Genomic DNA, 57,671 nt, shown 5'->3' with positions numbered 1-57,671 from the left:
CATATCGGGAATCACATCGGCATCGCCTTCGTTATCGCCGCAAAGAAAATAGACTTTGGCATCAAAATCCTTAGTGGTAGAGAGTAGTGCATTCAATTCTTTTCTGCCAAACCAAAACGAAGGGGAAAAGCAACCCACTTTGCCGAATACTTTTGGGTACTTTATGGCGGCATAAAAAGAAACCAAGCCACCCAAAGAACTTCCCATAATGCAAGTGTTGTGTGCATTGGGCTTGGTGCGGTAGCTGGCATCGACTTTGGGTTTTAAGATATTCACAATAAAATCAAGGTAAGCATCGGCTTTGCCACCACCGTATTTTTCATTTTTGTAAGGAGTCAATTCGTCTATACGCTTGTCTCCCCCGTTTTCAATCCCGATGACAATGACTTGAGCATGAATGCTGTCCAGGGTTTCGTCAACATTCCATTCGCCGGCAAATGAGGTTTGAGCATCAAATAAATTCTGTGCATCATGCATGTAAATCACAGGATACCGCTTGGTAGAGACTGCATAATCTTTAGGCAAATAGACCCATATTTTTTTGCTGGTTTGTAGTTGGGGAGCAACAATGGAGAAAGTACTGACCTGCTGACTTGCCGTACTTTGAGCGGTTACTGTAAGGGATAGTATAGAAAGCAGTAAGATGGATAGTGTTTTCAAAATAAGATTTTATTCTGTTGTTTTTTCTTTATCCTTGTCTTTCTTACTCTTTTTATCTTCTTTTTTGTTGTTTTTCTCCAGTTTGAGTTGCTGGTATTTTTCTTTTTGTGCGGCATTGAGATAGCTCATAATGTTTTTTTCCGCTTTTTCCTGAATGGCCTTGTATTGTTTGGTTTTGTCTTCATCCGGAATTTCGCTTTTCATTAAAATATCGAGACTCTTATAGCTACTCATAATTTCATTTTTTATGGCGATAAACTGAAGGTCGTCTAAATTTAAATCTTCCTTTAACCGGGCCATCGCCTTGTCAATTTGTTCATTTTTTTCTTTTTCAATTTTTTCTGGAGAAGGTTTTGTCTCTCCACCGCCGGGCATACCGCTGCGATAACCCCCTCTGTACCCTCCTCCATAACCGCCATAGTTGCCATAAGGATTTCCGTATTGGGCAAAAGCCGCTGTAGTACTTAGAAATAAAAGCAATAGTATCTTTCTAAATGTTTTCATTAGACTGAAATTTTGATGAGGTAAAAGTAAATAAAAAGCAATTTTTGGGGTAACAAAATAACAGAATTTCACAAAAAATTATATTTTAGCGGAAATAATATTTGATTTTTGATGGATAACTACGAAGAAAAATTAGCGTTGCTGGCCGAAATGATTGCCTTTTCAGTGGTAGATGGCCGTTTGCATGAAAGAGAATATCTTTTTCTGACCATGATTGCTGAGGAACTTCAAATTGCCAAAGATGATTTTAAAAATTTATTTCATCAGGAAAATTACCCTGTGATGATTAAATCAGAGTTTGAGCGCATCCAACAGTTCTACCGCCTCGCGCTATTGATGCATTGTGATGGTGTGCTGCACGAGCGCGAATACATCAAAATACACGAAATAGGAATCAATATGGGATTGAATCCTCATGCCATCAAACGCGTGTTGAAAGCCATGGAAATTTCACCCACCAAAATGATTTCTCCCGAATTTTTACTGGAAGTTTTTCAGGAACAATTGAACTAACCGCTTAATTTGGTCCTTACTTTTTGAGGAAATTATAATTATTTTCTCCTTCACTGCTTTTTACTTTGAGTACATAAGCTCCTTTTTGTAATTGGGATAAATCCACTTTCCAATCGGAATTGTTGGTTGTCTCCTGTTCCAATACCAATTGTCCTACTATATTGTACACTCGGATACCGGTTAATTCCAGATGATTTGGGTTGGCAAGTGTCACCACATCAGCCACCGGATTCGGATACAAGGTAATGCTTTTGTGTTCCGAAGAATTTAATCCTAATGCGGTAGTATTGGCAACACTAACCTGAAATTCAAAATCGGTTTGATACATAATGTTTTTATACATCATTTTCAGGTAGTATTCTTTTCCTACTTCCAAATTATTGAATATTAAATTGTTTGCTGTATCAGCATAACATTGTTTGGTTTCCATCACAGTATTATTGTACTCATACAAAGCAGCATAAAGCGGGTAGTATTGAAAGTTATAATAATCAGTTAGAGGAAATAAAACATCAGCATCATTAATCACATGCAAGGCTTCGGAAGTTTGTTGGGCTGTAAATTTATACCATGCATTACTCGCCTGATAAGCAGGATATGCAAAGGCTCCCAACTCGGCACACGGATTAGTTACATTGTTGTAAGGCTCGGTAACATGATAGGCTGCCCGGGTTGTATAACCTGAAACGTATTGGATGTTGTCATAAGGCGAAACGGTTAGCGGGGTTGCTGTTGTATAATCGTTGTTCGCCGGAATGTCCGGCAATGTTTTCAAGCAGACATCATATGGCATTACAATACTGTAATCGTACTGCTGCTCTACAAAAGGATACATGCGGATATAGTAAGTAGCCCCTATCGTCAGGTTATAGTAATTCTGCAACATCAGCGTATAATAATAGTTGGAATTAAAATCGGTGCCACCCAGTGAAACATCCAGATTCGGAATCACATTATCAAATGGATCAAAACAGGAAACTTCCTGATTGATGACGCCGTTTACCGAACTGTATAAGCTGGTAAAAAAAGAAAGAAGCAAGGCTTGCGGATTGCTTAAATGAATTTGTAATTGGTGGTGGGTAGAGGTAGCGGTAAATTGAAACCATACATCTTTAGGGGAACTGTTATTCGAACAGGAAGGAGCCTGTATGCTATCTGAATTGGTGGCCCGGTTGAAGGTATTACTCACAGGGTTACAAGTATCCAAATCAGCTGAAGGAATCAATACCATAGCATTGCTGTACTCATCGTTACTTGGCACGCTCGTTGGGGTTTTCAAACAAATATCATAATAGCTTAGGTTATGCGAATACAAGCTATGAATGATGCGAATGTAATACGTTTGCCCTACCGTTAATTGGGTAAATAAAAAGTCTTTGATGTTAGTACTGGTGTTTGCATAGTTATAAGGCGTATGACAGCTGAAACCATTGCAATTGCCTTCAAATAGTTGAACGTAACCTCCGCCGGTTACAAAAGTCAATACGTGTTCGGTGCCGGTAGCGGTAAATTTGTACCAGGCATCCCCATAGTTGGTGTTCGATGAAGCATTGTACAAGTATAACGGAATACTGCCGGTACAACCGGAAACGGTTAAGGCGGTAGAGGGTTCAGAACAAGTATAATTTCTGATGGTGTTGCAGGTTAAATCGCTTGATGGAATTAAAACCGTTGCGTTTTGGCATAAATCATTTTCTATCACCGGAGCCGTACTCATACAAAAGCTAACTCCATCATCATTGACGTAACTTATTTTTAAGAAATAGGTAGCGCCTACAGTCAACGGACCAAGAACACTGGACTGCATGCCATTAAGACTGCTGCTGTAGAGACAGGTTAAAGCATTACAGGTTCCCTGCATTAAGGCATAGCGAATATTTTTGTTTGCATTTCCGGTATTGTTAAAAAGAAGTTTGGTCGCGGTCGCGGTGAATTGGTACCAAATATCTTTGTCTAAACTGCCGTAAATACAAGCAGCTGTTATTGGATGTGTCACATCATAAGTAGCCTGTGCTAAACTCCCGGTAATGGATTCAGTGCATTCCATAGTACTTGCAACGGGTACCGTAATGGCGTTCAGACATTCGTCATTTGTTGGTGTATCAATGATTTTTGAAAGACAGAAGGAGAAGGTTTGGCTATAGGTTTCAGAGGCGGAACCCACCCGAATATAATACGTGGCGCCTACCTCAAAACCGGAAATATTATCCGTCAAACAGGTAAAAAGTGTCAGGGTATTGGGAGCGGTAACTTTGTATATCGTAAAAGAATGGTAACCTGCTGTAGTATACGTTATCTTATAACTAGGTACTGTAGCTACAAAGGAATACCAAACATCGGCATATGAGGAAGTATTGTTGCAGGGTGTCGGGATAGAAACCGAAGGATCGGCTCCTGCCGTAGAACCCGAAACCTGTGTACATACTCCGGGTTCGTCAGGAGTAAAGACTATGGCTGTTGCTATTTCGTTGTTGGGTTGGGTTTCAATCGGAATTACTTTTATACCAAAATAGGTGCCCGAAGCCCGGGTAGCTTTGATATAATAGGTTTGTCCCACAAAATAAGAGGAAAGCGTTACATTGAGGTTGTTATTGTTCAGGAACGAATAGCATCCCATTTCGGTAAGTGCCGTGCAGCTACCACTATAAATGGTGATGGCTACAGCCTCATTCACGGTGGTAGCATAAGCATTCAACAAAGTAATCTTGTTTTTAGTTGAGGTAGCGGTAAATTGGAACCATACGTCTTTGTTGTTAGCAATACAACTGGTTGACAAAGCTCCCGCGGTGGCATTGACGGTAGAAGAATAAGTAAAATTAGGGTTGGGAGCCGGAATCAAAACGGTGCTGTTGTTGCACTCGTCTGCCGCATAAAACTCTCGGATGGTAATGGTTTGGTTGGTATATACGCGGATAAAATAGACTTGACCCACAATCAGGTTGCTGAGGGTATAGGTCGTCCCACAGCCTAATTGGGTAAAATTGCCGCAACTGTCTGAATACGTATTGGTCATGTAAGGAGACGATATAAGATAAGCGGTAGCTCCTGCGGTAAATTGGTACCAAATATCTTTCGTGCCCGAAAGTGTACAAGTGGAGGGAACCCCACTGGATGGAGTAGCATAAGCGGTACCGGAAGAAGTGAATTGAGTTTCTCCATCGGTGTCTAACACAACCGTTGCTGGTGCACTGCACAAATCATTGACCGGTGAGGGTCTTGGGATAATATTAAAGGTGAAAGGGGTACTGGTCGTCACATTCGGACTGTACACCCGCACATAATACGTTTGCCCTATTTGCAATTGAGAAGTCTCTTTGGGACTCCCGTTAAAAGTGTTCATAAAGGTCAAAGCGGCACAGGAGCCGGAATACAAATCGGCAAATTGCGGTGCACTCACTATAGTAGCATAGTTTTCTGTCGCCACAAAGGAAAACCATACATCACCCAAAACGGAGGTGGGTGATGAAAAAGCATTGTAAGGCAGTTCCGGATGTTCGTTATTGGCACCCACCAATTGCGCCGGGATCGCAGTACCCGTCCAAGGAAAGGCATTCTCACACAAATCATTTGCCGGAGCATCCGGGCATTTAACCAATCGGAAATTCATTTGGTTACTCGAAAACTGAGGATCTTGGATGCTGGTATTAATCATTCTGAGGTAGTATTGGGTACCCGGTACCAAATTGTCCAGATAGCTTAACCCACTTTTACAGTATTGGTACACCAGATTGTTACAATCGGTTCCTGCATACAATTCGGCTTTTATAGAAGACGAATTGGAATCCAAGAGGTATCTGGTGCCGTTGGCTGTAAACCGAAACCATAGGTTGCCCGAATTGGAAGGAAAAGTGTAGTTGCACGTTGGCGTTGGTCCGGTTAGGGTAGCCCCACTATAATTGGCCACCACCATCACTAATGAATTTACATCCTCCTGTCCTTCAATTAATGTAGCATTGGTACAGTCGTTATTGACAGGGCCTGTCGTTACAGTAATGGCCGTACTCCAATCGGAACAGGGCAAAGTAGCATTTTGCACTTGCACTGTATATACTGTTGATTCTAAAAGATTCGAGAGCACAAAAGGTTTGGTAGAAGCATTTACCGTGGTCCATATCGTGGCAGCAGGGACCTTATACCGAACGTTCCAACTGGTATCAGGTGAGCTCCAATCCAAAGTTGCGTGGTCAAAACTGCTCACAGCTGTAATGGCACTCGGACTCGAACAGTTGTCAAGCGTTACATCGTCAATTGCGGCCGGAGGTTGGGTTCCTGTAGAGCTCGAATAATTGTACCATACAAAAACGAGTTTCTTAGTTACGTCACTACTGGCATTGCCCAATAAGGTATTGTCTAAAATAAGGGTTTTATCTGTCCATCCGGTACCTTGCAAATAATAGGTAGCCAAAGCCGTGCCATTGGGTAGGCTTCCGGGAATGAGCACCTCAGTAGCCGGAACTAAATAAACATACAATTGGGCGGCCGATTGTTTGCCTTGTACCAAGGTTTTAAAACGCAGTGAATAATTAATTGTGCCCGCCGGAATGACTACATCGCGGTACAATTTAGAATAACTGTTGCTGGTTGTGGTATATTGATGACTGTATGGGAACCCCGTCGAATTGGATATATAGGCGCAGTTGGCACCGCTAAACCCCGCAGTAGGAATACTCCCCAAAGCCCAATTGTTCACACCGCTGCTGTAGTTTTGGAAACTCCAACCCGTACTGCCTTGTTCAAACCCGCCGTTATTGAATGTGGGACTGAGTAACGTAGTTACCTGAGCAACGGAATAACTACTCCATAAAATTAAAAAGAATAAAATAATGATTCTATAATAACGGGTATAGGTAGAGCGTTTCATAAGTTATTCTTTTATAAGGTGTTGAAGTCTTGTTGTAAAGGGTAAATCGGCACTAAGGTAATTAAAAGTTAAAATAAAATCGTACGTCAATCAATTTAAAAAATAGTTGTGTAATAGAGATGCCATGGTTTTTGTTGTATTTCAAATTAAAGTTTGATGTTTTGAAGCGGTATGGGCTCTGATATTTAGTCAGTTAACGTTTTGTTAAAACGGTCAAAATTTCATTTTTATCTCTTCTTAATTGCCCTGAAATTGCCAAAATGACTTAAAAATACAGTTGGCATTTCCTTTGTTGATGTTGGTGTGTAATCATTGAATTGTATAACTTTAAAAACATAACATCATGAACTTAATCAAAAGAAATCACACAAACTTTCCATCAATGATGGATGAATTTTTAAAACCGGATTGGTTTGGAGGATTCCAAAATTTCAGTTTGAATACTCCGGCAGTGAACATCAAAGAAACTGATACCGATTTTACCATTGAATTGGCTGCTCCGGGCAAACAAAAAGAAGACTTTAACATTGAAGTGGATAACAAAGTGTTGACCATCTCTTCTGAGGCTAAGAACCAACACGAAGAAACCGATAAAAACGGTCGTTATACCCGCAAGGAATTCAGCTATTCCGCTTTCAAACGCGCGTTTACGTTGCCGGACACCATTAACGAAAACGACATCAAAGCCAACTACGAAAGTGGCGTGTTGCACATCCAACTTCCCAAACGCGAGGATGCCTTACCAAAGGCCAAACGTTTGATTGATATTATGTAAGCAGTAGCATTAGATAAAAAAACGCCTCCATTAGGAGGCGTTTTTTTTTTTATTGAGGCTTGGCAATCGATGCCAAAAGTTGATGCAATTCTTCATATTCTCCCGAAAGGCCAAAATCTTCGGTAGGATATCGGGATCCCATAATCCAGCTTTTTTTACAATCAAAACAAATTTTAGCGACTCCAATGACTTTGTCTTTTTTTCTGAAAATTAAAACGTCAGTATAAGTAGGGGAATTGGTCTTGGTTTCAGTTGCCTTTGTTTTGGGTTGATGTACAGAGAACAATTGGGCGATTTGCGGATTTAGTTTCGCGTCAATGCTGTATTTTTCAAAAGAGAGCAATTCCATATTTTTGATAAACAAAGTGTCAATGGTACTTACCGGAATCCGTCCCCTTATAATTTGCAGGAGGCCCTCTTCTTTTCTGGTCTTATCTTGCTTCATGACTATAGAATCAGTCTCGTTAGCACTGATGCCGGTATGGTAATATTCTACTTTGTCAAAAATAAAAAACGGCATTTCACCATTTACTGGTTTTTCTTTTTGGTTGCAGGCTGCCAGAGTTAGGCAAAGCACTATCATAAAACTTTTTTTCATGGGAAATGGATTTTAAGTAAGAATCTGGTTGAACGTGAAGCTAAGATACAAAAAAAGTGAACAGCTGGCTAGTCGAGTTTTTTTTGCAATGCCTGAATTTCATCGCGCAGCTTAGCAGCCTGCATAAAGTCAAGGTCCTTCGCCGCTTTTTCCATGGCTTTTCGGGTATCCCGGATTTTCTTTTCAATCTCCGGTTTGGACAAATACAAACTTTCCGGTTCAGCGGCCTTGGCAATTTTATCTTCAAAATATTGAGTAGAAACCGAGTTGCCGCTCAAGGCATTGCCTAAACTTTTATTCAAAGCTTTTGGGACCAAATTGTTTTCGGCATTGTAACGCATTTGTTTCTCGCGACGATAATTGGTTTCGTCTATGGTTTTCTGCATCGAAGCGGTAATTTTGTCCGCATACATAATCGCTTTTCCGTTTACGTTTCGCGCGGCACGGCCTACAGTTTGAGTTAACGAGCGATGACTGCGCAAGAATCCTTCTTTGTCGGCATCTAAAATAGCGACCAATGATACTTCGGGCAAATCCAATCCTTCCCGGAGTAAGTTCACTCCAATCAGTACATCAAACAATCCTTTGCGCAAATCCTGCATGATTTCCACACGCTCCAACGTGTCCACATCGGAATGAATATAACGACAACGAATGGATACTTTGGTTAAATATTTGGTCAATTCTTCCGCCATTCTTTTGGTCAGGGTAGTGACCAAAACACGCTCATCTGCTTCACATCGTACCTGAATTTCTTCGATTAAATCGTCAATTTGATTCAGACTCGGGCGCACTTCTATGATGGGGTCCAATAACCCGGTAGGACGAATCACCTGCTCCACATAAATTCCCTCCGATTTTTGCAATTCGTAATCTGCCGGTGTGGCTGAAACATACACCACTTGGTTTTGCATGCTTTCAAATTCTTCAAACTTCAGCGGACGGTTGTCCATGGCTGCCGGCAATCGGAAACCGTATTCTACTAAATTTTCCTTTCGGCTTCGGTCGCCGCCATACATCGCATGCACTTGTGAAATGGTAACGTGGCTTTCATCAACGACCATCAAGTAATCATCGGGGAAATAATCCAACAAACAGAAGGGCCGTGTGCCGGGAAGACGACGGTCCAGGTATCGGGAATAATTTTCAATTCCGGAGCAATAGCCCAGTTCGCGAATCATTTCCAAATCAAAATTCGTGCGTTCTTCCAACCGTTTGGCTTCAAGATGTTTTCCGATTTCCTTAAAATAATCGACTTGTTTGACCAAGTCCTGTTGGATTTCCCAAATGGCTGCCTGTAACACATCAGGGGAAGTTACAAACATATTGGCGGGATATATATTCAGCTTTTCGTAACGCTCAATCACTTTGGAAGATTTGGCGTCAAAGGCTTCAATTTCTTCAATTTCATCGCCAAAAAAATGTACACGAAACGGTTCGTCTGCGTAACTCGGAAAAATCTCTACGGTGTCACCTTTGATTCGAAATGTTCCCGGAGTGAATTCGGCCTCGGTTCTGGAGTATAAACTTTGGACCAAACGGTGTAGTAATTTGGTCCGTGAAATCATTTGGTTCTTTTCTATGGCAATTACGTTTTTTTGAAATTCCACCGGATTTCCTATACCGTATAAGCAGGAAACCGATGCCACGACCAATACATCTCGACGTCCCGAGAGCAGGGCAGAGGTAGTGCTCAAACGCAGTTTCTCTAATTCGTCATTGATGGACAAATCTTTTTCAATAAAAACTCCGGTAACAGGGATATAGGCTTCGGGTTGGTAATAGTCGTAATAGGAGACAAAATACTGTACGGAATTGTTGGGGAAGAATTGTTTAAATTCTGAATACAACTGTGCTGCCAGGGTTTTATTGTGCGCCAAAACCAAAGTCGGTTTTTCGACTTCCTGAATCACATTGGCCATCGTAAAAGTCTTTCCCGAACCGGTTACTCCCAGTAAAGTTTGATATTTTTCACCATTGTTGATGCCCGTGACTAATTTGTCAATGGCCTGCGGTTGGTCACCGGTAGGTTGGTATTCGGATACGACTTGGAATTTCATTTTTACAGCAGTAAAAGTTCAGATGGGTAAAGATAAGAAGAAAGGTTTCTAAATCAAACCATTGATTTTAGCGTATTGTAAGAGCATAATCGTTTTGGCATCTTTTATTTCTCCGGAAGCAATCATACCGTAGGCTTTGTCAAAATCGAGCTCCAGTACTTCAATGTTTTCCTGTTCTTCCTGCACTCCTCCGCCATCGTTTACTTTCATGGCTGTGGTGTATTCGGCAATGAAAAAGTGGACAATTTCGGTTACAGAGCCGGGTGACATGTACACTTCAAACACCTTTTCAACTGCCGAAATCTTATAACCGGTTTCTTCCTCGGTTTCCCGACGGATGCATTCTTCCGGGTTGTCTTTATCTAATAATCCGGCACAGGCTTCTATCATCATGCCGGTTTCGTTACCATTGACATAAGTTGGCAAACGGAATTGACGGGTCAGGATTACGGTTTTAGAATATTTATTATATAACAAAATAGTAGCGCCATTGCCCCTGTCATACGCTTCGCGCGATTGGGTTTCCCAATTGCCGTCTTTTTTCAGGTAATTATAAGTGATTTTCCGAAGCGTGTACCAATTGTCTGAAAGGATTTCCGTTTTCAGGATTTCTATTTTTGAATTACTCATGTGTTTAAAGTAGTAATAAAATCTTGTTGTTGTTGGGGAGAGAGAAATGTCCAGGCGACGATTCGGCTTATTTTTTGGCCTTGCGCCATGTCGATGGTTTTGATTTCCGCAGCGCCCACTTTATTCAGCAGTTTATAAATTTTGGGAAGATTTTCTTTTTTTGAAACCAAAGTGGTGAACCACAAACACTGCATCGGATACTTGACACTTTCGTAAATCATTTGTGTGAGGAATGCTAATTCGCCGCCTTTGCACCACAGCTCTGCATTTTGTCCGCCAAAGTTCAGCAGTGCTTTATTGGTTTTAACCGGGTGGAGTGCGTTGACTTTTCGTAAAGCACTTTTCTCCGCCTCTTCGGCCGAACTGTGAAAAGGAGGGTTACACATGGTGAAGGCAAATTTGTCTTCGGGTAAGATGATGTTCTTAAAAATAAAACGACTTTCAATTTGCAGTTGAAGGCTTACAGAGTTAATTAATTTTGGATTATGGGCTATGATTTTTTTACAGTTTTGCAGTGCTTTTTCATCGATATCGGTTCCGACAAAACTCCAGCTGTAAACCGAATTCCCTATGATCGGATAAATGGCATTGGCGCCAATACCAATGTCTAAACCCATCACTTTTTCACCTTCCGGAATGACTCCGTTATTTGTCGAAGCCAATAAATCGGCGAGGTAATGAATGTAATCCGCTCTACCCGGAATGGGAGGACAAAGAAAACCGGTGGGAATGTCCCACTTTTGGATGCCGTAATGGGTGATCAGAAGTGCTTTGTTCAGTGCTTTTACCGCATCAGGATTACCAAAGTCAATCGTTTCCTTTTGATGTTCGTTGAAAAATACAAAGTCCTTCAAATCAGGACAAGTTTTTACCAATGTTTCAAAATCATATTGAAACCGATGTGCATTTCGTGGATGCAAGCCTTTTTTTTCGGTGGTATTTGGAGTTTTTTTCAAAGTGTTTTGGTTTAATCCCAACATTCCATTAATAATAAATCGCCGTCAGCATGCATGATGGAAACGATGCCGTCAGCGGTGACATGATTGCTGCTTCCGGTGCGGTAGCCTATAGTTAAGTCTTCGTTGTCTAGTGAGTAAAAAAGATTTTTGGTAGTAATTCCCGTCACTTTTCCGATAGGGATTAACGATAAAATAGTGTCAGCCGTATACCATTTTTCAAAAGAATTAGGAAGTAAAAATACTTTCGAATGGTCGTCCAAAATCACGACTTTCAGTTTGTTGCGATAGGCCACAATATTGGTCAGGTTGGTGATGGTGTGATCAGCTCGTCTTCCGGTGGCCCAGATGACATTGGCGGCTTTGTGTCCTTTTTCGATTAAATAATCAAAGGCTTTTTCCAAATCAGTTTTGTCCTGATTCGGTGCAAATACGATTTCAATGGGATATTGTTTGTCCTTGTAGTAGGCGGCATCAAAACCTCGGTCAAAATCACCTAACAGTACATCAACTTTGATTCCCAACTCCAATACCCGTTCAATGGCTGAATCCAATACAATTACCAAAGGGGACCATTCGAGTAATTGACCTAATAATTCCTGACTACAGGCTTCGCCGTTAGCAATGATTAAGGCCGGTTCCTGGTCGTCGCGAACGATGTGATGTGAAGACATTTGAAGGATGCAGTTAAAAAATTAGAAGTACGAAGTTGGAATTGTAAAAGTAAATAAAAAACTTCGCATTCCCACTTCGTACTTCGTATCTCTGACTTTGTGTTTTTGTTTATTGGATTGTATAATGCCTTACATCGGTTTCCGAAACATTGAAATACCCCAAGGCATAATTGTCCGGATGTGTTTGATTGATGATATTTCCTCTGACGGTGGCTGGTGGTGTTGAAAAAGGGCCATTGCTTCCTCCGGAGATTAAAATCAATTTGCTCATGTATTCAAAATAGCGTTTAGAAACCCCATAAATAGTGATGTCGAGAGTGTCACCGCTGGCCATATCTTCATCAGTATAATAGCCAAAGAATTCATTGCCCTGAAAGAATTCATCATCACTTACGTCATAAAAGGAGATGGCATTTCCGCTGGCTTTGTAGCGGAATAAATAATAGTTGTTTGCATCTCCGGGATCAGTGAAAAAAGTTTTGATTTCGATGTCATTCCCCGAAAATCCTCCTTCGTTGTTTTGGGTAACCGCAGTAATTGGAGATACGCTTTTCAGGGTCTCGGTAGCCGTGTAGGTTTCGCCGTTCAGGATTACCGTCAAGACATAGGTCTTGTCAATTTCAGGAATAAAGGTGTGGCATACATACAAACCGGAATTAGCTTCCTCTTCGCTAAAGTTAAAGGTCACATTATCGCTGTTGGTGACAAAAACCAAAGCTCCTGAAACTGTTGGAATGTTTGTGTCATAATACCCGGTAGTGGTAGACAATTTTATTTTTTGTTCATTGCCCGGCGTTCCTTTTTGCCATTGCAATGAGCCGCTGATTACCAAGCGCGGTGCGGCAGTATCTAAATCAACCTGTACAACATCTTCACAACTTGTGAGTAAAAGAGCGAAGAGAATGGCAATGATATAATTGAATTTTTTCATGATATTAAAATTTAAAGTTATAACTAACACCTGGTACTACGCCGAAAATGGAAAGACGAATGGCTTCGTTGGCTCCGGTATCCATGTTTTGTCTGAAGGAAATGGAAGCGGCATTTTTGCGGCCATACACATTATAGAGACTGAAGACCCATTCGCTCTGCCATCCTTTCTTCTTATTTGGTTTTGGGGTATAAGTTGCAGATAAATCCAAATGATGGTAAGCAGGCAGTCGGTCTCCATTGCGCAGCCCATAAGTAGGGATGGTAATTGCTTCATCACCTATACCATACTGATATTGTCCGTTAGGATAGGTGACCGGTTGTCCGGATTGTAATACAAAGTTGGCACCAAAAGTCCATTTAGGGTTTAAAATATAAGAGCTTGTAACCGATAAATTGTGTAATTTATCGTAGCCTGAATTGTACCAACTGCCGTTGTTGATTCCGGTTTCGGTAGCGTCTCGTCCCGGTGTTCTTTGTTGTGATTTTGACAAGGTATATGAAATCCAACCGTTCAGTTTTCCGGTATTTTTTCTCAACATCACTTCTAAACCGTAGGCACGCATTTCACCGTTTAAAATGACCTGTTCTATGGCTTCGTTGGCAATCAAATCGGCTCCGTCTATGTAATCGATACGGTTCTTTACTTTTTTGTAAAAGGTTTCTACTTCCAAGGAATAGTTGTCGTCTTTGAAGTTTCGGAAATAACCTAAAGCCACCTGATCTGAAATTTGAGGCTTGATGAAATTATCACTTGGGGTCCAAACATCTAATGGTGTTGGAGAAGCCGTATTGGATATCAATTGCAAATACTGGGTCATACGGTTGTAGCTGGCTTTGATTGATTGGTTTTCGTTTAGCTGATACGAAGCGGCAAAGCGTGGCTCCAAGTTGTCAAAACTTTCAATGACTTTATTGCGGCCGTAATATTTGGTGTCAATGGGAGTTCCTTTCTCATAAATTTGTAAATCGTGATTGAAGACAACAGCCTGATTGTTTTCATAAATATTGACCGTTGAACTCCCCAAACGATAAAACTGACTGAAGCGCAGCCCATAAGAAAGCGATAGGTTTTTGTTTATTTTTTGTTCGGCATCAATATAGAGTGACGGTTCAAAAGCATATTTCTTTTCGAGTTGTTTGTGATTAATACCCGATTGGGAATCGGAAGGGTCAATTGTCCCCGGATTGAAATCGTAATAAATACCGCTTAGCCCGTAATTCAACTTAATTTTGTCGGTGATATAATGTTTGAAATCGTATTTGAGGTTGTAATTTTTGATGCCCGAATTCCATTTGAAGGCCAGTAAATTCAAATCCAAACCGTAGTAGTAATCGCTGTAAATAGCGGAAAGATTAGAAAATAATTTGTCTGAAAAAAGATGATTCCAACGAAGGTTCAGCGTGGCGTTACCATAAATATTGGTAAAATTCCCATTCCAACTGAAAACATCCCGGCCAAAATAACCGGACAGATACATGTTATTGTTGGCATTCAGTTTGTAATTTATTTTGGTATTTAAATCATAGAAATACACAGAGTTCTTATTGTCAGACAATTTCAGAAATAAGTGTGCGTAAGATCCTCTTCCGGCAAAAAGGAAAGAACCTTTGTCTTTTACCAGAGGCCCTTCTGCCAGCAGGCGACTCGAGATTAAACCGATTCCGCCATTCATACTGAATTGGTTGCTGTTTCCATCCTTTTGATAGATATCTAAAACCGAAGAAATTCTACCGCCAAAGCGAGACGGAATACCTCCTTTGTACAACTTTAAGTCTTTAATGGCATCCGGGTTGAAAACCGAAAAAAAGCCAAAAACGTGCGAAGAATTGAAAATGGTCGCTTCGTCTAACAGAATTAAATTCTGGTCGGCACCGCCTCCACGAACATTGAAGCCTGATTGTCCTTCGCCTGCATTGGTGACACCGGGTAAGGTGAGCAGTGCTTTCAATACATCAACTTCACCCAGGACTACCGGTATTTTTTTAATGGTGGCAGTCGAAAGTTTGTTGACGCTCATTTCCGGTTTTCGAATATTCGTTGCTTTTTTTTCGGTAATGATAACTTCATCTAATTGTTGACCGGCTTCCGTCATCAGGAAGTTTTGTTTGATGTCTTTGGTTAAAACAATGGTTTGCTCAACGGTTTCATAACCGATGTAGCTGATTTGGATTTTGTAGGTTCCTTTGGGAAGCGTGATGGAATAAAAACCATATTCATTGGTTGTGATTCCTGTTTTACTCTCGGGGATGGACAGATTGACCCCGATTAAGGTTTCGTTGGATTTGGAATCTGAAATAGTACCACTAAGCGTAAACTTCTCCTGCGAAAAGGCAAAAGCAGTCGCGAATAGCAATGCTAAAAGAATAATTTTTTGTTGCATGTGATTGATGATTTTTATTTTTGATTGTGCGTTTGACGTTAATGGTTTAGAATTGTTACGAATGATTTGTTAAGCTTTGGTTAATTAGAAAGTTTTTATATCAAGAATTTGAATACTTTTACAGTGTTTATCACGGATTAGAGATGAAAAAAAATAATTTGTTTTTTTTATTATTGCTATTGGCTTTTAAGGGATTTTCTCAATTTGAGACCCCTAAACGTAAGGTGAATATTGCCCCGGTGAGTAATAGTTCGGGAAGCATTTCACCTACCTCTTCCAGAGCCATAACCTATCCGAGTATTTTTGATAAAAAAGATAAATTGTTGCAAAACGTTTCGCTGCTCAACAAAAAGCCGGAAGAAGAAAAGAGTGTGATGGAGAAAGAACAATTTGCCAGTGCTTCCAAAACGTATACCGATAATATGAACCGAAAGAGTAATGACGGGGCTATTTTGGAACGTTATAAAAGCGATACCTATTTAGGAGAATTTAAAGTAGGAACTCAAATTATCAAAATTGCCTGTCGTGATCATGAAGCTCCCGATGGAGATGTTGTTCGTATTTGGCTTAATGATAAGGTAGCTGTAGATGCTATTTTATTGGATGAAAACTTTAGCGAAGTGTTTTTAGAACTCAAAGAGGGAATCAATAAAATTGAAGTGGAAGCAATGAATCAAGGAGAGTCGGGACCTAATACCGCACAATTCGTAATTTTTGATGAAAGAGGAGGGATGGTTACTACCAACAAATGGAATCTGACTACCGGGGTCAAAGCCAAGCTCATTATTCTGAAAACCAAAGATATTTTAGAAAAACAATAAAAAAAGCGACTCAGTTGAGTCGCTTTTTTTAAGTATAACCTTTATGGATTATGCTAATTTTTTATCCAAGTTGGTTTTCAAAGCCTGAAGGAAATCTTCCGTAGATAAATAGTCAGCTTCAGTTAAACCTTCCGGTTTTACCAACATGGCTAAGTCTTTGGTCATTTTTCCGCTTTCTACCGTTTCAATACAAACTTGTTCTAAAGCATTACAGAAATTGATTAACTCTTGATTGTTGTCTAATTTTCCTCGGTGCTCTAAACCGCGAGTCCAAGCGAAGATAGACGCAATTGGGTTGGTTGATGTTTTTCTGCCTTTTTGGTGTTCTCTGTAGTGACGGGTTACAGTTCCGTGTGCAGCTTCCGCTTCAACAGTTTTTCCGTCCGGAGTTACCAATACCGAAGTCATCAAACCTAATGATCCGAATCCTTGAGCTACCGTGTCTGATTGTACATCACCATCGTAGTTTTTACAAGCCCAAACAAATCCGCCATTCCATTTCATAGCCGAAGCGACCATGTCGTCGATTAATCGGTGTTCGTAAGTAATGCCGATAGCATCAAATTGCGCTTTGTAGTGTTGTTGGTATACTTCTTCGAAGATATCTTTAAATCTACCGTCGTAGGCTTTTAAGATGGTGTTTTTAGTGGAAAGGTATAAAGGCCATTTTTTAGTCAATGCCATTTGGAAAGACGAGTGAGCAAATCCGTAAATGCTTTCATCGGTGTTGTACATAGACATGGCTACACCGTCACCTTTAAAGTCATACACTTTCCATTCCGTAGTTTCACCGGCCTCGTTGGTAAATGACATGGTCAGGGTTCCTTTTCCTTTAATTACTTTATCAGTGGCTTTGTATTGATCACCAAAAGCGTGACGGCCAATAACGATAGGTTTTGTCCAGCCTTGTACATAACGAGGAACATTACTCATGATAATCGGTTCACGGAAAACGGTTCCGCCTACGATGTTACGGATGGTTCCGTTAGGCGATTTCCACATTTCGGAAAGGTTAAATTCTTTTACTCTTTCTTCATCGGGTGTAATGGTGGCACATTTAATCCCTACATTGTATTGTTTAATTGCTTCGGCACAATCAATGGTAATTTGGTCTTTGGTAGCTTCGCGGCTTTCTATTCCCAAATCATAATATTTGATGTCCAAATCCAGGTAAGGTAGGATTAATTGTTCTTTGATGAAGCTCCAAATGATTCGTGTCATTTCATCGCCATCGATTTCTACCACCGGATTAGCTACTTTAATTTTTGCCATATTGTTGAGGTTTTATTCCGCTGCGCTTGAATCCCATTTGATAATGTCTGCAGGACATTTTACTCTTGTTATCCAATGCCTCGGGTGTTGTTAGATTTTAATTTTTTTTGCGACGACAAATATAATTAATATGACAGAAATTTGGTTGTTAGCATCAACGAAATCGATTGATTTACGAAATTGCTATTTTTGAAATAAAAAAATAAGGTTATCACAATTTTACGATTCTAATTTTAACTATTCTTTAATAATAGTTGCCAAATGATAATGGCATGTTTTTCGGCTTTATTTTTTTTGATATTAATTCGCAAATAATTGGTTAATCTTGTATAGAATTATATATTTGCACGTTTCTTAAAAAAACGGATTTGTTGTAAATTCAATGCTTTAGCTCATAATGTTTTGAATTTCAATGATTTTGTTTTTTTAACAACAACAGATTGAAAACAAAAATTAATTAATTTTTAGTAATAATGCAGAATAAAGGACTAGTTAAATTTTTCGCAATTCTATTTGCTTTGGTGAGTATTTACCAACTTTCTTTCACTTTTGTGGCCAACAAAGTAAAAGAGGACGCTAAAGTTTTTGCAAAGGGAAACCCTCAGAAAGAAGTAAAATATCTTGACTCTATAGGAAAAGAGAAAGTTTTTCTTGACTTCTTTACGTACAATGAAGTAAAAGACAAACAAATCAATAAAGGGCTTGACCTTGAAGGGGGAATCAATGTGATTCTTCAAATTTCGGTTAAAGATGTGTTGGTACAGTTATCTAACAACTCTAAAAACCCGATTTTCAACAAAGCTTTAGAAGATGCTAAGAAAAATCAAAGAGGGAACCAATCGTACCTTGATGCATTCTTTGAGGCTTTTGATGCTAACAAAGGAACTACAAAATTAGCTTCTCCTGATATTTTTGCGAACCGTAATCTTCAAGGGGTAGTAGACTTCAATATGTCTGACGACCAAGTGAAAAAGGTATTGGCTAAAAAAGTAGACGAGTCTGTAGAATCAGCTTTCGGAGTATTGAGAAGCCGTATCGATAAATTTGGAGTTACCCAACCCAACATTGCGAAACTAGGTCAAACCGGTAGAATCTTGATTGAGTTACCGGGTGCCAAAGATGTGGATCGTATCAAGAAATTAGTTTCCAGCAAAGCAGAATTGGAATTCTGGGAAACGTATAAAGCCGAAGAAATGATGGGCTTCCTGCAATCGGCTAACGAAGCTTTGAAAGCTACCGTTAAAAATGATGTGCAAACAGAAACTGCTAAGCCAAAAGATACGCTTTCTAAATTATTATCTGATAAAGATAAAGACACTACAGCTGCTAAAAAAGGAAACAATCCGTTGTTTGATAAATTCATCTCTCAGGGAGGTGGACCGGTTTTATTGATTGCTGATGTGAAAAACGTTGACGTAATCAACGAGTATTTGAAAAGACCGGAAGTACTTTCGTTATTGCCTGCCGATAAAAGATATGCCAAATTCGTTTGGGGTAAACCGGTAGTGAAAGTGGACGAAAAAACGAAAAAAGAAACAGAAACTGTTGAATTATACGCCTTAAAAGGAAACCGCGATAACCAAGCGCCAATGAGTGGTGGTGTTATTGTGGATGCCAGAGATTCATTTGACCAAATGGGTAAACCATCGGTAACGATGCAAATGAACGGTGCAGGAGCTAAAACCTGGGAAGAATTAACCGGTAGAGCTTTTACACAAAAAAGTTACATTGCTATTGTATTGGATGACGTAGTATATTCCGCACCGGGTGTGTCTTCAGGACCTATCTCGGGAGGAAGATCTGAAATTTCAGGAAACTTTGAAGTATCAGAAACCAAAGATTTAGCGAACGTATTAAGAGCAGGTAAATTACCGGCTGAAGCTGAAATCATCCAGTCAGAAGTGGTTGGACCGTCATTAGGAGAAATTGCAATTCACGCCGGTTTGATCTCTTCTATCGTAGGGTTGTTGATGGTATGTTTGTGGATGGTATTCTATTACGGTAGAGCAGGTTGGTATGCTAATGCTGCTTTGTTGTTGAACTTATTATTCTTATTTGGTGTAATGGCCAGCTTCGGGTTCGTATTGACCTTACCGGGTATTGCGGGTATCGTATTGACTTTAGGTACAGCAGTAGATGCGAACATCATTATCTATGAAAGAGCTAAGGAGGAATTACGCGAAGGCAAGTCATTAGGAGAAGCGGTTGTTACTTCATACGGATGGAAAGGTGCGATGCGTTCTATCATTGATGCGAACGTAACTCACGTATTGACCGGAACTATCCTATTTGTATTCGGTACAGGACTAATCCAAGGTTTTGCTTTAACCTTATTGATTGGTATTTTCACATCCTTGTTTACTTCTATCTTTATTGCCAGAATCTTTATCGACAGAGATATTGCGAGAAACAGAGAATTGACCTTCACTACCGGATTAACTAAGAGCTGGTTCACCGGTTTCCACTTTGATTTCGTGGGCATTAAGAAATGGTCTTACTTATTCTCTTCCGTAGTTGTTATCGGAAGCTGTATTTCATTCTACTTTAACGGATTGGATGAGGGTGTTGATTTTGTGGGAGGAAGAACTTTCCAAGTGAAATTTGAAAAACCGGTTGAATCTACTAAGGTATCTGATGAATTGTCTGCGATTTTCGGAACTACCGTTGAAGCTAAAGTTTTTGGAGATGACGACCAGTTAAAATTGACTACCAAATACAAAATCAAAGAAGAAGGGGTTGAAGTTGACAAAGACGTTAACCAAAAATTATTTGATGGTTTGAAAAAATACTACGGTCCGGGAATGACGTATGATAAATTCATCAATTCATACGACGGTAAAAAAGTAGGGGTATTGCAGTCTTCTAAAGTAGGAGCGGCTATTTCTGCGGATATCAAAACCAATTCCTTCTGGGCGGTTATCGGAGCGATGCTTGTAGTAGGTTTGTACCTTGTGATTTCTTTCCGCAAATGGCAATATTCATTAGGCGCTTTGGCTGCAGTAGTACACGACGTTATCTTTGTATTGGGTGTTTACTCTGCGTTGTACAAATACATGCCATTCCACATGGAGATGGATCAACACTTTATTGCGGCGATCTTAACGGTAATCGGGTACTCGATGAATGATACCGTAATTGTATTTGACCGTATCAGAGAGTTCTTGGCCGGAGACCGCAAAGGACACTTTAAAGATATTGTAAATGCTTCAATTAATACAACCTTGTCAAGAACTTTGAATACGTCATTGACGATGATTATGGTATTATTAATCATGTTCATCTTTGGTGGTGAGTCTATCCGAGGGTTTATCTTTGCGATGTTGATTGGTATTATCATTGGTACTTACTCTTCGTTATTCATTGCTACGCCGGTATTGGTGGATACGATGAAAGAAAAAGATATCGAGGAAATCGAAAAAAGACACGGAAACTAATTCATAGTTCATCGTATATCAAAAAGGGCAGCCGAAAAGGTTGCCCTTTTTTGTTGGTAACAATTGCACCGTCGGGGTCTACCCGAAATTTTTCTCTGTAAGGTTTCACACTCCTCCGACATGGTCTAACACTCCCCCGACATGGTTCAACACTGGGTCGACATGGTCTAACACTCGGTCGTCACGGTCTAACACTCTCCCGACATGGTCTAACACTGGGTCGTCATGGTTCAACACTCGGTCGTCATGGCTTAACACTCTACCGACATGGCTTAACACTGGGCCGTCGTGGTCTAACACGCTTGTTTTGTTTGGGTACAAAAAAAAGAGTTTCAGAAATGAAACTCTTGGGTTTTACTTTTAGTGTTGTAGCGGTTATTCTCTTGGTCGTGAGAATACCAAATTGCTTATTTGCCGGTATTGCGGGGAGTTGGCTCCGAAGATAGATTTGATGTAGTTTTTGACTTCCTGCACGGTGTCGACCAGTCCGTTATCGGGTTCGTAGAGTTCTTTGTTTCGTGCTATCAAGGCATTGCTGTAGGGAACGATGGTGTTTCTGACGGCAGTATTGGCTGTTAGCAGTTGGTCGCGGAGGGTTTGCATGGCTGTTGTTTTCAATTCCTCTTCATTGGGATTGTAGGAGGGTTCGTTTTGGGCTAAAGCTATTAGTTCTTCGAAGGTATCCACCAGTCGGTCGTAGCTTTGCTGAGAGACTGAGATTTGATTTTCTTCGGGTGTGGGTGTGGCTTCGGGCGCTCTTTTTCCGGTAATTTTACGGATTAGGGTTCGGGCGTCTTTTATGACCGTGGCGGGTGCCTCTTGGGCAATCAGGGCATTGATTATTCGGGTGGTGTAGGGTTTGAGGGGCTTGAAAAGCAGTTGTCTTGTTCCTGTGGCTGCGTCAAAGGGTACTTTGGTGTCTTTGACGGCTTGGAGTTTCAGGTTGGCTTTGGAGAGTTTGTCCTGAAGGCTTTCGATTTTCAGGTTGGCATTTGCAGGATTGTAGCTGGTGCCGTAGCCGATGCAGTAGGCGATAAGGGTTTCAAAGTTGGCTACGTTTTTTGCGTGTCCGGTTTCAGATGTTGAGTTCATAATATCCTAATTTATTTGTTGGTCGTGAACTATTTCACAATCAAGTTCTTACAAAAGTCTTGCCATAGTTTGTAAGATAAGTGCTGAATATTTTTTTAAAGCGCTGTAGGCCAGAGACGGCAAGGGTTTTCATTTTTATTTTTTTTATTTTGTTTCATCCATTATGTACGAAAATCATCATATTGCCTCGTGAAAAATCCCCGTTGTTGAGGATTTTTTGAGTTTTGCATTTTTAGGTTTAGCACTTCATTTGAAAGCTTTTTTTTGAAGAGAGATACCTTAGCCGAATTAGAAAGCAATTAAAAATCCTATATTTGAATACAAGTGAATTTCCTTTTCAGGATTTTATACTGTTGCTTTAGGGTGTTACGGACAGATAAGAGCCGTTAAAACAGTAGTTCAATTATAAAAACATAGTGTCATGAAATTACAATTATCATTGTTGATTCTTACTCTTTCTATTGGGGTACAATCCTTTTCACAGCAAGTAACAGGAGTTGTTATGGGTACTGTTTTTAACTATACAGCACTCTCTGAATCGTCTCATAGTTTTAGTTTTACTACTTATTTCAGTATTGGTTCGACTGATTGTCCTCCTTTTGCTTCTGCTATCTCTTTTTCAGACGATACGATGTTTGTTACAGCCACTTATGATATTTGTGGGTTTTGGCCACAGCAAGGTTGTGCCCGAAATGATGTTGTTCCTTATAATGATGTTATTCCTGCAACGATTCAGCATATTGTAATGTTGACCAATGTAATTACCTGCCAAACAGGAACACCAACGCTGGTTGAAAACGTTTACAGCAGGACGTATGATGTGAACTTAAGCACCGACACTTTTGTAAAGAATGGGCTGCGTATTTATCCTAATCCGGCCAGTAGTGTGCTAACGGTAGCCACAAACGAGCCGGTTGTTGTGGATATGATTGTGGTTACGGATTTGTTGGGTAAAACCCTGTTAGAGCAATACGATTCTAATAGCATTGTTATTGAGAGTTTGCCGAAAGGGATGTACTTTATAGCGGCTTATAGTGACGGACAAAAAAAGGTGTCACAGTTTGTCAAGGACTGATGTTTAAGCAAGATGGGTAAACTTCTTTTAAACGAAAAGGTGGTCTTGGACAGACCACCTTTTTATTTTTTAATAATGTTCTTCAGCACCGCTTTTTCGGGATAATTGATGACCTCGAGGGTGATTTCTTTATTTTTTTTGGTTTTTCCGTAGATGATGTATCGTTTTCCGCCTTCGGCCGGGATGTTGCTTTTGTCAAAATCGACATCGCCATAGGTAAGTGTGTTTTTGACATCGGCGGTATCGACCCAACTTTCACTCAGACGGCGAGAAGCTTCAGTGTCGTATACAAAAGGTTTGTTGCGAATGTCGTTCAAAACCCGGGCATTGGGGAAATAATTGCATCGGGTATCTTTACCGCTCAGTACGGCGGCTACAAAAAACGACCCGATAACCAGACCCACTAAATAGTAGGCAAAACGTTGGTAAAACTTCATGATTGATTCATTTTGGGCAAAAGTAATCAATGTTCTATAGTCCGAAAATTTATCAGGCCATTTATTTTAGAAAACAATCAAATTAATATCATTATCGGGCAGGTTGAACCAATCGCCGATGGCTTTGTTGGTTAAAATGCCGTGATAGAGGTACACGCCGTTTTTCAATCCTTTGTTGCAGCGAATGGCGCTTTCGAGTCCGCCGTCTTCGGCTATCTGCAACAAGTAAGGCGTAATGATATTGCTGATGGACAGCGAAGCCGTCTTGGAATAGCGCGACGGGATATTGGGCACGCAATAGTGAATGACGTTGTTTTTGATGTAGGTAGGTGATTCGTGGGTGGTGACTTCCGAGGTTTCAAAGCAACCGCCGGTATCGATACTTACATCAACAATCACGGCTCCTTTTTTCATGTGTTCTACCATGGTTTCGGTTACGACTACCGGGCAGCGGTCTTTGCCGCGCATGGCACCAATGGCGACATCACATCGGCGTAGGGCTTTTAGTAATGATTTGGGCTGAATGGTAGCGGTAAAGATTCTTTGGTTGAGATTGTTTTGCAGTCGGCGCAGTTTGGTAATGGAATTGTCAAATACTTTGACGCTGGCTCCCAGTCCCAGTGCTGTTTTGGCGGCAAACTCGCCTACGGTTCCGGCTCCCAGGATTACTACATCGGTAGGAGGGACACCGGTAATGTTGCCCAAGAGCAAGCCTTTTCCGAATTCGTTGTTGATCATCAGCTCGGCAGCAATCAGCACCGAAGCGGTACCGGCAATTTCGCTTAGGGATTTCACCGCGGGATAAGAACCGTCTTCGTCTTTGATGTATTCAAAGGCTAAAGCGGTGACTTTCTTTTTCATCAAAGCTTCGAAGTAGGCCGTTTTTCGGGTCTTTAATTGGATGGCCGAAATGACGATGGTATTTTGGTTGACCAAAGCAATTTCTTCCATGGTTAACGGCTCTACTTTTAGGATGATGGGGCAGCCTAATACTTTTTTGACGTCTTTGGTAATGGTGGCTCCGGCATCGCTAAACTCTTTGTCGGTATAGCTGGAGCTTAAACCAGCCCCCGATTCAATCATGACTTTATGACCGTGGGAAGTCAGTGAATTTACGGCATCGGGAGTCAAACAGATGCGTCGTTCCTGGTAGGATGTTTCTTTGGGAATGCCTATAAAAAGTTCACTTTTATGACGATATACTTCCAGTTTCTCTTCCTGTGGTAAAAGTTGTTGCTTGGTGAAAGGGGTGATGGCCATGCTTTGTAATTGTAATTTTGCTCCAAATTACAAAAATTTATTCAATTAGGTGATTGTTAATCGTCTTTTACCCTCCACCGTTTGTGTCAGCTGAACGACTGAGTGTTGTTCGGGAATGAGGTTTGGAATTTTTTCAGCCCATTCGATAAAGCACCAATTTCCGGAGTAGAGATATTCGTCAATGCCCATGTCCAGCGCTTCTGCCTCGGATTTTATTCGGTACACATCAAAGTGGTAGACGTATTGATGCTGGTTGGTTTCGTATTCATTAACCAAGGAAAACGTGGGGCTGCTGGTAGCATCCTGTACACCCAATTCTTTGCAAAGGGCTTTGATTAATGTGGTTTTGCCTACACCCATAGGGCCATGAAAAAGAATGACTTTGTTTGGGTTTTCGGCGATTATTTTTTGGGCAACCTCTTGTATTTCGTCAATTGAAAATAGGATTTCCATTGGTATTTGCTTTTCTGATATTAGATAAAACGTCCTTGCGGCTGCCGGCTTTGTTGCTACAACTTTCTGCCGGACTGTTTTTTAACGCTGGGACTATTTCGGATTAAAAACTAAAAACGGGACAATCATTTCTTCTAGCGAAATTCCTCCGTGTTGGTAGGTGTTTCGGTAGTAACTTACATAATGATTGTAGTTGTTTACATAAGCCAAAAATAAGTCATTCTTGGCAAATATATACGAACTGCTCATGTTGATGGTAGGCAACCCGATGCGTTTAGGGTCTTTGACAGCATAAACGTCTTTGTCTTCGTAGGTTAAACTTCTTCCGGTTTTGTAACGCAGATTTAAGCTGGTGTTTTTATCGCCAATCACTTTGGATGGATTTTTTACGTTGATTGTTCCGTGATCGGTGGTAAGAATCAATTTGAAACCTAATTTCTGTGCTTGTTGAATGATTTCCAAAAGCGGTGAGTTTTTAAACCAACTCAAAGTCAATGAGCGATAGGCTTTGTCATCGGAGGCTAATTCTTTGACCACTTCCATTTCGGTTTTGGCATGGGACAGCATGTCAACAAAGTTGTACACCACGGTAACCAAATTGTTTTCTTTTAAGCCTTTAAAGTTTTCGGCGAGTTTTTTACCGCTTGCCAAATTGGTGATTTTGAAATAATCCTGTTTGATATTCAGTCCCAAACGCTTTAAATGCGCGGTTAAAAATTCAGCTTCGTACAGGTTTTTTCCACCTTCTTCCACGTCATTTTTCCAATATTGCGGAAATTGTTTTTCCATTTCCAAAGGGGTTAAACCGGAGAAAATAGCATTCCTTGCGTATTGGGTCGCGGTAGGTAAAATGGCATAATAGGGCACTTCTTTTTCCAGTTTGTAATGGTTTCCAATTACGCTCTCCATCGCTTTCCACTGATCGTAACGAAGGTTGTCAATGACCACAAAAAGTATGGATTTGTCTTTCTTAACCAGTTCCGGAACCACCAATTCTCTGAAGAGGTTGTGGGATTGTACCGGTTTATCGGCTTTGGGTTCGAACCAGTCTTCGTAATTGCGTTCAATGAATTTTCCGAATTGTACGTTGGCCTCAATCTTTTGACTTTCCAGAATTTCGGACATGCTTTGGTCGTTGATGTTTTCCAACTCCAACTCCCAGAACAGTAATTTTTTATACAATTCCACCCAGTCTTCATAACTGTTGACCATGGCCATATCCATGGCAATTTTTCGGAATTCTTTTTGGTAATCTAAAGTGGTTTTTTCGGAAATCAGACGCGAGTGGTCGAGGTTTTTTTTCAGGCTCAACAAAATCTGATTGGGATTCACAGGTTTGATTAAGTAATCGGCAATTTTCGAACCGATGGCCTCCTCCATGATATATTCCTCTTCACTTTTGGTAATCATGATTACGGGCGTAGAGGATTTTTTTTCTTTCATTTCCGAAAGGGTTTCCAAGCCGCTCATACCGGGCATGTTTTCATCCAGAAAAACAATATCAAAATTTCCGTTTTCGAAGGCATCTATGGCATCACGACCGTTATTGTAGGTGGTTACCTTGTAGTTTTTCTTTTCTAAAAATAAAATGTGTGGTTTCAGTAAATCAATTTCATCGTCAACCCAAAGTATTTTGATGGCATCCATAGTCTTTAAATTAGTTAGCGCAAATTACTCATTATACAACGCATTATTATTAAAAATAGTATAAAAAAGACAAAAAGTTTTGTGAAAATATAAACCAAAAAAAGTGCCTTCTTACGAAAACACTTTTTAGTTTTTGTACTGCGAAGAGGATTATTTGGTTTTGCAGGTATTGATGCCCAATAAAGGATATAGCGGGCAAAAACTGATTACGCTGGTTAATAAAAAGATTGTTGCGAATGCCAATAAAACATATCCCAAAACGCCGGTTACGATGTTGTTATAATATAAAATTACGAATACAGCAGCCAAAATAACTCTGATGCCTCTGTCCAGTGAACCCATGTTTTTTTTCATAATTGTTTTTCTTTAAGGTTATTACTCTCAAATATACAGTGTTTTTGCTTAAAAAAAGTAACAATTGTTACTAGTGAGTTTGGTGTTTTATCCAGATGGTATTCACTTTTTTTACAATAAAATGACGAAATTTACAATCGTTAATTCTGAAAAAACCATGAAAGCATTATTGCAACAAACTTACGGAGGCCTATTTGAAGAGAAATTAATAGAGGAAATTGCCCAGGTGGCCATCTTAAAAGATTTTAAAGAAGGCGATGTTTTGATGGACTATGGAGACTATATAAAAAAAATGCCTTTGTTGCTTTCGGGTGCCATTAAGATTCTCCGCGAAGATTTTGATGAAGGGGAGTTGCTGTTGTATTTTATTGAAAAAGGAAATACTTGTGCCATGAGCATGGCTTGTTGTATTGGAAATTCGCAAAGCGAAATTAAAGCTGTCGGCGAAACCAAAGGACAGGTTGTCATGATTCCGGTAGTGTACATGGAAGAGTGGCTTGGCAAATACAAGAGTTGGCGCAATTTTGTTTTCAATAGTTATAATGACCGGTTGAAAGAAATGCTCAACGCTATCGATACGCTGGCTTTTATGCATATGGACGAAAGGTTGTTGAAGTACCTGATGGATAAAACCAAGATTAACAATTCGCGTTTCATTCAAAATACCCATCAGGAAATAGCCTACGATTTGCACACCTCACGCGTGGTGATTTCCCGTTTGTTGAAAGCATTGGAAAACACCGGAAAAATTAAATTGCACCGGGCAGCTATCGAGTTGCTGACTTAATATCCGGGTGGTTTGTAACATTTGCTACTGATTGTTTTGGATTCGGATTTTAATTTTGCTGAGCATTAGAACTGACAATTATCATGTAAAATAGTTGTGATAAGATTTAATTTTGGAAAAAAAGATACCCATGAAACTGGAACAGATTTATACCGGATGTTTGGCTCATGCCGCTTATTATTTAGAGAGTAACGGTGAGGTTGCCGTCTTTGATCCATTGCGCGAAGTGCAGGCGTACATAGATCGCGCCCGGAAGGACAATGCTAAAATCAAATACGTTTTTGAAACTCATTTTCATGCTGATTTTGTGTCGGGGCATTTGGATTTGGCAAAAAAAGAGAATGCTGTAATTGTATACGGTCCCACCGCTAAACCGGAATTTGAAGCTTTGATAGCTCAAGACAATCAGGTTTTCGAAGTGGGAAATTGCAAAGTAAAAGTCATCCATACCCCGGGACACACGATGGAAAGTACCTGCTTTTTAATTATAGATGAAACGGGTAAAGAACACGGAATTATAACAGGGGATACCCTTTTTATAGGAGATGTGGGGCGTCCGGATTTGGCGCAACATGTTATCGCTGATTTAACTCAGGATAAGCTGGCCCGTCATTTGTACCATTCCTTGCGCAATAAAATCATGCCTTTGTCGGATGATTTGATTGTTTACCCTAATCATGGAGCCGGCAGTGCTTGTGGAAAAAACATGAGTAAGGAAACCACAGATACTTTGGGCAACCAGAAAAAAACCAATTATGCCCTGAATCCGGATTTGACAGAAGACGAATTTGTGGTAGCCATATTAACAGGTTTGACTACACCACCTCAATATTTTCCAAAAAACGTACTGATGAATATTCAAGGGTATGAAAGTTTGGACACGGTGATGCATCGCGGGCAAAAGCCGTATGATGTTAAAACATTCGAAATGGTAGCCAATGAAACTCAGGCATTGGTTTTGGATACCCGAAAAGCGTCTGAATTTGCCAAAGGATTTATTCCCAACAGTGTTAATATTGGTTTGGAGAGTAACTTTGCGATGTGGGTAGGAGAGTTGATACCCGACTTAAAGCAGCCGATTTTAATTGTGGCGGAAAACGATGAGAAAGTACAGGAAACGATTATCCGATTGTCTCGTGTAGGCTATGATTTTGCCATAGGTTATTTGGTCGGAGGGTTTGAAGCTTGGAAAAGTGCCCATAAAGAAATTGATTCAATAGATCGAATTACGGCGGAAGAATTGGCCCATTTGGAACTCATTGATCAAACGCCGATTATTGATGTCAGAAAGCAAAGTGAATTTGATTCGGAGCATTTGGTTGGTGCGATTAACATTCCCTTGAATGAGATTAGCAGTAGAATAACGGAATTCCCGAAAGATCGCTATTTCATACTGCATTGTGCAGGAGGTTACCGCAGCATGATTGCCGCTTCCATACTGAAACAAAGAGGATTTGAAAATTTTGCGGATGTCATAGGGGGATTTCATGAAATTAAACTGACAGACTTACCCATTACGGATTATGTTTGTCCGACAACATTATTATAAATATGACAGGAAGTTTTGAGCGTTTAATACAATCCGATAAGCCGGTTTTGGTTGATTTTTATGCGACCTGGTGTGGTCCGTGTCAAATGTTAGGGCCCATATTAAAAGAAGTGAAAGACAGTTTGGGTGATCGGGTCTCTATAATCAAAATAGATGTAGACAAGAATCAGGAGATTGCTTCTCGCTTTCAAGTCAGAGGAGTTCCCACGATGCTGTTATTTCAAAATGGAGAACAGTTGTGGCGGCAGTCCGGGGTTCTCTCTAAAGCGGAGATTATCAAAATAATTCTGGAAAAATCAAATTAATGTTAAAGCGACTTGAACTTTGAAAATATTGGTTACATTTGGTTCACAATAAAAAAAGAATTTGAAATTTCTGGCCGTTATAATTTGTTTGTATGTCAATGTTTTGACCGTATTGCCTACGGTTAAAGCAGTCAAGATGACTATGGAACAAAAGTGTCATCAGTCTTGCTGTGGCAAAAAAACGGAAAGTGACTCCTCTAACGGTTGCCAAAAGGAAAAATGTATTTTGAACATCAATTTCAATAATGTAACCTTTTTGGTTTTTGATACTGATTATCAATTTCAGAATATTTTTTTAAAATCTTCTTTGAAGGAAAGCAATCACTATGAGAATACTTTCCTTTCGGATTTTAGGGTAAGCATATGGCAACCCCCGGAAACAAGAAGTATTGCCTAATGCATCATCAGTCAAATTTTAATAATTCAAAATAAATAATAATATAAAAAATATAACATCATGAAAAATATCATTTCAACAGTAGCCGTAGTAGCTTTTTTATTCACAATGAATGTGAATGCTCAGGAAAAACAAGATAAAAAAGAAAAAGCTAAAACTGAAAAATCTTGCTCAGCAGCCGAGAAAAAATCGTGTGCTGCCGGTGAGAAAAAAGGTGGTTGTTGTGCTGCTAAAAAAGCAGCTGACAAAAAATAATAAAGCGGTATCGTTTTATTTTGAAGTGCCTGATTTCTCAGGCACTTTTTTATTGCAGTATTGTTTCGCTAAAAAGAAATATATTTGGTAACATTTTGAGACGTTTTTATACCAATCATCCTAATAAGTTAAATCAAACCAAATACGTTACCATAGATGAAACTATCTTATAAAGTTATTTGCGGAGCGTTGCTTACATTGTCAATAGTAGGTTGCTCCAAAAAAGAAGTAAATTTCGAAGACCCATTAATTACTAATAGAGATACCACGGTAAATCCCAGTGAGGATTTCTTCCATTATGCCAACGGAGGTTGGTTCAAAAAGCACCCAATTCCCAATAGTGAAAGCAGCAACGGGATTTTCAGAATGATTGGCGATACCATTAATGCCCAAATCAAAGACATTTGTGAAAAGTCGGCTAAAAACACCGATGCGGTTAAAGGAAGTAATGAACAAAAGATAGGCGATTTCTATGCTTCCGGTATGGACACCTTAACGATAGAGAAGGCAGGGTTAAAACCATTGAGTTTGGAATTTGCCAAAATTAATGCAATCCAGGATGTTCCTTCATTGATGAATACGATGGGATATCTTCACACTATCGGTGCCGGACCGGCATTTTCTTTTTATGTGGCTCAGGATGATAAAATCAGTTCGAAGCATGCGTTGTTTTTTAGCCAAGGAGGTCTGGGTTTAGGTAATCGGGATTACTATTTTAATACGGATGAGCAAACTGTTAAAATCAGAGCGGAGTATCTGAAACATTTGGAAATGATGATGCAGTTGCTAGGTGACGATGCTATTACAGCTAAAGCAAAGGCGGCAACTATCATGAAAATGGAAACCGATTTGGCCAAGAGCAGTCGCAAATTAGAAGCACTTCGTGACCCGGTTAAGAATTACAATAAAATGACCTTGACTGAGTTCAAATCGACTACTCCTAATATTGCTTGGGAAAATGTTTTACCCAAGTTAGGGATAACGAAGGCAGATACAGTTATTGTTGGGCAACCTGAATTTTATAAAGGTTTAGATAAGATTGTAACTGCCTATTCTATAAATGACTGGAAGACGTATTTAAGATGGGACTTGGTAAACAGCTATGCTTCTTATTTAAATAATGCCATTGAAAAGCAAAATTTTTATTTCTACTCTACTGTGATGAATGGAGTTAAAGAGCAAAAGCCCCGTTGGAAGAGAATTGTTGAACAAACGGATGGCTCTTTAGGAGAGTTGGTAGGACAGGTTTACGTGTCTGATTATTTGCCCAAAGGATCCAAAGAAAAGCTTTTGGAGATAGGCAATAATATTCGCGATGTGTATGCTGAACATATCAAAAAACTGGATTGGATGAGTGAGGCTACCAAACAAAAGGCTTTGCAAAAGCTTAGTAAAATAGTAATGAAAGTTGGGTATCCTGATAAATGGAAAGACATGAGTTCTGTGGTTATCAACAGGAATGCCTATTGTGCCAACGTTATGGCTACCAATAAATGGAGCTATAATTATATGATTAAAAAATTCGGAAAACCGGTTGACCGAACCGAATGGGATATGTTCCCGCAAACGTATAATGCCTATTACAATCCGAGTAACAACGAAATTGTGGTTCCGGCATGCAATATCTTGGTTCCCGGGTTTGAAGGGCGTATGCCTGATGATGCCATTCTTTACGGAATCATTGGCGGATCTACCTTCGGGCATGAAATAACACATGGTTTTGACGATCAAGGAAGTCAATACGATGAAAACGGAAACTTGAAAAACTGGTGGACACCGGAAGATTTGACCAAGTTCAAACAAAAGACAAAATTGATAGTAGAACAGTTTAACAAATTTGAACCGTTAAAAGGAAAGTTTGTAAACGGTGATGCAACACAAGGGGAGAACATAGCGGATTTGGGAGGTGTCGTGATGGGATTTGAAGCATTCAAAAAATCACCACAATACAAAAACAAGGAAAAAATCAGCGGATTAACACCAGAACAACGTTATTTTCTGGCTTATGGGTATGCCTGGATGGTGAATGCTAAAGACGAATCAATCATCAGACAAATTATGACCGATGTTCATTCGCCGGCTCAATACAGAATTAACGGGCCGTTGGCTAATATACCTGAGTTTTACAAAGCCTTCAATATCAAACCGGGCAGTAAAATGTATCAACCCGATAGTTTAAGAGTAGTTATCTGGTAATTCAACACTAAAAAAAAATCCCTATCAGTTTTTCGATAGGGATTTTTTTAGGTCTTTGGTGTGGTAGCTTCCTGATATCGTTCGGAAACTTTTTTCCAATTGATAATCTTGAAAAAGTTCTCGATGTATTTTTTGCGTTTGTATTGGTAGTCCAAATAATAGGCGTGTTCCCAAACATCTAGGTTTAAAATAGGAGTGCCCGAAATGGTTTGTTTGGGCATTAGAGGATTATCCTGATTAGGAGTACTGGTAACAACTAATTTGCCTGTTTTGTCAACGATTAACCAAGCCCAGCCGGAACCAAATTGTTTTTCGGCTGCATCTGTAAATTGGTTTTTAAAAACGTCAAAAGATCCAAAGTCTCGATCAATAATGGTAGCTAAAGTATCTTTAGGTTGACCGCCGGCTTTAGGAGCCATACTTTCCCAAAACAAAGAGTGATTGTAATATCCACCGGCATTATTTCGTAAATCAGTATTGTTGATATCCAGTTTTTTAAGGATGTCTTCGATGCTTAAATCCGTTAAGTTGGCATCAGCAGCCACTAATTTATTCAAATTGTTAGTGTACGTTAAATAGTGTTTGGAATAATGCACCTCCATCGTGAGGATGTCAATATTCGGAGCTAATGCATTGTATTCGTAAGGTAATTTGGTCAGGGCAAACTGACCATCATCGGCCTTCACATCATCCGGATGACCAATCGTGATTTTTTCTTCGGCTGACGGTAGTGGTACTTCTACCACTTCTTCGAGTTTTTTTCTTTTACAGGAAGGAAGGAGAACTATAAAAGAAAAGCATAAAACAATCGAAAGAATCGTTTTACCCACCATAATAGTTTTTTTTGATTGGTGTTTGTGAACCATCGGTTTCATAAATCTATTTTTTTTCTTTTGCTATGGCATGAATGGCTTCGATGTAAAGCTCTTTGGCCTCATCTATAGAAAGGTGACTGATTTGCATCCAAGCATTGGTTTTGAAAGCATTTCTCAAATCGAAATTGGAAGAGGCCTGGTTGTAGTCAATGGTGCCGAATGTGGCTTGTTTGTAATAGGCATACAACCGCAGTTGCACATCTTGTGGCAGAGAAGATTGTGTCATTTTGGAAGCAATTTCAACAGCCTCCTGAAATCGAATATCTAATTCTTTTTCACTCATTTTGTCTAGGCTTTAGACGTAATCACAGTTTGGTTTCCAACAGCATTTTGCTGCAATTGCACGTCTATTTTAGTCCCCAACGGGAAAAACATATCTACTCTCGATCCAAATTTGATAAAACCGGCATCATCACCTTGGGTAACTTGTGTTCCTTCAACAGCATAGTTTACGATACGGCGTGCCAAAGCTCCGGCAATTTGTCGGTAAAGCACTTCTCCAAATTCACTGTTTTCAATTACAACAGTTGTTCTTTCGTTTTCAGTACTTGCTTTCGGATGCCAGGCAACCAAATATTTACCGGGATGGTATTTGCTGAATTTTACCTTGCCGCTCATGCAGTAACGCGTCACGTGAACATTTATTGGCGACATAAAGATGGAAACCTGAAGGCGTTTGTCTTTGAAATATTCTTCTTCGTATACTTCTTCAATAACCACAACTTTTCCATCCACGGGAGCCAAAACAACTTTGCTGTTGGGTATTATGCTTCTGTTCGGATTTCTGAAAAACTGCAAAACTAACAGCAACAAAACTAACGTTATAATTTGAATCGCTTTTTCCATCCATGGCATGGATGGTGAAGAAAATTTGTGTGATAAAAGAAAGATTACCACAGTTGCCGAAGTTGCTATTAGAATGATTTTTCCGCCTTCTTTATGAAACATAATATAAAATTTGATAAAACAAATAAACAAATGGAGCTACAAATATAATACTATCCAAGCGATCTAGAAAACCACCGTGGCCCGGCATGATGTTTCCGCTGTCTTTTACACCGGCATTACGCTTGAACTTGGATTCGATTAAATCACCTAAAGTTCCGAATCCGCTAACTATAAGAGCTATAGTGACCCATTGGATAATAGGTTCAGCTAAATAAAATCGGGCTAATAAAACGCCGGCAATGACGGCAAATACTGCTCCACCTAAAAAACCTTCAATGGTTTTCTTGGGAGAAACCCGTTCAAAAAGTTTATTTTTTCCGATGCTTCTCCCCACCAGATAGGCAAAAGTATCATTCGTCCAAATCATAACCAGTATGCTGATAATCACTTTGGGATGATATGTATTGGCTATAAAAGGGATTTTGGTAAAAATGATGATGGGCAATATTAAATAGCCAATCAGAAAAACATATTTTGAATTGCGGTCGAGTAGTTTGGGTTGCTTTTCGAAAAGGAATAACAGCGATCTGGCGGAAACTAATAGGGCCGCAATGAGCAGTAGAATTTCATTGGTTTTTACCGTATTGTTTAAGTTAAACAGGATAAAGGCCGTTACAGCCAAAATCAGTGGGACAATAGGTTTTAAGTGAATTAATTTGCAGAATTCTAACACCGAAAACAACAACAATAGCCCAAAAAGGAGGAGGAAACTGTAAGGAGAATATAAAGTGGCCGCCACTAAAAGCAGTACATAAACGGCTCCCGACAGTGCTCTGGTTAAAGTAGTACTCATGCTATAAATCTTCTAAAAGCAGCAGGTACAGATTCTTGGCAGTACTTCCGTATTGCAGGAAGTCTTCGTCTTTTGCTTTTTCGAAATATTTTATGGTAGTAATATTGGTTGGGTAGTCTTTGTCGTATTTCTTTTTAATCACGCGCAATCCATCGCTTTTAGTTTCTAAAATCTGACTGGTTGTGGCTAAAATGACGATATTAATCGGCAGGTCATTGGGTTTGTTTTGCTTGATTTGATTGGATGAAAAAAGGACGGAACCTTCATCGGCAATCAGGTTTTCGCAACTGGCCAATAAGAATTTCGGATTCGTTGGTTTGTCATGACTCAACTTGTTTTCGTCAAGCAGACTGTAAAGTTTGGGTTCATAACACAGCGCTTCGCATTCAAACCAATCATTCTCTTCAAGGATATTCAAGAACTGGTCCTTTACTTCATTCAGGTTTTCGCAGTACAAAAATTTACCACCGTTTTTTTTGAAATTATAAGTAAACTTTTCATCTACAGGCAGCAATGAAAAACTGGAAGGAGTATTGTTGAATTCGCTTTGACTTTCTTCGTCAGAGGCATCGTTACCAGCGCCAAAAATTTTTCTGAAAAGACTCATGCTTGTTAAGTTATAATCTGGTTTTGAAATTGAAATCCCTCAAAGATAAAAAAATCTTAATTCAAAAGTATGTTTTGAATTAAGATTTTAAAAAAATGTTAAAAAACGGTTGAGCCTATACTATATCGGTTTCTTCAGCCGGTATATCAAAAGGACGCTTCCCGAAAATATGCTCTAAATCATCTTTGAAAATGACCTCTTTTTCAATTAAAATATTGGCTAATTGTTCCAATTTGTCTTTGTTTTCCTGAAGGATTTTAATCGCTCTTTGGTATTCGGTTTCTATTAAATTAGAAATCTCTTTATCAATGGTTAGCGCCGTTTCTTCTGAATATGGTTTAGAGAAATTGTATTCACTTTGTCCGGAGGAATCATAGTACGTCACATTCCCCAGTTTGTCATTCAATCCGTAAATGGTCACCATGGCACGAGCCTGTTTGGTTACTTTTTCCAAATCGCTTAAAGCTCCGGTGGATATTTTGTCAAATATTACTTTCTCGGCGGCACGACCTCCCATGGTGGCACACATTTCATCCAACATTTGTTCCGGACGAACAATCAAGCGTTCTTCAGGTAAGTACCAAGCCGCTCCTAAACTTTGTCCTCTCGGTACAATGGTAACTTTTACCAAAGGGGCAGCATGTTCCAGCATCCAGCTTACAGTAGCGTGACCAGCCTCGTGAACCGCAATAGCTCTTTTTTCTTCTGTGGTCACAATTTTGTTTTTCTTTTCTAATCCGCCAATGATACGGTCAACGGCGTCTAAGAAATCCTGCTTGTCAACAGCGGTTTTGTTGTTTCGGGCAGCAATTAATGCCGCTTCGTTACACACATTGGCAATATCAGCCCCGGAGAATCCCGGTGTTTGTTTGGCTAAAAAGTCGACATCTAAATCGTCTACTTTTTTTAACGGCTGTAAATGCACTTCAAATATTTCTTTTCGCTCGCGGATGTCCGGTAAGTCTACATAGATTTGACGGTCAAAACGACCCGCACGCATTAAAGCTTTGTCTAAAACATCCGCACGGTTGGTAGCTGCTAAAACAATAACGTGAGTATTGGTGCCGAAACCATCCATTTCAGTCAATAACTGATTTAAGGTGTTTTCGCGCTCATCGTTTGAACCTGAGAAATTGTTTTTGCCACGGGCTCTACCTACCGCATCAATTTCATCAATGAAGATGATGGATGGGGATTTGTCTTTGGCCTGTTTGAATAAATCTCTCACGCGGGAAGCTCCAACACCTACAAACATTTCCACAAAATCCGAACCGGATAAAGAGAAGAATGGTACTTTGGCTTCACCGGCTACGGCTTTCGCTAACAAGGTTTTTCCGGTTCCCGGAGGCCCTACAAGTAATGCACCTTTCGGAATCTTTCCTCCTAAGGACGTGTATTTATCAGGGTTTCTCAAAAATTCTACAATTTCCTGTACCTCTTCTTTGGCGCCTTCCAATCCGGCTACGTCTTTGAAGGTTACTTTTACATCGGTCTTTTCATCAAAAAGTTTGGCTTTCGATTTTCCGATGTTGAAAATTTGTCCACCGCCACCACCGGCACCACCGCCGGACATGCGTCGCATGATTAAAATCCAGAGACCGATAATCACAATAATCGGCAACAACTGAATGAAGATGTCAGACCAATTGCTTTTTTGTTTGAAATCGTAATCTTTCAGTTTGCCTTCTTGCGCGGCTTTTACAATTTTATTTTGGAAAATTTCATCATTCCCGATGTCAAAAGAGTAGTGAGGACCTTTGTTTGGGTTGCCCAACATGTCTTTGGCCACTTTGGCGTGTGCCTTGTCTTTCAGAGCAGCCTGTGTTAAATAGGCTTCTCCTTCGGTTTTGCTGTAAACAATTACCTTTTCAATTTGTCCTTTTTGAAGGTATTCGTCAAATTTTGCCGAGGATATTTTGGCTGCATCCTGAAAATTTGAACCGCCAAAAAAATAATTGATAGCAATAAAGCCCACTATCAACGCTGCGTAAATCCACCACGGACTTACTTTGAAATTATTCGGATTCTTTTCGCTGGCCATTTTTGTCTTGTCTGCTTTTTAGTAATTGGTTTGTATGGAAGTAATTTTGGCATCACCCCAAAGGCCTTCAATGTTGTAAAATTCACGAATTTGTTTCTGGAAAACGTGTACTACGATGTTCACATAATCCATTAAAACCCATTCGCCATTGTCAGTACCTTCTACGTGCCAAGGCTTGTCTTTTAATTCTTTGGAAACTGTTTTTTGGATGGAGTTAACAATCGCGTTAACCTGAGTATTTGAAGTTCCGTTGCAGATGATAAAATAATCACAAACTGCGGTATCTATTTCTCTCAAATCGAGGATATCAATATCATTCCCTTTTACCTCTTCTATGCCTTTGATGATGTTTGCTAAAAGAACATCTGATTGCGCTACTTTTTTCGCCATGTATTTATTATGTATATTGGACAAAGGTATTACATTTTGTAATTATTTTTGCCTAACAAAAGTTTAAAATTTGTTAATCTTATTCATTCACATCATGTCTATTATCAAACTCGATGCCATAGATTCTACCAACGACTATTTGAAGCAATTAGCTCGCGAAAAAGATATGGAAAATTACACTCTTGTTTTGGCTCGGGAACAGACCAAAGGACGAGGACAAATGGGAGCCAAGTGGTATTCGGAACCCGGTAAAAACCTTACTATGAGTGTTTTGGTTAAACAAATGGCTACAGGAGATTACACGATATTTGATTTCAACGTAGCTGTGGCATTATCGGTTGTGGCGGTTTTGCACAGGTTGCAAATTCCTAAAATTCAATTGAAATGGCCCAACGACATTATGGCAGAAAATAAAAAGATAGGTGGCATACTTATTGAAAACAGCCTCAAACCGGATGGCAGTATGGTAACGGTTGTTGGTATCGGTCTGAATGTGAATCAAACCAATTTTGAAAACTTGCCGCAAGCTTCTTCCTTGGCATGTCTCACCGGGAAAACTTTTGATGTTGAAATTTTGGCTACTCTTTTGGTCGAAAGTTTACAGGAACAATTGCAGGTGGAAGCAGATATACTCTGGCAACAGTATCTGCAAAATTTATATAAAATAAAACTTCCGAGTGCTTTTGAGGATATCAATGGCCACCGTTTTATGGGAATTATTCAGGAAGTAACCCGAGAAGGGAAACTAGCTCTTTTACAGGAAGATGACCTGGTGCATTACTATGAAGTCAAAGAGATAAAAATGCTATATTGATTTTTCTGAAGTAGGGTATCGTTTATGTTGTTTGTTTCAACCATACGCAATAACTTAAATTAACACAAAAAAATCCAGTATGAAAAATTTAAAAGCAATCCTCGGACTTATGGTTTTGGTTTTCGCTGTGAGCTCTTGTTCCAGCGACAGTTCTTCAGCCAGTGGTAACATGACCATCACAGCAAAAGCAACGTACACAAATGCTGCCGGCAAAACAGCCAATGGCGTAGTGTTGAACAGCTTTAAGGTAAACATCAGAGAAATCGAATTTCAATTAGCCGGCTTCAGCGGTAAAAGTGGCGGCGCTGATGATAACGGTGGGGATGACAACGGTTGGGATGACAACGGGACTTTTGACGGTAATGATGAAGCCGAATTACACGGTCCTTGGGAATTAGATTTGCTTAACCAATCCGCTCCGATAACTACAGTGACAGTGCCTAACGGAACTTACTCTGAAGTAGAATTCAAACTAAGTCCAAGCTTGGTAGCTGCTTCTCCTATATTTGGGAAAACGGTTGAAATTACCGGAACCATCAACGGAACTCCGTTTGTATATTGGAATAACTTTGAACAACAATTTGAAATCCATTATCAGGATGCTACCCAAAATTTGGTAATCACTTCCGGTTCTTATGACTTAGTGTTCAACTTTGATTTGAACCAAGTGGTAAGTGCTATTGATTTGAGCAGTGCGGTTGACGGTGACGGAGATGGCGTAATCGAAATAGGCCCTAATGATACCGACGGGAATAACGCATTGGCGACAGCCTTCCATGAGCATTTGAATGACAGCTGTGAAATGGAAAGCCACCACCACTAAGATTTTTTGAGAATCATTTATCATAATGAAAAGAGGCGCCCGTTAGTGCGCCTCTTTTTTTTGTGGTATTTGAAAACACCGACTATGAACGGTGTTTACTTTGCCGCTATCTTCTCGTCAAATTTTTGCTGAAACCGTTTCAGGTTGAGCGCATCCACATTACCCTTCGCATCGATTACTTTTTCAGACATCAGCAGGCTGACCAGAAATTTCCAGTTGTTGTGCTGGAGCGTCTTAGAAGTAATGGTCACATTTTGCCCCGGAAATACAAACGATACATAATTGCCCGCCGGCCCTCGGTCAAACCCCTGATGCAGTTGTTCCAATGATACAATGGTTTCCTGAGTATTGAGTTTGTACACCAGCAACTGACTGCCCATTCCTTTTTTTTCAAAACTGTAGGTAGCCGTCCCGTCAGCAAGGATGGTGGTGTCTTTGAATTTAATTTCCTGTGCCTGGCTGTGGTGGGTGACCGCCATGATGGTCAGCAGTACGGCCAGATGCATTAAGTTTTTCATAAAATGTTTGTTTTGGGTTATTAAATGATATAAAATTACGAAATCCAGGCAAGGGCTTCGACGCGGTTGGTAAATACCTTGGCGTTAATCCCTCTGTTGACCGCCACGGTTTCGCCAAAACGGTCTTGGTCAATAATAGGTTCTTGCCCCAATACCGCCACTCTGCTGATTTTGCCCAAGGCAGTTTCTGTGATATACACAGAGATGGACTCTGCAAAATAAAACCGTTCCATCAACGGGATGGTGCCGGTTACTCCGTTCACATCAATCAGTATCTTGTTTTTTTGCAGAATCAGCGTTTGATCTACCGCCGTCTGAAATAACTTTTCGATATTGCTGAGCGAATAGGGGCCTATGGCTTTTATCCAAAGAAAAGTGGGCTCAATGCTTACCGTTACCGTAAAATTCAAAGGGTCTTTTTCTTCTGTCATAAGGGTGGGATTATGATGGTTATCAAAGATATTGAAAAACTTTTATTCTTTTCATGTTCCGTTGCGCAATTGGAGTTTCATCATGAGGTCTGTTTGTTCGTCATCTCCCAATTTGAAAATATGCTTGTCAAAGACAACAAATCCGTTTTTTTCGTAAAAGCGTATGGCTCTCGGATTTTCTTCCCAAACGCCTAACCAAAGATATTCGGCCTGCTGCTCTTGCGCTATCTGGATTGCTTTGTCATACAATACTTGTCCCACATTTTTTCCCAGAAATGCTTTCAATACATAGATGCGCTCAATTTCGAGTGCTTTATGGTCTTTCAATTCGGTTTGCGAGGCTCCGAAGTTGATTTTTAAATACCCGATAACCGCGCCTTCCGACTCTGCAAAATAAAATGCAGAGTTCTCATCCTCAAGTTCAGCCGTTAGCTTTTCAACAGCAAAACTGTCCTCCAAATAGCGTTTCATATTCTCCTCAGTGTTCGATTCCGAAAAGGTTTCTTCAAACGTTTGCCTGCTGATGTGCTGCAACGAGTCGATGTCGTGCCGTGTTGCTTTTCTGAGGGTTATTGTTGTCATAGGTTGTTTGGCTATTTTGGGTTTAATGTTTTTCAAGACGCTTGTTTCTTGTAACGGCTGGTGACATTAGTTTTAACTAGTAAGCAAAAATATAAGCAAACCCTAAAAAATAAATTGGGACAGTGGCAAAAGGTAGTATTATGTCCAAAAACTTATTTGTAAAAAATATATTTAGAATGTTGAATGCAAAGCAAAATATAAATATGTATGCCACAAGATTCAAACTCAGAAATGAAATATTATAAACTTTATTGTCTATTTTGATTGATTTTACTTTCCTCAAAATTAAACTTTGCTCAATTTCAACTTCTTTTCCCTTTATAATTTTTCCAAATTCTGGTAGAAACTTTCCGAGATAATAAATATTACCACTTTCACATTCTAAAATATATTTAATTTCTCTAGAACCGCCTCCTGATTTCCAAGTAGGTGTATAATTAACTGCGTTATAGAAAGATTTGATTTTTTCACTTTTGTGCTGAATTGAGGGAACTAGAAAATCAATATATAGTGATAATATGAAAATAAGATTCACAATTATTAAATATCTGTAGTCGTAATTTTTTATTAGCATAAGTTCTTAAAAATGACCGTTAACTATTAAACAACAATAGGAGTATGCTTCCTCTTGCTAATATATAAAATTCCTCTTACTGTTTATACTTTTTTATTGATGCGCCTTTTTGTCTCAATGGAGTAAATCGATTTAGTTAAAAGCCCCTTTAATGGGGTGTTGTACTGCTTTTAAGTGGTTGGTGAGGTACTTAAAAGGGGTCTTGTATTGGTTTTATGGGGTTGGTAGACCCCTTCAAAGGAGTTCGGGAGGGCTTTTTTCCCGTGTTGCACCCCTTATAAGGGGTTTGCTCACTACTTTTAAGTGGTCGCGAACCTCTTTTAAGTGGTTATGAACCCCTTTTATCCCGTTGACAACCTCTTAAAACCAGTATTCAACGTGTTTTTAGTACTTAGGCCACCCCTTTAATTGGGTAGAGAACGGGGATAAAGTAGTATGTAACCTCTTAAAATCCTGTTGCTACCTGATAAAAGTGGGTAGAGGGAATATATAAAAGCCGTTTCCTTGGTGGTAGCGAAACGGCTTTTGAAGAGGCAGTACCTTTATGGGGTAGGCGTGCTACCGGCAGGTCTGCCCGTAAAAAATTGGCCCAACTCTTCTACCTTTGGCTGGTACCCATTGGCTTGGGTACTGGCTTTGTACTTTGAATAATCATAGTCGGTCAAAGCGGCAGTGTAGTTGTCATAATCGTGCAGTATTTTGGCATTTTCCATTCCGGTCAGCAGGGCTTGCATGCGTTGAATGGTGTTTTGCAAATAGGCACGCGAATCAAAATCGTCATTGAATTCGGTCCAGTTAATATCCGGACTGCTCAATGTGGGCTGGTTATCATAAAAGTCTTTCACCTTGTTGATAACCAATTTGTTCTGTTCGTTTACGCTACCATAACGCTGACGTTCCTCAGCAGTTAGATTGGCAAGTTTAGTGGCTAATGCAGTTTCAAGTTGATCAATGGCGTTGTTGATCGTCGTTTTTTCTGCGACACTGAAATGGCGGTGGTCTAAATTTGTAAATGGCATGATAAATTTTGATTAATGATGATTGCCTACTCTTTGTCGGATTTTCGGCGAGCTCCGTTTAGCGCAAAAAAGATTGCATAAAACCCAAAAAGCGTCGGGTTTCTATGGGTTGTTCTTCCATGGCCAGGCAGCGGTCTACCGTGGCGGCGATACGCAGGCGCGGGTACTGCGGAAACTCTTCGGCTATGGCTTGTATCACAAATCTGCGGTCGGGCTGCCGTACACCGTTAGCCAGTTGAATTTGATACATTTCTTTACATTTGTTTTCTACGTTGTTCCAGCTCATTTTGTTTGTATTTTTAGTTAATGTCCTTTTTTATTCCTACAATGGCTCTCGTTTTGTTCTCCCTCCCGATGCGGTCAGAAAGTAGGCCTGTGATTCACCTCACGATTTCCCTCTTACTAAAGTCTCAAAAAAGCAAGAGGGAGGTGAGGAGGTAGGTATATCTTCATACTGTGTTATTTATAGTCATACGTTTTATCAATAGCGTCGTTAGGCCTCACGGCTTTTCGGGTTTTATACTAAGGCAGATTTAAAGGGGGCATGTGGGCTTTTGTTTTCCTTAATGACGTGGGGGAGTCATTGACAAAGGATTTAATTGGAAAGCCTGACATGTCAAAAGTAGGAAATGGTAATCAAAAAAAAATCCCCAACAATGGGGATTTTTGGCTAGTCTTTTTCTTACTTTTTTAGGCTTTTTAATCGATGTAAAAGCGTGTAAGTATCGACGATTGTGCTTTTTTATGCTTTTTATCGATGCATCGGCTGCGGCTGACTAGAAGTCGTATTTGCGTTCGATGGCAAATCGGATTAAGTCGGTTTTGCCGTGTACGTTTATCTTTTTGATGATGTTTTTGCGGTGGGTGTCTACCGTAGCCTTGCCTATCGAAAGTATATCAGCAATTTCCTGTGAGGAATGCCCGTCGCCAATAAGTCGGAGGATGTCTTTCTCTCGGGAGCTCAGGATAACGACTTCACGGGTCAAATCGTCAAAGGTATGGATGGAGTCGTCAAAATATTTGCCCACCTTGTCCACCATACGTATGGCTTCAAGTACCTTTTGCAGTGATGAATTCTTCATGATGTAGCCCGAAGCGCCGGCTTGTTTCATTTGGTCTACCGCTTCGGCTTGGTCAAACATGCTGAAGGCAATGACTTTCGTTTCGGGAAACTCCTGTTTTATGGTTCTTGTGGCACAAATTCCGTCGCACTTAGGCATACGGATATCGGTAATGACGATGGCGGGTCTCTTTTTCCGAACGAGTTCTATGAGTGCCTCGCCGTCATTGGCTTCGCCCACAATCTGAATGTCGGGTTCAGTATTCAAAAATAATTTCATGCCATCTATCAGTGCCTGATGGTCTTCGGCTATAGCCAGTGTTATCATAAAGGGATATCAATTATTACAGAGGTTCCTTTGTCCTTAGTGCTGTCAATAGTAAAGGAGCCGCCCATGTGTTCAACTTTCTTTTCAATATTAGGCAATCCCATGCCTTCATTTTTATTTTCATTGGGTAGAAATCCTTTTCCGTTGTCCTCAATAATAATGTTGAGGCTGTCATGGTGACGGGTCAAATGGATAGTGATTTCGGTTGCCTGCGCATGTTTGATGGCATTGGTTAAGATTTCCTGCACCATCCTGAAAATGCTGACTTCCATAGTACTGTCCAAACGGTCATCGAGCCCAAACGGCACTACTTCAATACGGAGTTTTCCCGGGATAGAGGCCTTTTTGGCAATGTTGGTAATGGCGGGTAGCAGGCCTTCGTGAGCCATTACTCCTGCATTTTTGGTATGGGCCAGGCCGCGAATTTTTTGGTAGGCCTCGTCTATCATGGCATCGGTTTTGTCATAAAGTTGGGCATCGGCTTCGTCCAGCTTCGCGTTGTTGCGTTTGAGGTTTTGAAAATTGAGTTTGAGAGTGGCCATCAGACTGCCTAAATTGTCGTGCAGGTCGTTGGCAATTTTAATGCGTTCTTTTTCCTGACCTTCCAGCATTTTATCAATCTCAAGGAGTTCCTGTTCTTTGAGCAGGTTTTCGATTTTTTGAGTTTCAATGAGTTTTTCCTGTTCGGCAATTTGTTTTTTCTTGCTGAGAAACTTTATACGGAGATATCCCACTATAGTCCCAATGAACAAGAGCGATACCACCAGATAGATGAGTAAAATATTGTTGCGGTTTTTTACTTTCAGGTTCAGGTTTTCAAGCTCTTTTTCTTTGGTTTTGTAGCGCATATCCATGTCGCTGATAATCTCGCTCTGCCTGATGAAATTGGCTTCGTCTAATAATTCTTCGGAGGTTCGATATTCGTTATAGGCGCTTTTATAATCCTTCTGTTTGGCATAATTAAGGGCCAAAAAAAGATGGATGCGACTTTTCATGTTTTTTACATAGGTTATTATGGGAATGGTGTCGGCTTCTTTGAGCAGTTGAATGGCTTTTTTATGATCACCAAGGTAGTAATATACATTAGACAAGTATATCATATTAAAACAGAGGTCATCCATTAATTTGTGTTTTTTTGAAATGGTAATGGCCTGGTTGTAATAATAAATAGCCGAATCCCGCTGAATTATTTTTTCGTTATAAAGCATGGCTAAGCCTGAAGCAATCTTGGCATACATTTTTTCATCAGGAGCTTTTCTGTTTTGTTTCAAAGCCTTGAAATAATATTGTCGGCCTGCTACAGAATCAATATACATAATGGAATTAGCCATTTCAAACAAACCTTTGGTAAGTAGTTTCGGGTCTTTGGAATCGTAGGTGTATTTGAGATATTCTTCATAGTATTTTTTACTGGTCTCTATAGTTGATTTCTCTATACTGAGACTATAGGCAATTTCCAGTTTGGTTTCCATGGCGTTTTTTACATCCTGTAACGACTCATAGAGTATTTGACTTTTTTCAAAGAAAAAAAGGCAACTGTCGTTCAGGTTTTCGTTACCATAAGCTTTTCCCAACAGAAAGTACCTTCGGGCATTTTGGGCCTTATTCAGTTTTTTTTGATTAATGGTTCGCAGCAGTTTGATGGCTTCAAAGTTTTTACCGGTTACCATCAGCTGGTCAATGGTTTTAAAATCGGGTTGTTGAGAAAAACAGCACCAGCTTGCCATACATAATACGGCAAGCAGGGTGTTTTTAAAACGAAAAGAATGATTCATTTAAGTCAAATTAAGCTATGATTGAAGGTCCTGATGCCCTTGGTTTTCCGAAAGGAGTCTTACCGCTCAGTACCGGTGCCGGACATATGACATAGGGGCCTTTGATGGCATTGGCATACAAGGTTTCCATATTTTCAAGAAAAGCCTCACGGTCATCAGCATTCGCATCAGTGCTGTGAAAGAATAAAAATAAACAATTTTGGTTAACCGAAAAATCAAAATCGGCCACTCCGGCTAATCCGGGTGGTTTTGGAACGGCATTTAAATTTAAAGTAATACTGAAAGTGCCTTCTGTTGGCGTGGCCAGCTCATCGCCCGGGTCATTAGTAAATGTAAATTCACACAAAATAACATTCAGAGTGTCCCCGGTAATAGCCGTTTTGGTGCTCAAATTGTAATAGGTAAGTTCAAATTCTGAACGTTTCGGTGGATCGGGCAGTGCCACTGTAACGCTGATGGTGTTGTTTTTTAAATCTAAGGTTCCAGTCGAAGTGTACGTTTCGTTACTCATGAGTAATATGTTTATGGGGTTATACGCGTCAAATATCCGTGATTAAAGTATAAAAAAAATCCCCAATAATGGGGATTTTTATATGTTTTTTGAAGTTGAAATACTACAAGGTGAAAATTCAGGGCTACTTTTGTATCATTGGAACTTATCGTCTGCCTCCCCCGCCACCTCTTGTTTTGGCACCTCTCACAGCACCGTTAATATTGCCTCCTCTTACGGTGGGTGTTTTTACCGCATTTCGGACTCCGTTAATATTACGCGGACGGACATTTTTGATAGTGGTTCCTCTTACGTTTTGACGCACCATAGGGGTTCCTTTTCGATTGTGCACCACTAGGGTAGAACTATGTCGCATTGGTGTATACTTGTTTCTGATGCCGAAGGCTCTGCCACGGGGAACCGGATGGTACCACATGCGGTGTGGGGCACAGCGAACATAAAAAACAGTGTAAGCAAAAGGATGCCAAGGATGCCACCATATTGGACGATGATGCCAATGATATGGAGACACCCAAATCACATAATTCGGCGCATAAATAAAGCGTACACAAGGCCAAAGCCATACATTGATAATGATAGATTGTACCTCTACGACCGGAGTGTTGGGACCTCCTTTAGCATCTTTGATGACTTCTTTTTCTTCAGTAGGTTCAATAATGGTGTTTTCAGCATAAAGATCTTTGTCGCCTTCTATCTGAAGCACCGCCTCGGCATCACCGGTTTTTTCGATAGCGATGGTGGCAATGTCTTGTTTTTCGGTTTCATTAAGATAAGTACTCAAAACAATAATATGAGAATCTCCATCTTTAATATCATCGACATTGATAAAATCAATATCTCCGTCATTATTAAGATCTAGGTTGTTTACATTGTTATTCTTGTCATTAATTTTCCGTTCAAATTGTTTTAACGAAGACGATTCTTTGAACATGGCCAAAGCGCCTTCCAGACTAAAATTTTCTCCCGTATAATTCGGGCGATTGTCTTCCTGAGCAAAACCGGTGTTTATGCCGAAAGCAACGAGCAGTAGAGCAACACAATTTTTCATGATAATAAAAATTTAACGATAAGACCTTCATACAAAGATAAGGTTTAAATGGCAAGATGTTTCAGGGATGAAGCAGTAAAAACCATTTTTTAGCAAAAATTAAAAATAATGTATCTTTGAACCCAAATGACAACACAATGACTACTACGGAAACCCAAACAGCATTAGAGCTGTATTTTCAACAATTCAGAGAACAAATTATTGGTATTGACCAAGAATTTGAATCGCCATTTGGCAAAAAGAAAATCGTGTATACCGACTGGACTGCTAGCGGCCGATTGTACCGCCCGATTGAAGAAAAATTGATCAATGAGTTTGGTCCGTTTGTAGCTAATACTCATACCGAAACCACTATTTCGGGCACCGCGATGACCATGGCATACCATGAAGCCAGACACATTATCAAAAAGCATGTAAAGGCCAATGAGAATGATGTTTTAATTACTGACGGTACCGGTATGACGGGTGTGGTGAATAAATTTCAGCGTATTTTGGGGCTTAGAGTTCCGGAGAACCTGAAAGAGTTTACCAACTTTCCAAAGGAATTGAAACCCATAGTGTTCATATCGCATATGGAACACCACTCCAACCAAACGTCTTGGCTTGAGACCATAGCTGATGTGGTTGTGATACCTGCTACCGAAGACGGTTTGTTTTGTCTGAAGGAATTCAAAGAACTATTAGAAAAATACAAAGACCGCAGTTTCAAAATTGCTTCAATCACCTCTTGTTCTAACGTAACCGGAATCAGAACTCCGTATCACGAAGTGGCTAAGATTATGCACCAAAACAACGGCGTTTGTTTCGTGGATTTTGCCTGTTCCGGACCTTATGTTGACATCGACATGCATCCGGATGAGGAAAGTTATTTGGATGCAATTTTCTTTTCACCTCATAAATTTTTGGGAGGACCGGGAACTTCCGGTGTTTTGATATTTAATAAAAATTTATACAAAAACAATGTGCCCGATTGCCCGGGAGGAGGGACTGTCAGTTGGACCAATCCTTGGGGTGAACACAAATACATTGATAATATTGAAGATCGGGAAGATGGCGGAACACCCGGATTTCTTCAGGTCATTAAAACGGCTTTGGCCATACAGTTGAAAGAACAGATGGGAGTGAAAAACATACTGGAGCGTGAACATGAAATCGTAGATTATGTTTTTTCAGAACTGAATAACATAGATAATCTGCACATCTTAGCCAATCAGCACCAAAACCGTTTAGGAGTGATTTCGTTTTATATTGACGATTTACATTACAATCTGGGTGTAAAATTGCTGAACGACCGTTTTGGGATTCAAACCCGTGGGGGGTGTAGTTGTGCCGGTACCTATGGTCATTATTTGTTGCATGTAGACCAGGAAACTTCTCATGATTTGGTTTGTCAAATCACATCGGGCGATTTAATCAAAAAACCGGGATGGATTCGAATGTCTATTCATCCTACAACGACTTCTGCTGAAATTCAGATGGTTTGTGAAAGTATTAAAGCCTTGGCACAAAATCACAAAACTTGGGCCGATGATTATGAATACAACTTCAAAACCAATGAATTTGTACATAAAAATGCCAAGCATCTGGAAAAAGAAATGGTAAAAAGCTGGTTTAAAGTTTAGTGTTAAACTTTGCGGTGTTTCCAGCGTTTGTGAGTCCACAAATAGTGCTCGGGAGCCTCTAAAATTTGTGTCTCTACTCGTTTTAAAAATGCATCCGAGATTTGGTAATTGGGAACTTCTTTAACGTTATCAGCCAAATGTTCAAAAGTAGCTTGATAATGCCCTCGTTTTACTTTTTTGACGCGCAGAAAAATTACATTCATATCAAAGCGTTTCGCCAGCATTTCAGCACCGGTATGTACCGGTGTTTCGATTCCCATAAAAGTAGCCCAATGATGGGTCTTGCTCAGTTGGGGTGATTGGTCACTGGCAAATCCGTATACTCCTAAATGATGGTTGCGGGCATTTTTTTCTATAGTTGGGATGGTCTGTTTGTTGGTAATCAACGTAGCTTTAAATCGGGAACGAATATCTCTCACTAATTTGTCAAAGTACTTATTGGCCACCCGTTTGTATATGGCGAAACCTTCAAAAGTAATATGTCGATTCATCGAAATTACCCATTCATAAGAAGCATAATGGGCACATAGCAACGCAATACTTTTGCCTTGTTTTTCCATGTTCTGATACAATTCTAAATTGGTAAAGACAAAGCGTTTTTCGATTTCTTTTTCCGAAATGGTCATTGTTTTTATCATTTCCAAAAACATATCACAAAGATGCTGATAGGATTTTTTCTCAATTTGCAACCGTTCTTTTTCAGATAAATGCGGCAGCGCAAGGGCAATGTTATGGCGGACAATTTTTTTGCGATAACCCACTACGTAATAGATGAGAAAGTAGACCGCATTTGAAATCATATAAAGCACCCGAAATGGCAGCATTGACAATAGCCATAGGATGGGGTAAAGGAGAATGAATACAATAAATTGCATGTCGAATAATTTGTGCAAATATAAAGTTAAAAGTGATGTTAACTATTGCGCATTAACAAAACCTAAAGAAAGTATTATTATTTTTACTAAAAAATATACACCATGACAAATATCTTCCTTTTGGGAATCATTTTGGCTAATGTTCTGATTAGCATTAAGGGATTTAACGACGAATATTTTTTCCGCAAATACCAGTTTCATGTGGGCAGCATCCGAGCCGGAGAACAAATTAGGATGGTTAGCTCAGGGTTTTTACATGCCGATGTTTTTCATCTGGCTTTTAATATGATTGCATTATATTCATTTGCTCCGGTAGTTACGGATAATTTAGGGAATTTGACATTTGTATTGATTTATGCTGGAAGTCTTGTGTTCGGAAGTTTACTGACCATGTATTTTCACGGAAACGACTACAGTTACAGAGCAGTAGGTGCTTCGGGTGCCGTGACCGGAATTATTTATTCGGCCATTTTGTTGGAGCCCGGAATGACTATCGGGATTTTCGGCATTATTCCGTTACCGGCTTATGTGTTCGGAATTGGCTATTTGCTCTACTCTATTTATGGAATGAAGGCTAAAAATGATACTATCGGCCACACGGCACATTTCGGTGGAGCCATCGGCGGCTATGCCATTACCTTGTTAAAGGCTCCTGAACTGTTACAAGAAAGTACTTCAATGGTCATTCTTTTGGCTATTCCGATTATCATTCTTTTTGTAATGGCCAAAACCGGAAAATTATAATTGGCACAACTTTTGAAAACAACTAAACAACAGCAACCATAAATTAATACACTATGAAAACGAAAAGCAACGACCATCAAAAAAAACAGTTTACCCTTGGGAGTAAAAAAGTAATCTCAGCCTTAGCTTTATTCTTTGTCGTGCTGACATACGCACAAGAGCAGAAACCTCAGGTACCTCAAATCTCTGTAAACGGGGAAGGGAAAGTAAAAGTTACTCCCGATCAGGCTGAGATTACGGTTGGGTTCCAAAACTCGGGCAAAGATGCCAAAGAAGTGAAAGCGCTGAATGACGAAGTGGTGGACAAAGTCATCCGTTTTTTAAAAAAGAGCGGTATACCGGCGACCGATTACAAAACCAACTCGGTAAGTCTTCACAAAGGATATGATTATGAAAAAAAGAAAAGCAATTTTCAGGCCAATCAAACTCTGATAATTACTTTAAAAGACTTGTCTAAATATGATGATATCATGGACGGACTCAATGAGGCCGGGGTAAACATGATACAGGGAGTAGAATTCAAATCGTCTAAAATGGAAGACTACGAAAAAGAAGCCCGTAAAAGTGCCATGCTCAACGCCAAACAAAAAGCAGCAGATTATGTATCTGTACTTGGTCAAAAAGTAGGGAAGGCGTTGTTAATCACCGATAACTCACAAACGTATTATCCGCAACCGATGTATAAGGGCAATATGATGGCGATGGCTGCTGATGGCGGTGCCACCAAAGAAACTTTGGCTGTGGGTGAAATTGTAATCAATGCCAATGTAAGTGTGACTTTTGTTTTAGAATAAAAACAAATTAAGTTAAAGAAAAAAGCCTCGAGATTTCTCGAGGCTTTTTTTGTGGGGAGAGCAGGATTCGAACCTGCGAAGATGTAATCAGCGGATTTACAGTCCGCCCTCGTTGGCCGCTTGAGTATCTCCCCATCGCTAAGCGCGGTTGCAAATATAAAAACACTTTTGACGTTCACAAACAAAAAAGCCTTATTTTATTGAGGCTTTTTTTAAGCGTTTGGTTTTGAATTGAATAAAAAAATCTCCCGAAGGAGATTTTTAATATGTAGTCTTGAAATTGTTTATTTTGTGGCTAAAAGTTCGTTGATTTTGGCCTTTAAAGCATCTCCTCTCAAATCAATGGCGACAATTTTACCTGTTGCATCCAATAAAAAGGTAGTCGGAATCTGTTCCACACCATATTGAACAGCAATAGGGTCTTCCATTTCTTTTAAATTGGAAATTTGGGTCCAACTCAATTTGTCTTTGGCAATAGCTTCTTTCCATTTAACGGCATCATTATCAAGAGAAACACTGATGATGTTCAATCCTTTACTGTGAAATTCATTGTAAAGAGCTACAACATTTGGATTTTCCATGCGACAAGGCTGACACCAAGAAGCCCAAAAGTCAATCAAAGTTGCTTTGCCCAAACTCTCTTTTAAAGAAACCATTTTCCCTTCGGGTGTTGGTGCTTTAAAATCGGGGGCTTTTAAACCTATTGCAATTTTTGCGTCAGTGGACTCTTTTTTTTTAAAGCCTCCAGATTTTCTTTTATTTTCTTAGCCGGTTTCGTTTTTTTCAACGACTCGTCTAAAGAATTAAAAGTTGCTTCAATATCTTTGGGTTGGAATTTAGGATTGTTGAACATGGCCTGAGTAATCAACACACTGATAAATGATTTAGGGTGCGATTTCGGATAGTTGAAAGTGTAATCAGTCATGTCTTTTTGAAGCAATTCGTATTGTTTTCTCAAAGAGTTAATGGTTACTGTATCTTTGTTTTTTCGGGCTTCCGTCATTTTAGCCATGTTTTTCATTTGGAAATCCATGACGCTTTTTTGAAGTCTTTTTTTGATTTTCGCTGATTCCTCATTGAATTTAGCAAACTCATCGTTGCTGTAGGTACCGCCGATTTTAGATTTGAAAATACTGTCTTTGTCTACATCAATAGTAATTTCCCCGGTTTCCATGATAAAAGGAACTTTACCTTGTACTTTTTGAATTTCAATCAGATTGATTGCCGGTTCATCTACCTTTCCTTTGATTTCAAATTTTTCGTCAACAATTTTAACAGTATCGATATTAACTAGCCCCATACCGCTTGGGTCTTCTTTTTGCAAGAATACCAAGCCTGTTTTCATTCCTTTTACTTTTCCTGTAATTAAATATTCGCCATCAGCGACTTTGCTGCATGAAAACAGAGCTAAAGCTACAGTTGACAAAAGAAGTACTTTTTTCATTTCTCAGTTATTAAAAATTTGTGTGCAAATGTATCTAATTTGCATGGTGAATAATACGTAATTGTTATTTTTTTAAGATTTATTTTTTGGTTGACGGACAAACGAATTGAGTACAATTTACTCCCGTTTGTTTGATACCGTTCATTCCTTTTTCCACATTAATAAAATTGTGAATTCCTCTCGATTTTAGTATGGAAGCCATAATAACCGAACGGTAACCTCCTGCACAATGTAAAAAGAAATCGTTTCCTTTTGGAATGCTCGGGAAGTTTTCATTAATCGTATCCAATGGAAGATTGATGGCATTTTCCACATGTTCAGCTTCATATTCTCCCGGTTTTCGGGCATCAACCACAACGCTTTTCTCTGTTAATTGATGGGCAAATTCTTCAGGGCTTACAGAATTAATCGAATCCACTTCAAAACCTGCTGCCTTCCAGGCTTCTATGCCGCCTTTTAGATAGCCCAAAACATGGTCAAATCCAACACGAGACAAACGCGTAATGGTTTCCTCTTCTCTTCCTTCCGGAATCACCAGCAATAGTTTTTGATTGACATCACGTAGCAATGAACCTACCCATGGTGCGAAATTGCCCTGAATTCCAATGAAAATGGAGTTGGGAATATGAGCTTTTACAAAATCATTTTCGTGACGGACATCCAACACTAAAACGTCATCTTGATTGGCTGCAGCTTCAAAGGCTGTAGGCAAAAGACCAATGTTACTTTTTTCAATCACGGAATCCAGACTCTCATAACCTTTGATGTTTAGCAGTACATTTTGAGGAAAATAAGCAGGTGGAAGCCCCAAACCATCCAGTAATTCTTTGGTGAATTCTTCCTTGGTCATATCAGCGCGCAAGGCGTAGTTCGTTTTCTTTTGATTACCTAATGTATCAGTGGTTTCTTTGCTCATGTTTTTACCACAGGCACTTCCGGCACCGTGGCTTGGATACACAATGAGATCATCACTTAGTGGCATGATTTTGTTGCGTAGTGAATCAAATAAAAATCCGGCCAGTTTTTCCTGAGTCAGCTCTTCAGTTAATGCCTGAGCCAAATCGGGGCGTCCAACGTCACCAATAAAAAGAGTATCACCCGTAATGATTCCGTATGGTTTTTCGCTCTCATCAATGAGCAGATAACAGGTGCTTTCTAAAGTATGACCGGGTGTGTGAATGGCTTTAATAGTGTAATGGCCCACTTTAAATTCCTGGTTGTCGGTGGCAATTATGGCCTCAAATTCGGGTTGTGCTGTCGGACCGTATACAATTTTTCCACCACTTTTTTGTGCCAAATCCAAATGCCCTGAAACAAAATCGGCATGGAAATGGGTCTCAAAAATGTATTTTATGGTAGCATGGTCTTTTTGTGCTTTATCCAAATAAGGTTGCACCTCACGAAGGGGATCAAAGATGGCAGCTTCTCCGTTACTCTCTAAGTAATAAGCAGCTTGCGCAATACATCCGGTATATATTTGTTCGATTTTCATATGACAAAAGTAAAAATAAGAGCGTTATAAATAATTTGAATTTAGAATACTTTATGAAAAAGCTCTTCGTAAAGAATCACGACGGACATCACCAAAACGAAAAGCCCGAAGATTTTTTTAAGCATTTTTTCATTAATCCGATGTTGTATTTTAAGCCCGATAAAAATACCAATTACCGACAGCGTTGTAAAAATCAAAAGGAAAGGCCAATCAATAGCAATGTTTTCCATATCACCAATAAAGCCCACCAATGAATTGATGGTGATAATCAGTAAGGAAGTTCCAATAGCTTTTTTCATAGGCAATTTAGCCAATTGCACCAAGGCCGGAATAATCAAAAAACCGCCGCCGGCACCAATCAATCCTATTAAAATACCAACAAAAAATAATTGTATAGTTACTAACACAAGGCTTTTGGAGACATTGTTGTTTTCTTCTTTTTGCGGTTTCAACATCGAGTAGGAGGCCATGAACATGACCAAGGCAAACAAAACCATCAGGAAGGTATCCTTTGAAAGTTGTAAAGAACCGATATAGAAAAGAGTATCCGGCAACGCATGTACGATAAACTTACGTGTCAAATAAACACCTACAACCGAAGGAAGGGCAAACTGAATGGCAGTTTTAGGAGCGACCAACCCTTTTTTGAAATTTTGAACAGTGCCGAAAGCGGAAGTCGTACCTACTATAAACAACGAGTAAGCTGTTGCAATTAAAGGGTTGAAAGCCAAAATATAAACCAAGATAGGGACGGTGAGTATAGAGCCTCCTCCACCGGTGATTCCTAATACGATGCCTATTAGTAAGGCTCCTGAGTATCCAAAAAAATCAAGCATTTGAAAAAATTAAGGCATAAAAGTAAGGGAATTAAACGAATAAAAATGTAACTCAGGTTACTTAAGGTTTTGGAAAACTTCTTTAATCGTTATGGTTTTTTTTACCATTGATGACTTTGGTAATTTCCAGAATTTTATTGGTGTCCATCGGTTTCGAAAAATAGCCCATGATTTCCGGAAAGGTTTTGGCTTTTTCTTTGTCCTCATGCGCAATGGATGAACTGACAATATAAATTGCTGATTTTTTGGATTTATGGGAAAGCGCCTGTTCAATATTATTCATGAAGTCCCAACCGTCCATAACCGGCATTTCAATGTCGAGCAGAATGATTTCCGGCAATTCATCTTCCATACTGGCAGACAAACGTTCCAAGGCTTCTTTCCCGTTTTTAAAAGAGATGACATCGTATTCGGTTTCCGACATGGCAATAATTTTATTGACCAGAATCTGATAAATAGGGTCGTCATCGATGATGCAAATTACTTTATTTTTCATTTGAAATAAATGGTAAATGTGGTTCCTTTATTCACTTTACTTTGCGTTTCTATGCGTCCGCCCATGGCATCAATTTGGTTTTTGGTAATGAATAATCCGATGCCTTTGGAATCGGGATTGTTGTTGAAAGTCTTGTACATGCCAAAGAGCTTCTCACCATTTTTTTCCAGGTCAATACCAATACCGTTATCGGCAATCTGCAGCGCTTTTTTGGTTTCATCAAACGAAAGCGTAATTTCCGGCTTGCGGTCGGGATGACTGTATCGAATGGCATTGGAAATAAAATTCAGTAGTATGCTTTCCAGGTAAGCACTATTGTAATCAACAAAGACTGATTTTGAAACTAAATTGTGAATAACTGCCTCCTTGCTTTCTATTTGCTTGCTCAAAACGGTGAGTGCATTTTCAATATAATCACATAAGTTGAGTTTTTCAATGGTCAGGTTAATGTTTGTTCTAATGCTCACGACTTCATTCAGATTGCTCATGGTTTCGTTGAGCGAATGTGAAACTTTTTTGAGTAACCCCACCATTTCGTCTCGTTCTTCCTGCGTTTCGGCAATTTCTAAAAAACTCGAAATCGATTGGATATTGCTGGTGTGGGAGCGAAGATTATGAGAAACAATATAGGAAAAATTTAAAAGTCTTTTGTTTTGTTCGGAAACCAATTCAAAGGATTGCTTCAGTTCTTCTTCGGCTCTTTTTTTATCGGTTATGTCTTCTATAATAGCAATGTGATTCGCAGGTGATTTGCCATCGCTCCACAATTTAGAAACTAAAAGGTTAACCCAAACCGTTCGACCGGTTTTGTGTACATATCTCTTTTCCAAATCAAAGTCGTGCAACGTTCCGTCTTTGATTTTGTTCAGACAGTTTAGATTTTCTTCTAAGTCGTCAATATGAGTAATTTTTTGAAAATTAGACTGTTTTAATTCTTCTTCGGTATACCCTACAATCCTGCAAAACTCACTGTTTACATCTATGAAATTTCCGGTGGCAGTATCTACCTTGGCAATACCTACCGGAGCTTGTTCAAATAAAATTTTGAATTTGGCCTCACTGTCGTATATCTTTTTAGCTTGTTCATAAACCAATTTTTGTAATGTGGCCGGTTTCCTCATGATCGAGGCAACCCAAAGACCACAAATCAGCGCTAATAAAAAACCTAAGGAGGAAGAAGTAGTCACTTGTTTGTACAGGGCATTCTTGTCGCGGGCGATTAAATAAAGCCGCCAATCGCCGTCAGGCACCGTGGCAACCTGATAATAATGTTTTCTGAAATCTTTTTTTTCTCTCAGAAAAAATTCTTCTTTATGGGTGATGGGATTTACTTTTGAAAACTGAAAATAATA

56 protein-coding genes and 1 tRNA gene (2 of these 57 cut by a window edge) are annotated in these 57,671 nt (G+C 39.7%); 15 read left to right on the top strand and 42 right to left on the bottom strand.

The window, feature by feature from the left end; translation table 11 throughout:
* Window positions 1-660: the 5' portion of an alpha/beta hydrolase gene (locus tag ACSVH6_RS07090; protein WP_438076955.1), read on the bottom strand. Its footprint begins 138 nt before the window's first position; 660 of the gene's 798 nt are visible here — the first part of the coding sequence; the start codon lies at window positions 658-660; the stop codon falls past the left edge of the window.
* A 9-nt stretch (window positions 661-669) separates the two neighbouring features.
* Window positions 670-1,164, bottom strand: a complete 495-nt coding sequence (locus ACSVH6_RS07085; protein ID WP_438076953.1) for a hypothetical protein — start codon at window positions 1,162-1,164, stop codon at window positions 670-672.
* 111 nt (window positions 1,165-1,275) lie between these two features.
* Between ACSVH6_RS07085 and ACSVH6_RS07080 the strand changes: the two genes are divergently transcribed.
* Window positions 1,276-1,677 carry an excinuclease ABC subunit B gene (locus ACSVH6_RS07080; RefSeq protein WP_438076951.1) on the top strand — a complete coding sequence of 134 codons (402 nt, stop codon included), beginning with the start codon at window positions 1,276-1,278 and terminating at the stop codon, window positions 1,675-1,677.
* A 16-nt stretch (window positions 1,678-1,693) separates the two neighbouring features.
* On the opposite strand, the gene ACSVH6_RS07075 is transcribed toward ACSVH6_RS07080, so the two are convergent.
* Entirely contained in the window at window positions 1,694-6,538 is a 4,845-nt protein-coding gene (locus tag ACSVH6_RS07075) for a T9SS type A sorting domain-containing protein (protein ID WP_438076950.1), read from the bottom strand.
* A 343-nt stretch (window positions 6,539-6,881) separates the two neighbouring features.
* On the opposite strand from ACSVH6_RS07075, the gene ACSVH6_RS07070 reads away from it, so the two are divergent.
* Window positions 6,882-7,313, top strand: a complete 432-nt coding sequence (locus ACSVH6_RS07070) for an Hsp20/alpha crystallin family protein (RefSeq protein ID WP_438076948.1) — start codon at window positions 6,882-6,884, stop codon at window positions 7,311-7,313.
* A gap of 49 nt (window positions 7,314-7,362) precedes the next feature.
* On the opposite strand, the gene ACSVH6_RS07065 is transcribed toward ACSVH6_RS07070, so the two are convergent.
* The 7 genes from ACSVH6_RS07065 to ACSVH6_RS07035 all read right to left on the bottom strand — a co-directional run bounded on the left by ACSVH6_RS07065 (window position 7,363) and on the right by ACSVH6_RS07035 (window position 15,545).
* Window positions 7,363-7,911 (bottom strand): hypothetical protein, encoded by a 549-nt coding sequence (locus ACSVH6_RS07065; RefSeq protein WP_438076946.1) that lies wholly within the window; start codon window positions 7,909-7,911, stop codon window positions 7,363-7,365.
* A 68-nt stretch (window positions 7,912-7,979) separates the two neighbouring features.
* Window positions 7,980-9,971 carry an excinuclease ABC subunit UvrB gene (gene uvrB / locus ACSVH6_RS07060; protein ID WP_438076944.1) on the bottom strand — a complete coding sequence of 664 codons (1,992 nt, stop codon included), beginning with the start codon at window positions 9,969-9,971 and terminating at the stop codon, window positions 7,980-7,982.
* A 48-nt stretch (window positions 9,972-10,019) separates the two neighbouring features.
* The gene (gene nudK / locus ACSVH6_RS07055; RefSeq protein WP_438076942.1) at window positions 10,020-10,601 is read right to left on the bottom strand and encodes a GDP-mannose pyrophosphatase NudK; all 582 of its coding nucleotides are present in this window, start codon (window positions 10,599-10,601) and stop codon (window positions 10,020-10,022) included.
* Complete coding sequence (gene rlmF, locus ACSVH6_RS07050; RefSeq protein WP_438076940.1) at window positions 10,598-11,557, bottom strand: 23S rRNA (adenine(1618)-N(6))-methyltransferase RlmF; 960 nt, start codon at window positions 11,555-11,557, stop codon at window positions 10,598-10,600. The genes nudK and rlmF overlap by 4 nt, the downstream gene beginning before the upstream one ends.
* An 11-nt stretch (window positions 11,558-11,568) precedes the next feature.
* Window positions 11,569-12,231 (bottom strand): thiamine diphosphokinase, encoded by a 663-nt coding sequence (locus tag ACSVH6_RS07045; protein ID WP_438076938.1) that lies wholly within the window; start codon window positions 12,229-12,231, stop codon window positions 11,569-11,571.
* Between the two features lie 109 nt (window positions 12,232-12,340).
* Window positions 12,341-13,162 carry a DUF4249 family protein gene (locus ACSVH6_RS07040; RefSeq protein WP_438076936.1) on the bottom strand — a complete coding sequence of 274 codons (822 nt, stop codon included), beginning with the start codon at window positions 13,160-13,162 and terminating at the stop codon, window positions 12,341-12,343.
* Window positions 13,163-13,166: 4 nt separating this feature from the next.
* Entirely contained in the window at window positions 13,167-15,545 is a 2,379-nt protein-coding gene (locus ACSVH6_RS07035) for a TonB-dependent receptor (RefSeq protein ID WP_438076935.1), read from the bottom strand.
* A gap of 143 nt (window positions 15,546-15,688) precedes the next feature.
* Here ACSVH6_RS07035 and ACSVH6_RS07030 point away from each other — a divergent pair, with 143 nt between their 5' ends.
* Window positions 15,689-16,366, top strand: a complete 678-nt coding sequence (locus ACSVH6_RS07030; RefSeq protein ID WP_438076933.1) for a hypothetical protein — start codon at window positions 15,689-15,691, stop codon at window positions 16,364-16,366.
* A gap of 48 nt (window positions 16,367-16,414) precedes the next feature.
* On the opposite strand, the gene ACSVH6_RS07025 is transcribed toward ACSVH6_RS07030, so the two are convergent.
* The gene (locus ACSVH6_RS07025; protein ID WP_438076931.1) at window positions 16,415-17,638 is read right to left on the bottom strand and encodes an NADP-dependent isocitrate dehydrogenase; all 1,224 of its coding nucleotides are present in this window, start codon (window positions 17,636-17,638) and stop codon (window positions 16,415-16,417) included.
* 473 nt (window positions 17,639-18,111) lie between these two features.
* On the opposite strand from ACSVH6_RS07025, the gene secDF reads away from it, so the two are divergent.
* Window positions 18,112-21,072, top strand: a complete 2,961-nt coding sequence (gene secDF / locus ACSVH6_RS07020; RefSeq protein ID WP_438076929.1) for a protein translocase subunit SecDF — start codon at window positions 18,112-18,114, stop codon at window positions 21,070-21,072.
* Window positions 21,073-21,177: 105 nt separating this feature from the next.
* Here secDF and ACSVH6_RS07015 read toward each other — a convergent pair whose 3' ends face one another.
* Both ACSVH6_RS07015 and ACSVH6_RS07010 read right to left on the bottom strand, forming a co-directional pair.
* A complete protein-coding gene (locus ACSVH6_RS07015) occupies window positions 21,178-21,351 on the bottom strand; it encodes a hypothetical protein (RefSeq protein ID WP_438076927.1) in 174 nt (57 codons plus the stop codon).
* A 96-nt stretch (window positions 21,352-21,447) separates the two neighbouring features.
* A complete protein-coding gene (locus ACSVH6_RS07010) occupies window positions 21,448-22,164 on the bottom strand; it encodes a hypothetical protein (RefSeq protein ID WP_438076925.1) in 717 nt (238 codons plus the stop codon).
* Between the two features lie 421 nt (window positions 22,165-22,585).
* Between ACSVH6_RS07010 and ACSVH6_RS07005 the strand changes: the two genes are divergently transcribed.
* Complete coding sequence (locus tag ACSVH6_RS07005) at window positions 22,586-23,239, top strand: T9SS type A sorting domain-containing protein (protein ID WP_438076923.1); 654 nt, start codon at window positions 22,586-22,588, stop codon at window positions 23,237-23,239.
* Between the two features lie 62 nt (window positions 23,240-23,301).
* Here ACSVH6_RS07005 and ACSVH6_RS07000 read toward each other — a convergent pair whose 3' ends face one another.
* The 5 genes from ACSVH6_RS07000 to ACSVH6_RS06980 form a co-directional block, all read right to left on the bottom strand.
* Window positions 23,302-23,676, bottom strand: coding sequence for a DUF4258 domain-containing protein (locus ACSVH6_RS07000; RefSeq protein WP_438076921.1), 375 nt, complete (start codon window positions 23,674-23,676; stop codon window positions 23,302-23,304).
* Between the two features lie 66 nt (window positions 23,677-23,742).
* Complete coding sequence (locus ACSVH6_RS06995; RefSeq protein ID WP_438076919.1) at window positions 23,743-24,936, bottom strand: alanine dehydrogenase; 1,194 nt, start codon at window positions 24,934-24,936, stop codon at window positions 23,743-23,745.
* Between the two features lie 45 nt (window positions 24,937-24,981).
* On the bottom strand, window positions 24,982-25,389 hold the full coding sequence (gene tsaE, locus ACSVH6_RS06990) for a tRNA (adenosine(37)-N6)-threonylcarbamoyltransferase complex ATPase subunit type 1 TsaE (RefSeq protein ID WP_438076917.1): 408 nt from the start codon (window positions 25,387-25,389) through the stop codon (window positions 24,982-24,984).
* A 93-nt stretch (window positions 25,390-25,482) separates the two neighbouring features.
* A complete protein-coding gene (locus ACSVH6_RS06985) occupies window positions 25,483-27,036 on the bottom strand; it encodes a PglZ domain-containing protein (protein WP_438076915.1) in 1,554 nt (517 codons plus the stop codon).
* Between the two features lie 150 nt (window positions 27,037-27,186).
* Window positions 27,187-27,390: a YgaP family membrane protein gene (locus ACSVH6_RS06980; protein ID WP_438076913.1), complete on the bottom strand. Its 204-nt coding sequence runs from the start codon at window positions 27,388-27,390 to the stop codon at window positions 27,187-27,189.
* 157 nt (window positions 27,391-27,547) lie between these two features.
* Here ACSVH6_RS06980 and ACSVH6_RS06975 point away from each other — a divergent pair, with 157 nt between their 5' ends.
* The 5 genes from ACSVH6_RS06975 (at window position 27,548) to ACSVH6_RS06955 (ending at window position 32,879) form a co-directional block, all read left to right on the top strand.
* The gene (locus tag ACSVH6_RS06975) at window positions 27,548-28,177 is read left to right on the top strand and encodes a Crp/Fnr family transcriptional regulator (protein ID WP_438076911.1); all 630 of its coding nucleotides are present in this window, start codon (window positions 27,548-27,550) and stop codon (window positions 28,175-28,177) included.
* A 130-nt stretch (window positions 28,178-28,307) separates the two neighbouring features.
* The gene (locus tag ACSVH6_RS06970; protein WP_438076909.1) at window positions 28,308-29,726 is read left to right on the top strand and encodes an MBL fold metallo-hydrolase; all 1,419 of its coding nucleotides are present in this window, start codon (window positions 28,308-28,310) and stop codon (window positions 29,724-29,726) included.
* Between the two features lie 2 nt (window positions 29,727-29,728).
* Window positions 29,729-30,031, top strand: a complete 303-nt coding sequence (trxA, locus tag ACSVH6_RS06965) for a thioredoxin (RefSeq protein WP_438076907.1) — start codon at window positions 29,729-29,731, stop codon at window positions 30,029-30,031.
* Window positions 30,032-30,488: 457 nt separating this feature from the next.
* Window positions 30,489-30,683, top strand: coding sequence for a hypothetical protein (locus tag ACSVH6_RS06960; protein WP_438076906.1), 195 nt, complete (start codon window positions 30,489-30,491; stop codon window positions 30,681-30,683).
* 156 nt (window positions 30,684-30,839) lie between these two features.
* Window positions 30,840-32,879 carry a M13 family metallopeptidase gene (locus tag ACSVH6_RS06955; RefSeq protein ID WP_438076904.1) on the top strand — a complete coding sequence of 680 codons (2,040 nt, stop codon included), beginning with the start codon at window positions 30,840-30,842 and terminating at the stop codon, window positions 32,877-32,879.
* Between the two features lie 47 nt (window positions 32,880-32,926).
* Here the strand turns inward: ACSVH6_RS06955 and ACSVH6_RS06950 are convergent, their stop codons facing one another.
* The 7 genes from ACSVH6_RS06950 to rsfS form a co-directional block, all read right to left on the bottom strand.
* A complete protein-coding gene (locus ACSVH6_RS06950; protein ID WP_438076902.1) occupies window positions 32,927-33,754 on the bottom strand; it encodes a superoxide dismutase in 828 nt (275 codons plus the stop codon).
* A 4-nt stretch (window positions 33,755-33,758) separates the two neighbouring features.
* Window positions 33,759-34,037, bottom strand: a complete 279-nt coding sequence (locus tag ACSVH6_RS06945) for an acyl-CoA-binding protein (RefSeq protein WP_438076900.1) — start codon at window positions 34,035-34,037, stop codon at window positions 33,759-33,761.
* A 5-nt stretch (window positions 34,038-34,042) separates the two neighbouring features.
* Entirely contained in the window at window positions 34,043-34,702 is a 660-nt protein-coding gene (locus ACSVH6_RS06940; protein ID WP_438076898.1) for a phosphatidylserine decarboxylase family protein, read from the bottom strand.
* Entirely contained in the window at window positions 34,692-35,495 is an 804-nt protein-coding gene (locus ACSVH6_RS06935; protein WP_438076896.1) for a phosphatidate cytidylyltransferase, read from the bottom strand. The genes ACSVH6_RS06940 and ACSVH6_RS06935 overlap by 11 nt, the downstream gene beginning before the upstream one ends.
* 1 nt (window position 35,496) lies before the next feature.
* Complete coding sequence (locus tag ACSVH6_RS06930) at window positions 35,497-36,102, bottom strand: lactate utilization protein B/C (RefSeq protein WP_438076894.1); 606 nt, start codon at window positions 36,100-36,102, stop codon at window positions 35,497-35,499.
* Between the two features lie 115 nt (window positions 36,103-36,217).
* Window positions 36,218-38,143, bottom strand: a complete 1,926-nt coding sequence (ftsH, locus tag ACSVH6_RS06925) for an ATP-dependent zinc metalloprotease FtsH (RefSeq protein ID WP_438076892.1) — start codon at window positions 38,141-38,143, stop codon at window positions 36,218-36,220.
* A gap of 18 nt (window positions 38,144-38,161) precedes the next feature.
* Window positions 38,162-38,533 carry a ribosome silencing factor gene (gene rsfS / locus ACSVH6_RS06920; RefSeq protein ID WP_438076890.1) on the bottom strand — a complete coding sequence of 124 codons (372 nt, stop codon included), beginning with the start codon at window positions 38,531-38,533 and terminating at the stop codon, window positions 38,162-38,164.
* A gap of 94 nt (window positions 38,534-38,627) precedes the next feature.
* Here rsfS and ACSVH6_RS06915 point away from each other — a divergent pair, with 94 nt between their 5' ends.
* Both ACSVH6_RS06915 and ACSVH6_RS06910 read left to right on the top strand, forming a co-directional pair.
* Window positions 38,628-39,347: a biotin--[acetyl-CoA-carboxylase] ligase gene (locus ACSVH6_RS06915; protein ID WP_438076889.1), complete on the top strand. Its 720-nt coding sequence runs from the start codon at window positions 38,628-38,630 to the stop codon at window positions 39,345-39,347.
* Window positions 39,348-39,426: 79 nt separating this feature from the next.
* Window positions 39,427-40,170: a hypothetical protein gene (locus tag ACSVH6_RS06910; protein ID WP_438076887.1), complete on the top strand. Its 744-nt coding sequence runs from the start codon at window positions 39,427-39,429 to the stop codon at window positions 40,168-40,170.
* Window positions 40,171-40,265: 95 nt separating this feature from the next.
* Here ACSVH6_RS06910 and ACSVH6_RS06905 read toward each other — a convergent pair whose 3' ends face one another.
* From ACSVH6_RS06905 to ACSVH6_RS06865, 9 genes are all read right to left on the bottom strand, one after another.
* Window positions 40,266-40,688 carry a hypothetical protein gene (locus ACSVH6_RS06905; RefSeq protein ID WP_438076885.1) on the bottom strand — a complete coding sequence of 141 codons (423 nt, stop codon included), beginning with the start codon at window positions 40,686-40,688 and terminating at the stop codon, window positions 40,266-40,268.
* A gap of 35 nt (window positions 40,689-40,723) precedes the next feature.
* Complete coding sequence (locus ACSVH6_RS06900) at window positions 40,724-41,119, bottom strand: STAS/SEC14 domain-containing protein (RefSeq protein ID WP_438076883.1); 396 nt, start codon at window positions 41,117-41,119, stop codon at window positions 40,724-40,726.
* Window positions 41,120-41,170: 51 nt separating this feature from the next.
* On the bottom strand, window positions 41,171-41,701 hold the full coding sequence (locus tag ACSVH6_RS06895; protein WP_438076881.1) for an N-acetyltransferase family protein: 531 nt from the start codon (window positions 41,699-41,701) through the stop codon (window positions 41,171-41,173).
* Between the two features lie 1,116 nt (window positions 41,702-42,817).
* Window positions 42,818-43,294, bottom strand: a complete 477-nt coding sequence (locus ACSVH6_RS06890) for a hypothetical protein (RefSeq protein WP_438076879.1) — start codon at window positions 43,292-43,294, stop codon at window positions 42,818-42,820.
* 58 nt (window positions 43,295-43,352) lie between these two features.
* On the bottom strand, window positions 43,353-43,580 hold the full coding sequence (locus ACSVH6_RS06885) for a hypothetical protein (RefSeq protein WP_438076877.1): 228 nt from the start codon (window positions 43,578-43,580) through the stop codon (window positions 43,353-43,355).
* Window positions 43,581-44,070: 490 nt separating this feature from the next.
* Window positions 44,071-44,682: a response regulator gene (locus tag ACSVH6_RS06880; RefSeq protein ID WP_438076875.1), complete on the bottom strand. Its 612-nt coding sequence runs from the start codon at window positions 44,680-44,682 to the stop codon at window positions 44,071-44,073.
* On the bottom strand, window positions 44,679-46,457 hold the full coding sequence (locus ACSVH6_RS06875) for an ATP-binding protein (RefSeq protein ID WP_438076873.1): 1,779 nt from the start codon (window positions 46,455-46,457) through the stop codon (window positions 44,679-44,681). The genes ACSVH6_RS06880 and ACSVH6_RS06875 overlap by 4 nt, the downstream gene beginning before the upstream one ends.
* 10 nt (window positions 46,458-46,467) lie before the next feature.
* Window positions 46,468-46,968 carry a hypothetical protein gene (locus tag ACSVH6_RS06870; protein ID WP_438076871.1) on the bottom strand — a complete coding sequence of 167 codons (501 nt, stop codon included), beginning with the start codon at window positions 46,966-46,968 and terminating at the stop codon, window positions 46,468-46,470.
* Window positions 46,969-47,113: 145 nt separating this feature from the next.
* Window positions 47,114-48,016 carry a hypothetical protein gene (locus ACSVH6_RS06865; protein ID WP_438076869.1) on the bottom strand — a complete coding sequence of 301 codons (903 nt, stop codon included), beginning with the start codon at window positions 48,014-48,016 and terminating at the stop codon, window positions 47,114-47,116.
* Window positions 48,017-48,153: 137 nt separating this feature from the next.
* Between ACSVH6_RS06865 and ACSVH6_RS06860 the strand changes: the two genes are divergently transcribed.
* A complete protein-coding gene (locus ACSVH6_RS06860; protein ID WP_438076867.1) occupies window positions 48,154-49,638 on the top strand; it encodes an aminotransferase class V-fold PLP-dependent enzyme in 1,485 nt (494 codons plus the stop codon).
* 2 nt (window positions 49,639-49,640) lie between these two features.
* Here the strand turns inward: ACSVH6_RS06860 and ACSVH6_RS06855 are convergent, their stop codons facing one another.
* A complete protein-coding gene (locus tag ACSVH6_RS06855) occupies window positions 49,641-50,513 on the bottom strand; it encodes a lysophospholipid acyltransferase family protein (RefSeq protein ID WP_438076865.1) in 873 nt (290 codons plus the stop codon).
* A 102-nt stretch (window positions 50,514-50,615) separates the two neighbouring features.
* Here ACSVH6_RS06855 and ACSVH6_RS06850 point away from each other — a divergent pair, with 102 nt between their 5' ends.
* Both ACSVH6_RS06850 and ACSVH6_RS06845 read left to right on the top strand, forming a co-directional pair.
* Window positions 50,616-51,257 (top strand): rhomboid family intramembrane serine protease, encoded by a 642-nt coding sequence (locus tag ACSVH6_RS06850; RefSeq protein ID WP_438076863.1) that lies wholly within the window; start codon window positions 50,616-50,618, stop codon window positions 51,255-51,257.
* A 53-nt stretch (window positions 51,258-51,310) separates the two neighbouring features.
* A complete protein-coding gene (locus ACSVH6_RS06845; protein WP_438076862.1) occupies window positions 51,311-52,051 on the top strand; it encodes an SIMPL domain-containing protein in 741 nt (246 codons plus the stop codon).
* A gap of 52 nt (window positions 52,052-52,103) precedes the next feature.
* Here the strand turns inward: ACSVH6_RS06845 and ACSVH6_RS06840 are convergent.
* The 7 genes from ACSVH6_RS06840 to ACSVH6_RS06810 all read right to left on the bottom strand — a co-directional run.
* A tRNA-Tyr gene (locus ACSVH6_RS06840) sits at window positions 52,104-52,185 on the bottom strand.
* 150 nt (window positions 52,186-52,335) lie between these two features.
* Window positions 52,336-52,755 (bottom strand): peroxiredoxin family protein, encoded by a 420-nt coding sequence (locus ACSVH6_RS06835; RefSeq protein WP_438077554.1) that lies wholly within the window; start codon window positions 52,753-52,755, stop codon window positions 52,336-52,338.
* Window positions 52,752-53,495 (bottom strand): DUF4369 domain-containing protein, encoded by a 744-nt coding sequence (locus tag ACSVH6_RS06830; protein ID WP_438076860.1) that lies wholly within the window; start codon window positions 53,493-53,495, stop codon window positions 52,752-52,754. Before ACSVH6_RS06830 ends, ACSVH6_RS06835 begins: the two co-directional genes overlap by 4 nt.
* A 79-nt stretch (window positions 53,496-53,574) precedes the next feature.
* Window positions 53,575-54,987 (bottom strand): MBL fold metallo-hydrolase, encoded by a 1,413-nt coding sequence (locus ACSVH6_RS06825; RefSeq protein WP_438076858.1) that lies wholly within the window; start codon window positions 54,985-54,987, stop codon window positions 53,575-53,577.
* A 41-nt stretch (window positions 54,988-55,028) separates the two neighbouring features.
* Window positions 55,029-55,823, bottom strand: coding sequence for a sulfite exporter TauE/SafE family protein (locus ACSVH6_RS06820; RefSeq protein WP_438076856.1), 795 nt, complete (start codon window positions 55,821-55,823; stop codon window positions 55,029-55,031).
* Window positions 55,824-55,905: 82 nt separating this feature from the next.
* A complete protein-coding gene (locus tag ACSVH6_RS06815) occupies window positions 55,906-56,319 on the bottom strand; it encodes a response regulator (RefSeq protein ID WP_438076854.1) in 414 nt (137 codons plus the stop codon).
* Window positions 56,316-57,671, bottom strand: the 3' portion of a protein-coding gene (locus ACSVH6_RS06810) for a PAS domain S-box protein (RefSeq protein ID WP_438076852.1). 612 nt of this gene lie beyond the right edge of the window; the window shows 1,356 of its 1,968 coding nt (coding positions 613-1,968); its start codon lies off the right edge, out of view; the stop codon is at window positions 56,316-56,318. The genes ACSVH6_RS06815 and ACSVH6_RS06810 overlap by 4 nt, the downstream gene beginning before the upstream one ends.

Source organism: Flavobacterium sp. XGLA_31 (genome assembly GCF_051547105.1).
Classification (GTDB): domain Bacteria; phylum Bacteroidota; class Bacteroidia; order Flavobacteriales; family Flavobacteriaceae; genus Flavobacterium.
This window is presented reverse-complemented; position numbering and strand designations above follow the sequence as displayed.

Coding starts and splice junctions, on each gene's coding strand:
- ACSVH6_RS07070 (WP_438076948.1), top strand. CDS start 6,882: ATGAACTTAATCAAAAGAAATCACACAAACTTTCCATCAATGATGGAT.
- ACSVH6_RS07000 (WP_438076921.1), bottom strand. CDS start 23,676: ATGAAGTTTTACCAACGTTTTGCCTACTATTTAGTGGGTCTGGTTATC.
- ACSVH6_RS07045 (WP_438076938.1), bottom strand. CDS start 12,231: ATGTCTTCACATCACATCGTTCGCGACGACCAGGAACCGGCCTTAATC.
- ACSVH6_RS06900 (WP_438076883.1), bottom strand. CDS start 41,119: ATGACAGAAGAAAAAGACCCTTTGAATTTTACGGTAACGGTAAGCATT.
- ACSVH6_RS06945 (WP_438076900.1), bottom strand. CDS start 34,037: ATGAGTGAAAAAGAATTAGATATTCGATTTCAGGAGGCTGTTGAAATT.
- ACSVH6_RS07040 (WP_438076936.1), bottom strand. CDS start 13,162: ATGAAAAAATTCAATTATATCATTGCCATTCTCTTCGCTCTTTTACTC.
- ACSVH6_RS06855 (WP_438076865.1), bottom strand. CDS start 50,513: ATGCAATTTATTGTATTCATTCTCCTTTACCCCATCCTATGGCTATTG.
- ACSVH6_RS06845 (WP_438076862.1), top strand. CDS start 51,311: ATGAAAACGAAAAGCAACGACCATCAAAAAAAACAGTTTACCCTTGGG.
- ACSVH6_RS07010 (WP_438076925.1), bottom strand. CDS start 22,164: ATGAACTCAACATCTGAAACCGGACACGCAAAAAACGTAGCCAACTTT.
- secDF (WP_438076929.1), top strand. CDS start 18,112: ATGCAGAATAAAGGACTAGTTAAATTTTTCGCAATTCTATTTGCTTTG.
- ACSVH6_RS06980 (WP_438076913.1), bottom strand. CDS start 27,390: ATGAAAAAAAACATGGGTTCACTGGACAGAGGCATCAGAGTTATTTTG.
- ACSVH6_RS07085 (WP_438076953.1), bottom strand. CDS start 1,164: ATGAAAACATTTAGAAAGATACTATTGCTTTTATTTCTAAGTACTACA.
- ACSVH6_RS06940 (WP_438076898.1), bottom strand. CDS start 34,702: ATGTTTCATAAAGAAGGCGGAAAAATCATTCTAATAGCAACTTCGGCA.
- ftsH (WP_438076892.1), bottom strand. CDS start 38,143: ATGGCCAGCGAAAAGAATCCGAATAATTTCAAAGTAAGTCCGTGGTGG.
- ACSVH6_RS06960 (WP_438076906.1), top strand. CDS start 30,489: ATGAAAAATATCATTTCAACAGTAGCCGTAGTAGCTTTTTTATTCACA.
- ACSVH6_RS06955 (WP_438076904.1), top strand. CDS start 30,840: ATGAAACTATCTTATAAAGTTATTTGCGGAGCGTTGCTTACATTGTCA.
- ACSVH6_RS06950 (WP_438076902.1), bottom strand. CDS start 33,754: ATGAAACCGATGGTTCACAAACACCAATCAAAAAAAACTATTATGGTG.
- ACSVH6_RS06860 (WP_438076867.1), top strand. CDS start 48,154: ATGACTACTACGGAAACCCAAACAGCATTAGAGCTGTATTTTCAACAA.
- trxA (WP_438076907.1), top strand. CDS start 29,729: ATGACAGGAAGTTTTGAGCGTTTAATACAATCCGATAAGCCGGTTTTG.
- ACSVH6_RS06875 (WP_438076873.1), bottom strand. CDS start 46,457: ATGAATCATTCTTTTCGTTTTAAAAACACCCTGCTTGCCGTATTATGT.
- tsaE (WP_438076917.1), bottom strand. CDS start 25,389: ATGGAAATCCTATTTTCAATTGACGAAATACAAGAGGTTGCCCAAAAA.
- ACSVH6_RS06985 (WP_438076915.1), bottom strand. CDS start 27,036: ATGGATGCCATCAAAATACTTTGGGTTGACGATGAAATTGATTTACTG.
- ACSVH6_RS06995 (WP_438076919.1), bottom strand. CDS start 24,936: ATGGCCATCACCCCTTTCACCAAGCAACAACTTTTACCACAGGAAGAG.
- ACSVH6_RS06975 (WP_438076911.1), top strand. CDS start 27,548: ATGAAAGCATTATTGCAACAAACTTACGGAGGCCTATTTGAAGAGAAA.
- ACSVH6_RS06895 (WP_438076881.1), bottom strand. CDS start 41,701: ATGACAACAATAACCCTCAGAAAAGCAACACGGCACGACATCGACTCG.
- ACSVH6_RS07075 (WP_438076950.1), bottom strand. CDS start 6,538: ATGAAACGCTCTACCTATACCCGTTATTATAGAATCATTATTTTATTC.
- uvrB (WP_438076944.1), bottom strand. CDS start 9,971: ATGAAATTCCAAGTCGTATCCGAATACCAACCTACCGGTGACCAACCG.
- ACSVH6_RS06935 (WP_438076896.1), bottom strand. CDS start 35,495: ATGAGTACTACTTTAACCAGAGCACTGTCGGGAGCCGTTTATGTACTG.
- ACSVH6_RS07035 (WP_438076935.1), bottom strand. CDS start 15,545: ATGCAACAAAAAATTATTCTTTTAGCATTGCTATTCGCGACTGCTTTT.
- nudK (WP_438076942.1), bottom strand. CDS start 10,601: ATGAGTAATTCAAAAATAGAAATCCTGAAAACGGAAATCCTTTCAGAC.
- ACSVH6_RS06850 (WP_438076863.1), top strand. CDS start 50,616: ATGACAAATATCTTCCTTTTGGGAATCATTTTGGCTAATGTTCTGATT.
- ACSVH6_RS06865 (WP_438076869.1), bottom strand. CDS start 48,016: ATGAAAAATTGTGTTGCTCTACTGCTCGTTGCTTTCGGCATAAACACC.
- ACSVH6_RS06815 (WP_438076854.1), bottom strand. CDS start 56,319: ATGAAAAATAAAGTAATTTGCATCATCGATGACGACCCTATTTATCAG.
- rsfS (WP_438076890.1), bottom strand. CDS start 38,533: ATGGCGAAAAAAGTAGCGCAATCAGATGTTCTTTTAGCAAACATCATC.
- ACSVH6_RS06970 (WP_438076909.1), top strand. CDS start 28,308: ATGAAACTGGAACAGATTTATACCGGATGTTTGGCTCATGCCGCTTAT.
- ACSVH6_RS06930 (WP_438076894.1), bottom strand. CDS start 36,102: ATGAGTCTTTTCAGAAAAATTTTTGGCGCTGGTAACGATGCCTCTGAC.
- ACSVH6_RS07005 (WP_438076923.1), top strand. CDS start 22,586: ATGAAATTACAATTATCATTGTTGATTCTTACTCTTTCTATTGGGGTA.
- ACSVH6_RS06870 (WP_438076871.1), bottom strand. CDS start 46,968: ATGAGTAACGAAACGTACACTTCGACTGGAACCTTAGATTTAAAAAAC.
- ACSVH6_RS06910 (WP_438076887.1), top strand. CDS start 39,427: ATGAAAAATTTAAAAGCAATCCTCGGACTTATGGTTTTGGTTTTCGCT.
- ACSVH6_RS06905 (WP_438076885.1), bottom strand. CDS start 40,688: ATGAAAAACTTAATGCATCTGGCCGTACTGCTGACCATCATGGCGGTC.
- ACSVH6_RS06830 (WP_438076860.1), bottom strand. CDS start 53,495: ATGAAAAAAGTACTTCTTTTGTCAACTGTAGCTTTAGCTCTGTTTTCA.
- ACSVH6_RS06880 (WP_438076875.1), bottom strand. CDS start 44,682: ATGATAACACTGGCTATAGCCGAAGACCATCAGGCACTGATAGATGGC.
- ACSVH6_RS07025 (WP_438076931.1), bottom strand. CDS start 17,638: ATGGCAAAAATTAAAGTAGCTAATCCGGTGGTAGAAATCGATGGCGAT.
- ACSVH6_RS07065 (WP_438076946.1), bottom strand. CDS start 7,911: ATGAAAAAAAGTTTTATGATAGTGCTTTGCCTAACTCTGGCAGCCTGC.
- ACSVH6_RS06915 (WP_438076889.1), top strand. CDS start 38,628: ATGTCTATTATCAAACTCGATGCCATAGATTCTACCAACGACTATTTG.
- ACSVH6_RS06820 (WP_438076856.1), bottom strand. CDS start 55,823: ATGCTTGATTTTTTTGGATACTCAGGAGCCTTACTAATAGGCATCGTA.
- ACSVH6_RS06825 (WP_438076858.1), bottom strand. CDS start 54,987: ATGAAAATCGAACAAATATATACCGGATGTATTGCGCAAGCTGCTTAT.
- ACSVH6_RS06885 (WP_438076877.1), bottom strand. CDS start 43,580: ATGAGCTGGAACAACGTAGAAAACAAATGTAAAGAAATGTATCAAATT.
- ACSVH6_RS06890 (WP_438076879.1), bottom strand. CDS start 43,294: ATGCCATTTACAAATTTAGACCACCGCCATTTCAGTGTCGCAGAAAAA.
- ACSVH6_RS07030 (WP_438076933.1), top strand. CDS start 15,689: ATGAAAAAAAATAATTTGTTTTTTTTATTATTGCTATTGGCTTTTAAG.
- ACSVH6_RS07080 (WP_438076951.1), top strand. CDS start 1,276: ATGGATAACTACGAAGAAAAATTAGCGTTGCTGGCCGAAATGATTGCC.